36 protein-coding genes and 1 pseudogene (1 of these 37 only partly in view) are annotated in these 57,503 nt (G+C 70.2%); 14 read left to right on the plus strand and 23 right to left on the minus strand.

The features are described from left to right. Both ENSA7_RS16025 and ENSA7_RS16030 read left to right on the plus strand, forming a co-directional pair. On the plus strand, window positions 1–1,819 hold the 3' portion of the coding sequence (locus ENSA7_RS16025) for a squalene/oxidosqualene cyclase (RefSeq protein WP_106090163.1). 365 nt of this gene lie to the left of the window's left edge; only the last 1,819 of its 2,184 coding nucleotides appear in the window; the start codon falls outside the window, past its left edge; it ends in the stop codon at window positions 1,817–1,819. Window positions 1,820–2,061: 242 nt separating this feature from the next. Continuing rightward, window positions 2,062–2,400: a hypothetical protein gene (locus ENSA7_RS16030; RefSeq protein WP_106090164.1), complete on the plus strand. Its 339-nt coding sequence runs from the start codon at window positions 2,062–2,064 to the stop codon at window positions 2,398–2,400. 36 nt (window positions 2,401–2,436) lie between these two features. Here ENSA7_RS16030 and ENSA7_RS16035 read toward each other — a convergent pair whose 3' ends face one another. The 4 genes from ENSA7_RS16035 to ENSA7_RS16050 form a co-directional block, all read right to left on the minus strand. After that, entirely contained in the window at window positions 2,437–3,555 is a 1,119-nt protein-coding gene (locus tag ENSA7_RS16035) for a hypothetical protein (protein WP_244923817.1), read from the minus strand. Between the two features lie 64 nt (window positions 3,556–3,619). Further along, window positions 3,620–4,780, minus strand: coding sequence for an AI-2E family transporter (locus ENSA7_RS16040; RefSeq protein WP_106090165.1), 1,161 nt, complete (start codon window positions 4,778–4,780; stop codon window positions 3,620–3,622). Window positions 4,781–4,832: 52 nt separating this feature from the next. Continuing rightward, window positions 4,833–8,072, minus strand: a complete 3,240-nt coding sequence (locus ENSA7_RS16045) for a DUF2135 domain-containing protein (RefSeq protein ID WP_106090166.1) — start codon at window positions 8,070–8,072, stop codon at window positions 4,833–4,835. A gap of 480 nt (window positions 8,073–8,552) precedes the next feature. Then, entirely contained in the window at window positions 8,553–10,562 is a 2,010-nt protein-coding gene (locus ENSA7_RS16050; RefSeq protein WP_106090167.1) for a PAS domain S-box protein, read from the minus strand. 123 nt (window positions 10,563–10,685) lie between these two features. Between ENSA7_RS16050 and ENSA7_RS16055 the strand changes: the two genes are divergently transcribed. The 5 genes from ENSA7_RS16055 (at window position 10,686) to ENSA7_RS16075 (ending at window position 18,892) form a co-directional block, all read left to right on the plus strand. Continuing rightward, on the plus strand, window positions 10,686–13,046 hold the full coding sequence (locus ENSA7_RS16055; protein ID WP_146157748.1) for an FdhF/YdeP family oxidoreductase: 2,361 nt from the start codon (window positions 10,686–10,688) through the stop codon (window positions 13,044–13,046). 215 nt (window positions 13,047–13,261) lie between these two features. Next, complete coding sequence (locus ENSA7_RS16060) at window positions 13,262–13,795, plus strand: hypothetical protein (RefSeq protein WP_244923818.1); 534 nt, start codon at window positions 13,262–13,264, stop codon at window positions 13,793–13,795. Window positions 13,796–13,805: 10 nt separating this feature from the next. Continuing rightward, window positions 13,806–16,832: a serine/threonine-protein kinase gene (locus ENSA7_RS16065; protein WP_146157749.1), complete on the plus strand. Its 3,027-nt coding sequence runs from the start codon at window positions 13,806–13,808 to the stop codon at window positions 16,830–16,832. Window positions 16,833–16,875: 43 nt separating this feature from the next. After that, window positions 16,876–17,898 (plus strand): ADYC domain-containing protein, encoded by a 1,023-nt coding sequence (locus ENSA7_RS16070; RefSeq protein WP_244923819.1) that lies wholly within the window; start codon window positions 16,876–16,878, stop codon window positions 17,896–17,898. A 61-nt stretch (window positions 17,899–17,959) separates the two neighbouring features. Further along, window positions 17,960–18,892 carry a hypothetical protein gene (locus ENSA7_RS16075; RefSeq protein ID WP_146157750.1) on the plus strand — a complete coding sequence of 311 codons (933 nt, stop codon included), beginning with the start codon at window positions 17,960–17,962 and terminating at the stop codon, window positions 18,890–18,892. Between the two features lie 21 nt (window positions 18,893–18,913). Here ENSA7_RS16075 and ENSA7_RS16080 read toward each other — a convergent pair whose 3' ends face one another. Genes ENSA7_RS16080 through ENSA7_RS16090 form a run of 3 tightly spaced genes read right to left on the minus strand, consistent with a single transcriptional unit; the run spans window position 18,914 to window position 22,773 of the window. Continuing rightward, window positions 18,914–20,575 (minus strand): sensor histidine kinase, encoded by a 1,662-nt coding sequence (locus ENSA7_RS16080; RefSeq protein WP_106090172.1) that lies wholly within the window; start codon window positions 20,573–20,575, stop codon window positions 18,914–18,916. Between the two features lie 6 nt (window positions 20,576–20,581). Further along, window positions 20,582–21,229 (minus strand): hypothetical protein, encoded by a 648-nt coding sequence (locus ENSA7_RS16085; RefSeq protein WP_106090173.1) that lies wholly within the window; start codon window positions 21,227–21,229, stop codon window positions 20,582–20,584. After that, window positions 21,226–22,773 (minus strand): BamA/TamA family outer membrane protein, encoded by a 1,548-nt coding sequence (locus tag ENSA7_RS16090; protein WP_181233786.1) that lies wholly within the window; start codon window positions 22,771–22,773, stop codon window positions 21,226–21,228. The genes ENSA7_RS16085 and ENSA7_RS16090 overlap by 4 nt, the downstream gene beginning before the upstream one ends. A gap of 364 nt (window positions 22,774–23,137) precedes the next feature. On the opposite strand from ENSA7_RS16090, the gene ENSA7_RS43710 reads away from it, so the two are divergent. Beyond that, entirely contained in the window at window positions 23,138–23,527 is a 390-nt protein-coding gene (locus tag ENSA7_RS43710) for a response regulator (RefSeq protein ID WP_181233787.1), read from the plus strand. On the opposite strand, the gene ENSA7_RS16100 is transcribed toward ENSA7_RS43710, so the two are convergent. Further along, the gene (locus ENSA7_RS16100; RefSeq protein WP_106090176.1) at window positions 23,520–24,296 is read right to left on the minus strand and encodes a sugar phosphate nucleotidyltransferase; all 777 of its coding nucleotides are present in this window, start codon (window positions 24,294–24,296) and stop codon (window positions 23,520–23,522) included. The genes ENSA7_RS43710 and ENSA7_RS16100 overlap by 8 nt on opposite strands. Before the next feature lie 66 nt (window positions 24,297–24,362). Here ENSA7_RS16100 and ENSA7_RS16105 point away from each other — a divergent pair, with 66 nt between their 5' ends. Next, the gene (locus ENSA7_RS16105) at window positions 24,363–24,833 is read left to right on the plus strand and encodes an Mpo1-like protein (protein ID WP_106090177.1); all 471 of its coding nucleotides are present in this window, start codon (window positions 24,363–24,365) and stop codon (window positions 24,831–24,833) included. Window positions 24,834–24,936: 103 nt separating this feature from the next. Here ENSA7_RS16105 and ENSA7_RS16110 read toward each other — a convergent pair whose 3' ends face one another. The 3 genes from ENSA7_RS16110 to mobA form a co-directional block, all read right to left on the minus strand. Further along, window positions 24,937–26,118: a cytochrome-c peroxidase gene (locus ENSA7_RS16110; protein ID WP_244923820.1), complete on the minus strand. Its 1,182-nt coding sequence runs from the start codon at window positions 26,116–26,118 to the stop codon at window positions 24,937–24,939. Window positions 26,119–26,430: 312 nt separating this feature from the next. Continuing rightward, entirely contained in the window at window positions 26,431–28,083 is a 1,653-nt protein-coding gene (locus ENSA7_RS16115) for an IgGFc-binding protein (RefSeq protein WP_146157751.1), read from the minus strand. 62 nt (window positions 28,084–28,145) lie between these two features. Continuing rightward, window positions 28,146–28,766: a molybdenum cofactor guanylyltransferase gene (gene mobA / locus ENSA7_RS16120; RefSeq protein ID WP_106090180.1), complete on the minus strand. Its 621-nt coding sequence runs from the start codon at window positions 28,764–28,766 to the stop codon at window positions 28,146–28,148. Window positions 28,767–28,837: 71 nt separating this feature from the next. Between mobA and ENSA7_RS16125 the strand changes: the two genes are divergently transcribed. Together ENSA7_RS16125 and ENSA7_RS16130 are read left to right on the plus strand one after the other, a co-directional pair. Beyond that, a complete protein-coding gene (locus ENSA7_RS16125; RefSeq protein WP_146157752.1) occupies window positions 28,838–29,203 on the plus strand; it encodes a DUF7009 family protein in 366 nt (121 codons plus the stop codon). Continuing rightward, window positions 29,178–30,110 carry a hypothetical protein gene (locus tag ENSA7_RS16130; protein ID WP_146157753.1) on the plus strand — a complete coding sequence of 311 codons (933 nt, stop codon included), beginning with the start codon at window positions 29,178–29,180 and terminating at the stop codon, window positions 30,108–30,110. Before ENSA7_RS16125 ends, ENSA7_RS16130 begins: the two co-directional genes overlap by 26 nt. 8 nt (window positions 30,111–30,118) lie before the next feature. Here ENSA7_RS16130 and ENSA7_RS16135 read toward each other — a convergent pair whose 3' ends face one another. From ENSA7_RS16135 to ENSA7_RS16145, 3 genes are all read right to left on the minus strand, one after another. Continuing rightward, complete coding sequence (locus tag ENSA7_RS16135; RefSeq protein ID WP_106090183.1) at window positions 30,119–38,536, minus strand: GH36-type glycosyl hydrolase domain-containing protein; 8,418 nt, start codon at window positions 38,534–38,536, stop codon at window positions 30,119–30,121. Further along, window positions 38,533–39,645, minus strand: a complete 1,113-nt coding sequence (locus tag ENSA7_RS16140) for a universal stress protein (RefSeq protein WP_106090184.1) — start codon at window positions 39,643–39,645, stop codon at window positions 38,533–38,535. Before ENSA7_RS16140 ends, ENSA7_RS16135 begins: the two co-directional genes overlap by 4 nt. A gap of 226 nt (window positions 39,646–39,871) precedes the next feature. After that, window positions 39,872–40,621: a hypothetical protein gene (locus ENSA7_RS16145; protein ID WP_106090185.1), complete on the minus strand. Its 750-nt coding sequence runs from the start codon at window positions 40,619–40,621 to the stop codon at window positions 39,872–39,874. Window positions 40,622–40,778: 157 nt separating this feature from the next. Here ENSA7_RS16145 and ENSA7_RS16150 point away from each other — a divergent pair, with 157 nt between their 5' ends. The 3 genes from ENSA7_RS16150 to ENSA7_RS16160 all read left to right on the plus strand — a co-directional run bounded on the left by ENSA7_RS16150 (window position 40,779) and on the right by ENSA7_RS16160 (window position 47,191). Then, complete coding sequence (locus ENSA7_RS16150; RefSeq protein ID WP_181233788.1) at window positions 40,779–43,958, plus strand: [protein-PII] uridylyltransferase family protein; 3,180 nt, start codon at window positions 40,779–40,781, stop codon at window positions 43,956–43,958. After that, entirely contained in the window at window positions 43,942–46,173 is a 2,232-nt protein-coding gene (locus ENSA7_RS16155; RefSeq protein ID WP_146157754.1) for a DUF4388 domain-containing protein, read from the plus strand. Before ENSA7_RS16150 ends, ENSA7_RS16155 begins: the two co-directional genes overlap by 17 nt. 223 nt (window positions 46,174–46,396) lie before the next feature. Further along, window positions 46,397–47,191 (plus strand): SDR family oxidoreductase, encoded by a 795-nt coding sequence (locus tag ENSA7_RS16160; protein WP_106090188.1) that lies wholly within the window; start codon window positions 46,397–46,399, stop codon window positions 47,189–47,191. 202 nt (window positions 47,192–47,393) lie between these two features. On the opposite strand, the gene ENSA7_RS16165 is transcribed toward ENSA7_RS16160, so the two are convergent. The 9 genes and pseudogenes from ENSA7_RS16165 to ENSA7_RS43720 form a co-directional block, all read right to left on the minus strand. After that, a complete protein-coding gene (locus ENSA7_RS16165) occupies window positions 47,394–48,176 on the minus strand; it encodes a response regulator transcription factor (RefSeq protein ID WP_106090189.1) in 783 nt (260 codons plus the stop codon). Window positions 48,177–48,444: 268 nt separating this feature from the next. Further along, entirely contained in the window at window positions 48,445–49,377 is a 933-nt protein-coding gene (locus ENSA7_RS16170) for a PfkB family carbohydrate kinase (RefSeq protein ID WP_106090190.1), read from the minus strand. A 50-nt stretch (window positions 49,378–49,427) separates the two neighbouring features. Next, window positions 49,428–50,366: an S-methyl-5'-thioadenosine phosphorylase gene (gene mtnP / locus ENSA7_RS16175; RefSeq protein WP_244923821.1), complete on the minus strand. Its 939-nt coding sequence runs from the start codon at window positions 50,364–50,366 to the stop codon at window positions 49,428–49,430. 127 nt (window positions 50,367–50,493) lie between these two features. Then, entirely contained in the window at window positions 50,494–51,378 is an 885-nt protein-coding gene (locus tag ENSA7_RS43715) for a hypothetical protein (RefSeq protein WP_181233789.1), read from the minus strand. Between the two features lie 408 nt (window positions 51,379–51,786). Then, window positions 51,787–53,199, minus strand: a complete 1,413-nt coding sequence (locus ENSA7_RS16185) for a Vgb family protein (RefSeq protein WP_181233790.1) — start codon at window positions 53,197–53,199, stop codon at window positions 51,787–51,789. Between the two features lie 54 nt (window positions 53,200–53,253). Continuing rightward, on the minus strand, window positions 53,254–54,897 hold the full coding sequence (locus ENSA7_RS16195; RefSeq protein ID WP_146157756.1) for a CAP domain-containing protein: 1,644 nt from the start codon (window positions 54,895–54,897) through the stop codon (window positions 53,254–53,256). A 98-nt stretch (window positions 54,898–54,995) separates the two neighbouring features. Continuing rightward, a complete protein-coding gene (locus ENSA7_RS16200) occupies window positions 54,996–56,267 on the minus strand; it encodes a carbohydrate-binding family 9-like protein (protein WP_106090194.1) in 1,272 nt (423 codons plus the stop codon). A gap of 9 nt (window positions 56,268–56,276) precedes the next feature. Further along, window positions 56,277–56,993 carry a hypothetical protein gene (locus ENSA7_RS16205; RefSeq protein WP_106090195.1) on the minus strand — a complete coding sequence of 239 codons (717 nt, stop codon included), beginning with the start codon at window positions 56,991–56,993 and terminating at the stop codon, window positions 56,277–56,279. Between the two features lie 4 nt (window positions 56,994–56,997). Beyond that, window positions 56,998–57,503 (minus strand): annotated as a pseudogene (locus tag ENSA7_RS43720) (hypothetical protein); the annotation flags it as partial.

A 57,503-nucleotide genomic window follows, 5' to 3' on the forward strand; every position in this document is an offset into this window, starting at 1 on the left:
CGATCACCACCCCGATCAACCCGAACACCCCGATCATGACGGCGCAGAGTCGGGCCTCGCGGGCGCCCACGACTCGTGGATGTTCCACACCGTGCTCGCCTACGTGGCGCTGCGCTTGCTCGGGGCCGCCAACGACGATCCGCTGGTGCTCGACGCCCGCGCGTGGATCCACGCCCACGGCGGACCCTACGGCACCCCGACGTGGGGCCGCGCGTGGCTGGCGTTGCTCGGTTTGTACCCGTGGTCCGAGCTGCAGCCGCTGCTGCCCGAGCTGTGGCTGCTGCCCGACGACTCGCCCATGCACCCGCGCCGGCTGTACTGCCACATGCGGCTGATCTATCTGGGCTTGTCGTATCTGTACGGCGCGCGCGCTCGTGCCGACGCGTCGCCGCTGATCGAGTCGATCCGCAGCGAGCTGTATCCCGAGGGGTTCGAGCTCTCGCGGTTTCGGGCGACCCGCGGCCAGATCGTCAGCACCGATCTCTACGAGCCGATCGGCCGCAGCCTCGAGTGGCTGTTCGCGGGCGCGCGCGCGCTGTCGCGGGCGATCCCAGCCGTGGTCCGGCGGCGGGCGCTGGCCCGGGCGTGGGCCCACATCGAGTTCGAATTCTCGAGCACCGACTGGGTCTGTCTCAGCCCCGTCAACGGCATGCTGTTCTGCCTGGCGATGTGGTCCCGCGATCGTCGTGACCCCCGCCTGGCCCAGGCCCTCGACGGCCTCGAGTACTGGATGTGGGAGGACGAGCACGAGGGCCTGCGCATCTGCGGGGCGCGCTCGGACATCTGGGACACCAGCTTCGCGCTGCAGGCCCTGTGCGAGGGCCCGCCGCTCGACGAGGCCGCGCGCGCCGTGAGCCGTGCGAGCGCCTGGCTGCCGCACGCGCAGCTGCGTGACGACATCCCCGGCGGCCGCGAGCACTACCGCGAGTCGGCCCGCGGCGGGTGGGGCTTCGCCAACGAGCACCACCCCTGGCCGGTCAGCGACTGCACCGCCGAGGCGCTCGAGGGTCTACTCCACGCCGAGCACCGCGGCTGGGATCACGCAGACGCGCGCCTCGACCTCGGTCGCAAGCTCGCCGCCGTGGCGTTCGTGTTGCGGCGCCAGAACGACGACGGCGGGTTCGGCTCGTACGAGCCACGCCGGGGCTCGATGGTGCTGGCCCGCTTCAACCCCGCCGAGATGTACGGCAACTGCATGCTCGAGTACTCGTACACCGAGTGCACGGCCAGCTGCGTGCGGGGGCTCGCCGTCGCCCGCGAGGCGCTCGGCGACGACATGCCCAGCGAGCTGCGAGCGCGGGTCCAGGCCGCCGTCGACGCTGGCGTGGGCTTCCTGCTCGGGGCCCAGCACAAAAATGGCGCGTGGCCGGGGTTTTGGGGCGTCAACTACACCTACGGGACCTTCTTCAGCGTCGCCGGGCTGCTCGCGGCCGGGCTCGACGGCGAGCACGTCGCGGTCCGTCGGGCGGTCCGCTACCTGATCGGTCAACAGCGGGCCGACGGCGGCTGGGGCGAGCGCTACGAGGGCGTGCTCGAGTCACGCGAGCGCCCGCTCGACGCCGACCAACCCAGCCGCGTCGTCCAGACCGCGTGGGCGGTGCTGACCCTGCAGCAGGCGGCCCCCGAGCGCGGGCGCGAGGCGATCGAGCGAGGCCTGCGGTTCTTGCTCGACCGCCAGCTGCCAGATGGCACGTGGCCGCACGATGCCTCGGTCGGCGTGTTCTTCAACACCGCCGTGCTCGACTACCGACTCTACAAGCTCGTGTTTCCGACATGGGCGATCGCGCGCCAGCTTGGCCGTGGCGCTGCGGGGGCCTAGTGCCCCAGTGCGCCGTCGAGCCCCGGGCGGTTGTTCCCACATGGGGAGCGACTTGGGTCGAGGTCGCTGTCCTTTCGATCAAGACATCGAGTTTTCCGACACTAGTGCACAAAAGGCACTCGTGGGCGATTGGCTCTGAGCGCGGCACGGAAGTTGCTGACCGCTGATTCATGATTGTTGGCAGCCAGGCGACTCCACTTCGAGCTCAGCCCGCCGAGCGTCCAGGACTCATCTGGGATCAGGTGGACGGGATCAACCTCGCCAAGCTCGCCAGCATGCCACCGCAGCGAGAGTGGCGAGAATTCCTCGACCACCTGCGACCGTCTGTCCGCCCGCTGGTCCTGTGGATCCGCGGGCGGATCTGGATTGGGTCTGCGGGCCGCACGGAGCTCGCCGCGGCGATCGGAACGAGCCGGGTCGCGCTGCTCGTCGGTGACGACATCGGCCGTGGGCTCGCCACCGCGCTTCGTTGGCTCGGCGCCGACGTCGACGCCTACACGATCTCGGATCTCGACCGGCTCGAGGCCAAGCTCGACCTCGACGCCGGTATGCTCGGCGGCATGCTGCAGCGGGTGTTCTGAGCGGGTCACACAGCTCACCCGGCGCGCTCGCCTCGGCTACTGCGGGATGCACTCGACCGGGCCAAACGGCGCGGCGAGGTTGTCACAGTTGGCCTGCAGCACGTTGGCCGCCTCGAGGTTGACCATGCCGGAGTCGAGGTCCACGGAGAACAGCGAGGTGTTCTGACCGCTGATCCCGCAGGCGTACAGCTTGTCGACGCCCGGGTGAAACTCGATCCCGACCGACGCGAAGTTCATGTTCATCTGGACCGAGCCGATGCTCGAGGCGTCGTCTCCGTCGAAGGTGTACAGGCGATCGTCGCTCGCGTTGATGCCGTACAGCACGTTGTCGATCGGATCGGACCAGGTCAGCCCCGTCGACCCCCAGTTGCCTGGCAGCGGGTTGAGCATCACCGAGACCGCCGTCATCGGATCGATGTCGATGATCACGTCCTGGTTGGACGAGGCCCCGAACATGTTCTGCAGCTCGTTCGACGTGATGCCGTTGACGCCGTCAAACCCGGTGTACTGCCCGATCTCCTCCGAGGTGCACTGGCACGGATCGATGCGCAGCAACGTGTCGCCGTTGCCCTGGACCCGAACCGACGCAAACAACACGTCGGTGTTGAAGGTCAGCGAGGTGAACACGGTGTCGGCCGGGATCGTGTCGGGCAACTCGATGTCTTCACAGATCACGTTGGTCTGACCGAGCATGCCGTCCTCGATGAGGATCTGGACCAGGACATCGGTGGTCGCGTCGGGCTCGTCGACGCTCAGCAGCCACGGCGCGTACATCATGTCGCCGTCGCCGTCGCCATCGCCGTCGCCGTCGCCGTCGCCGTCACCGTCCCCATCGCCGTCGCCGTCACCGTCCCCATCGCCGTCCCCATCGCCGTCGCCGTCGCCGTCGCCGTCGCCGTCGCCAGGATCGCCGTCGCCATCACCGGGATCGCCGTCGCCATCACCAGGATCGCCGTCGCCGTCGCCAGAGCCCATCGTGGTCGTCCCGGTCTCGTTGGTGTCGCCGTCACCGTCGCCATCGCCGGTCTCGCTGTCCGTCGCACCGACCTCGGTCCCACCGTCACCAGCGCTGTCACCACAACCCGAGATCCCGAGCGCAGCGAGACACGAACCGGCGAGCAACGAGGCAGCGGAGTAGAGCTTGATCGAGTTCACATCCGCAGTAGGCCAGTGACCCCGACCGATCGCAAGCGGCCACTTCCGGAGCCAATCCCAAAACTCAGTCCCCGGGGTCAACCAACGGATCGAGATCATCGGCGTCATCCGCCGCAACTGGAGGTTGGGCCACCACCGCCGATCGGATCCCAGGCGCGGGCTTTCCACCCTGGCCGTCGGGCTCGAGCCGATGCTCCATCTCCGCGCCCGAGCCGAGCAACACCGCGATCCACTTCAGATCGTCGCTGTTCTCCAGCAAGATCTTCACGACCATGGTCAGCGGGACCGACAGGAACATCCCGAGCGGCCCCCAGATCCAGCCCCAGAACACCAACGACAGGAACACGACCAGGCTCGACAACCCCAGCCGCTTGCCCATGACCTTGGGCTCGACCACGTTGCCCATGATCGTGTTGATCGCCAGGTACCCGATCAGCAGCACCGCCGATCGCTCCCAGCCGACGTTGACCACCCCCAGCAACACGGGCGGCAGCGCGGCGATGATCGACCCCAAGGTGGGGATGTAGTTGAGGAAGAACGCGATCACCCCCCACAGCACCGGGTAGTCGACGCCGACCGCCCAACACAGCAGCCCGGCCAACAAGCCAGTGACCACGCTGATCTTGGTCTTGATCGACAGGTACTCGTGGATATCGCGGATCACGCCGCCGAACCGCGCGAGGTCGGCGTCAGGGTCGCCCAGCGCGGCCTGCAGCTTGCGGGGTAGACCGGCGGCCTCGGCCAAGATGAAGGCGGTCGTCAGCAGCACGAACGCGGTGTCGGACAGCAGCGACCCGATGCTGGCGACCATCGCGGCGGCCCAGTCGGCGGCCTGGCTCGCGTCGATCTGCGCGAGCAAGGTGTCGGTCGAGACGTCGATCCCGTGACCGCTGAACCACGCGATCCAGCCCGCGGTCATCGACGAGAGCCGGGCCTCGTAGTCCGGGACGTTCTCCGAGAAGCTCGCGACCGAGTTGCCGATCAGGAACGAGATCCCAATGAAGCTGCCGATCACGCCGACAAACACGATCGTGACCGCGAGCCAGTCGGGGACCTTCTTGCTCTGCAGCCAGTTGACCGGCGGGATCGCCAGGACCGCGAGGAACGCCGAGAACAGGACCGGCACCAAGATCGGACCGGCCGCCCGCAACCCGGCGATCACGACGCAAATTGACGCGCCGGTGATCAGCACCCGCAGCCCGATCGCCCGCTTCTCGACGGCCATGTCGCAGATGGTACACGAGCCCCGGGCGTGCGCGACGCGTTTGCTGGAAAGTCTATCGACGTCGCAGCGGGCCGTCGAGATCGCCCAGGTCGACGAACGCCCGGTCCTTCATGACCACGAACGGTCGCTCGTCGAACATCAGCCGACCATGACCATCGTGCTCGACGATCTGCACCTTGCCCATTCCATACCCGTTGGGCCCCCGCGCGTAGTAGTGAACCTGCAGGTTGTAGGGGTAGCCGGTCGGCTCGCCGATCACGGTGAAGACCTCGGGCCCGTAGCCGTTGGTCACGTCGTAGTACAGGGCCCCGCCGCTCCGCAGGCCGCGGCTCTCGTAGTAGGCGTGGCTCCCGAACACGTCGCGGACGTGGAGGTCGACGTCGTTGGCCCCCGTCTCCCAGGTCAGCACGAAGCGCAGCGACGCGGTCCGCTCGAGCTCGGCCCCGAGCTGCGCGAGGCGGTCGAGGATCTCGGCCTCGCGCGCCGGCTCGGCGGCGATCCAGGCCGCAGCGATCAGCCCGAGGTCCTCGCGCAGGACCTTCTCGACGCCGACGAACGCGCCCGAGAACGCCGCGCTCCAGTCCCGGCGCAGGCCCGCGTCGAGCACGTCGAAGGCCCGCTCTTCGCGACCGGCGCGCAGCAGCGCGAAAGCCAGCAACCTGTGGCTCGATGGATGATCGGGTCGCTGCTGCCTGGCGCGCCGGTAGCTGTCGACCGCGAGCCGCGAGCCGACGCTGCCGAGCCCCTCGAGCCGCGAGCCCGCGAACCGGCGCATGTCGGCGCGATCCGGATACATGTCGATGATCGACCCGTAGGCCCGGGCGGCGGCCTCGAGCTCGGCGTTGGCCTCGAGCGCCTCGCCGAGCGCGACCACGGCCAGGACCTCGGTCGGCTCGGCCTCGCGCCAGCGCCACGCGACCTGCTTGGCCTCGGCCACGTCCCCCCAATTGAGCAGGTTCATGATCGTCAGCAGGTTGCCCTGGTAGGCGTCCTGCGGGACCCGGATCGGCGGCAGCGAGCGCGCGCGGGTCCGGCGGCGTCCCTCGAGCGGCTTGGCCAGGCGCATGCGCGCGAGCTCGGCGGCTGGCGAGTCGGGCGGCGGCTCGAGCTCGGGCAACAGCGGCGGGAGCGGAGCCTCGACCAGCGCACCAGCGGCCATCACGGCGTCGGCGTCGGCGGAGCTCAGCCCGCTCGGCCCGTTCTGCACGTCGTCCTGGGCCAGCAGCAGCAGCTGATCGACGCCAAGGGTCTCGCTCGGGAACTCGGGCAAGCGCGTGCGCGCGAGCGGGACGTCGTCCTCGGCGAGCGCGTTGGGAAGCCCGCGGGATCGGGCTTGCACGCCCTCGGGCCCGGCAAACAGCAGATCGGGCAGGCTCGCCGGATCGATGCCGGCCCGCTCATAGTCGTCGCGGTCGGCCAGCATCGACAGGCGCGTGTAGTCACCGAGCACCCGGTTGAGCTTGGCGCTCTGGACGATCCGCCGCCACAGCTGCTTGCGGGCGACCAGCGGCTGGCCCTCGGCCTTGTCCTCGAGCGTGGACACCAAGAACTCGACGCGAGCTTGCTCGAGCGCGCGCCCCACCAGCGGCTCTTCGACCTCGACCAGCGGCACCACCCAGGTCTGCTTGCCGTGGCTCTCGACGGTGACCCGCAGCCCCGCCTCGACGGTCTCGACGTCCGCGAACACCAGCACCTCGTCGTCGGACTGCACGCCATGAACGACCTCCGGGTAGTACCAGCGCGCGCCCGGGACCGAGATCTTGACGTCGTCGTGCACGGTCCGCAGGAGGCGACGGACGATCTGGCGCGGGCTGTCGGACGCGTCGAGCACCAACCCGGAGGCCGGCAGCTGGCGGACCAAGGTGCGCAGGGTCCAGGCGTCGCGGCGGCCGTGATCCGCGATCACGTCGACGCGCCCGATGTCGGCGTCGGCGAGGTCGGCGACGGTCTCGAGCAGCTGACTGCGCTCCGACACGCCGGCCGTGGCCATGCCGTCGCTGATCAACAACACCCGCTTGCTGCCGTTGTCCCAGCCGTCGGGGGTCTCGTCGGGTGCTTCAATGAAAGTCTCGGGGCCGAGCACGCTGCCCGGCGGCCGGGTCCCCCGCCCTCCCGTCAGCTTGCTGACGTGGCGCAGCACGCTGACGAGGTTCGAGGCCCCGAGCGCGTTGCGAGCCTGCAGGTGGTCGAACGCGCCGCGGTCGATGTCGCCGAGCGGCCCCTCGTAGATGGTCTCGAAGCCCTGATCGAAGGCGATCAGCCGGAGCGGCAGCTGGTTGCCCGTCCACGGCTGCAGGGCCTCGACGAGCTCGGCGAGCCGCTCGACCTGCTGCCGATAGCCGACCGCCCGCGAGGCGCTGGTGTCGAACAGGATCGTCAGCTCCTCGATCGGCGCGGCGTGATCGTGGGTCAGCGGGTTGATGCGGACCGCGACCTTGCGGCCGCTGCGGACCCCGGTTCGGCGCAGCCCCGAGGTCGGGACCACGAAGTCTTCCGTCGCCGTCCAGTCGAACCGACGCAGCTCCAGCACGCGCCGGCCCTGATCGTCCATGCCCAGCTGCTCGGGCAGGCGGTTGCCCGCCCAGACCTCGAGCAGCGGATCCGGCTGGCTGTGCACGACCACGCGGGCGCTGAAGCGAGGGATGTCGTGGAGCCCGGCGAGCCGAACCCGGTAGGCCATGTCGACGTGGTCGAAGGTCTGCGTGTACGACAAGATCAGCCGCTGGACCGAGCGGCCTGGAATGTCGGGGAGCGTGACCTCGAAGTGCTGGTCGCCGTCGGGGTTGGGATCGATCGCTAGTTTTGCCGGCTCATGCAGCGACGTTCGCAGCGCCCCCGGCTTGCGCTCGACGACCTCGGCCTCGCGCCATGACCCTTCGATGAGCGCCGCGAAGCGGGTCACGCGGGCCTTGGCCGGGAGCCGCAGCGACAAGGTCGCGTCGAGCGGCCGCGGCTCGGGGTTCTCGAATTCGAGATGGAGCTCGGTGAACGCCAGCGGATCTTCGACCGTGCCGCGGACCTCGAGCGAGACCAGCGGCATATCGGTGCCGTCGCGGCTGAGCATGCGAATGGGCCGATTGTCTGGCCGACGCACCTCGGGCAGCTGCAGCCCGCTGCTGAGGCCAACGGAGGGATCCGCGACCGGAGGCGTGTCGCAGGTCGCGGCCGGCAACACCAACAGCAAGATCAGCAGGCCCAGCCACGCCAATGGCCCGCGCCGGGGCTGGGCCTCCGGATCGACGGTGGTGAGACTCGCGCGCTCACGCCCTTGCATGAGGATCCAACCAGCCACCCCGCGGGCAGCTTCTCACCTTCAAGTCTCGCAAGGCAACCTGGGTGTTATAGCTCGGGCCAGGGCTGTGGCCCGCTTGCGGGCACCTGGGCCGAGCTGAAGCCCGGACGTATGTACGCAGAGACCCACGTGTGTCGACCGTGAACTGGATCTGTGTCCCGCTCGGGGCGAGCTCGACCAGGAGCCAAGCCCAACGCCAAACGCCCTGATCAGATTCGATGCTACCGTGAGTTCGCTGCAAACAGTGAAACCGGTCCACGAATGGCGCCCGCAAGCGGGTCAGAAGCCTGACCCGAGCTGAAAACTGCCCGCTGCAAACAGCGAACCGGTCTACGAATGGCGCCCGCAAGCGGGTCAGAAGCCTGACCCGAGCTGAAAACTGCCCGCTGCAAACAGCGAACCGGTCTACGAATGGCGCCCGCAAGCGGGTCAGAAGCCTGACCCGAGCTGATAGCAGCCTGACCCGAGCTGACAACAGCCTCAAGCTAGGGGCATGCTTGGTAGGAGGCGCGCGAGCACGCGATCGAGCACGGCGAGATCGATCGGCTTGCTCAAGATCAGGGCGGTCAGCTCCACGAGCCCTGGCTCGGCGTCCGCGACCAGGCCGGTCATCAGGACGCGCGGGAGCTTGGGCCAACGCTTGGCGCACTCGCGCACCAGGCCGGCCCCGTCGAGCACGGGCATGGCCAGATCGGTGAGCAACAGGTCGACGTCGGGCCGCTCGTCGAGGCGGACCAGCGCGTCTTTGCCGTGCTCGGCCATCACGACCTCGTGGCCGAGCTGCTCGAGCATCTGCCCCAGCGAGCGGCGCACGACCGGATCGTCGTCGACCAACAAGATGACGGAGGGCCGCGCGCCCCCCATGGTGCCGGTCTCGGCCTCGCTCACGTGCTCGCCGAGCGGCAGCCAGACCGTGAACGTGCTGCCCTGGCCGGGCTCGCTGATCACCGTGATCTCGCCGTGGTGGCGGCCGACGATGCCGTGGCTGACCGACAGGCCCAGGCCGAGGCCCTGGCGGCCCTTGGTCGAGAAGAAGGGATCGAACAGCCGCCGCTGACTACCGGCGTCGATCCCGACCCCGGTGTCCCCGACCTCGACCCACACGCGATCACCGTCGAGCCCGGTCGAGACCGTCAGCTTGCCGCCCCCAGGCATCGCGTCGAGGCCATTGAGGATCAGGTTGACGATGACCTCGCACAGCTCGGCGCCGTTGCCGATGATCGGCAGGCGGACCTCGGACGGAGTCCAGTGGAGATCCCACAGGTCGTTGCCGCCGGGCGGGTGCCAGCGCGGCCGAGTCAGCGCGACCGCGTTGGCGACCACGTCGGCGAGATCGGCGGACTCGAGGGCGTCGGGATCGCGGGTGCGCGCGAAGCTCTGAATTCGGCGGATCGTGACCGCCGCCCCGCGGGAGACCCGCTCGATGACCAGCAGATCCTCGCGGGCCCACTGCGGGAGATCGTCGCTGCGGGCCAGGACCTGGGTGTGGGCGAGGATCGAGGTCAGCGCGTTGTTGAAGTTGTGCGCGACCCCGGCCGCGAGCTCGCCGAGCGCCCGCAGCCGCTCGGCGACCCGCTCGCGCTGCTCGACGGTCCGCAGCGCCTCGGATGCGCGCTTTTTCTCGGTGTAGTCGTGGATGCTGACGACGAGGTGGGCGCCGCGGTCCCCGTCGGCCGCGGGCAGCGGCGAGAACCCGAGGTCGACCCACCGCAGCTCGCCGCCCGCGGCGTGCAGCGACCACTTGATGATCGACGAGGTGCCGTCGCGCTTGGCGAGCGCGGTGGCCAGCCGCTCGAGCCGCTCGGTCCGGGCGCCGGGATCGTCGGTCGCGGGGTTGAGCAGGTCCACGAGCTTGCGGCCGCGCAGCTGCTCACGGGCTTGGCCGAACAGCTCGGCCGCGCAGCGGTTGACGCTGCGGACCTCACCCGTGTCGCAGTCGGCGATCAGCATGCCGTCGCTGCCGAGCTCGAACACGGCCCGGTAGCGGGCCTCGGTCGACATCAGCGCCGCTTCACGATCGATCTGCTCGCGCACGTCGCGAACGACGGCGATCACGACGTCTTGGCCAAAGAAGCGCCCCTTGGTCAGGGTGACTTCCTTGGGAAATTCGGAGCCGTCCTTGTGGCGACTCCACCACGAGAACACCTGTGGCTCGCCCTCGAGGGCGGCGCGCACCGCCACCAGGGTCGAGTCGATGTCGACCCGTCCCGGTGCGCCGAGCAGCGCGGGGCTGCCACCGATCAGCTCTTCGCGGGTGTAGCCGTGCATCTCGACGGCGGCGCGGTTGACCTCGAGGAACCGACCGTCCCGATCCTGCACGTAGATCGGCTCCGACAGGGCGTCGAACAATCCTCGCCAGGTCTCGAAGGCGAGCTTCGGATCCCTGGTCTCGAAGCCGAGCTTCGGATCCCAGTTCGGATCCCAGTTCGGATCCCAGTTCGGATCATGGCTCAACCCGTCGAGCTCGGGCTCGGGTGAGTCCGCGGACATGTGCACACCATAACGCAAGACCGCACCGGGCCGTGAGATATCGCGGGTGGGCAGCGCGGCGAACCCCGACCGCCGGGAGTGGCTGGGTTGATCGGCCGATCTCCGCGGGGCACCATCCGCTCGATGACGGACACGCCCGAGGCGCCCACCGACCTCGGCGACGCCGCGCCCCCACCCACCCCTGGACCCGGGCAGCTGCACACCCGCGCGCCCGCGAGTCCGCTGACGCCGCTGGTGACCGCGCCGATGACCGTCGATCCCGCGCCGCAGACCAGCGGCGGGCTGCCTGGGGTCGCCGTCGCGCTCAACGATACGCTGCGCAAAGCGGGGGTGCGCCAGGGGCTTCGCCTGCTCCGGCGCGCCAACCAAGATCCCGGGTTCGCGTGTCCCGGGTGCGCGTGGCCCGATGCCGCCCCGTCGAGCAGCCCCCCCCGGTTCGCCGTGTGCGAGAGCGGGACCCGGGCGATCGTCGACGCGCTCGGGCAGCGGCGCGCGGGGCCCCAGCTGTTTGCCACCTACACGATCCCCGAGCTGGCCCGGCGCAGCGATCACTGGCTCAACGCGCAAGGTCGGCTGACCCACCCCATGGTCCGCCGGGCCGAGTCCAACAGCTACGAGCCGATCGCCTGGTCCGAGGCCATCGCGCTGATCGCCGAGCAGCTGCGCGACCTGCCCGATCCCAATCGCGCTGCGTTCTACAGCTCGGCGCGGGTCAGCAACGAGGCCGCGTTCTGCTGGCAGCTGCTCGCGCGCGAGCTGGGCACCAACAACCTCGCGAGCAGCTCGCAGCTGTGCCACGAGGCCAGTCGGGTCGCGCTGACGAACACGCTGGGGAGCTGGCGCGGCGCCGTGGACCTCGACGACTTCGCGGCCGCCGACGCGATCTTCGTGATCGGGCAAAACCCGGCGAGCAACCACCCGCGCATGCTCGAGGCCCTGCGCGCGGCCAAGCACCGGGGCGCCAAGATCGTCTCGATCAACCCGCTGCGCGAGGTCGGGCTGGTGCGCTCTCGCGATCCCCGACGGCCGCGCGACTGGCTGGGAGCCGGGATCGAGATCGCTGATCTGCTGGTGTCGGTCCAAGTCGGGGGCGATCTGGCCCTGATTGAGGGGCTGACCAAGGCCGTGATCGAGGCCGACGCCGTCGATCGAGCCTTCGTCGACGCCCACACCGAGGGCTACGAGGCGCTCGCGTCGGGGATCGCCGCGCGGGAGTGGGATGACATCGTCGCGCGCAGCGGGGTCGAGCGCGCGCAGATCCAGGCCGCCGCGGACATCTACATCCGCGCTGACAACACGATCGCGTGCTGGGGCGTGGGCCTGACCCAGCACCGCGGCGGGGTCGATGCGATCGAGCAGCTCCTGAGCTTGCTGTTGCTGCGCGGCAACGTGGGCAAGCGTGGCGCCGGGCCGCTCGCGGTGCTCGGACACAGCAACACCGCGGGCTGCTGGACCATGGGCGTCACGCCGCGACCAGCCGACGCGCTGCTCGCTGGGCTCGAGCGAGCGACCGGCGTGACCATGCCCCGCGCACCTGGCCTGAGTGTGAGCGACGCGGTCGCGGGCATGCAGCGCGGCGAGATCGACGTGCTGCTCGGCCTCGGCGGCAACCTGCTCTCGGCCGGGCCCGACACCGAGGCGCTCGCGGCCGGAATCTGCCGGGCCCGGTTGACCGTCCAGATTAGCACCAAGCTCAATCGCTCCCACCTGATCACCGGTGAGACCGCGCTGATCTTGCCGTGCCTCGCCCGGACCGAGGCGGGCCCGGGCGCACCGCAGTGGTCGAGCTTCGAAGACGCGACCGGAGGCGTGCGGGCCTCGCTAGGCCGCGAGCGACCCGTCGCGGCCGGGCTGGTGTCGGAGGTCGAGATCCTCGCGCAGATCGGGGCGGCCCTGAGCCCAGACTCGCCCGTGCAGTGGGCCACGCTCGCCCGCGATCACGGCCGGATCCGCGAGCTGATCGCCGCCGCGCTCCCGGACTGTGAGGCGTTCGCCACCGAGCTGGCCCCTGGTCGGCCGCTGAGGTTGGTGAGGCCGGCCCACGATCGGCGCTTCGCCACCGCCACCGCCAGCGGCAAGGCCAAGCTCACGATCGCCAGCTCGGCTGGCCCCACCCCCACCCTGCCCGAGAACGCGCTGCTGCTGACGACCGTCCGCAGTCACGATCAGCACAACACCACGGTCTACTGGCTCGGCGATCGCGAGCGGGGGATCCATGGCTATCGCCGCCTGGTGCTGATGAACCTCGCCGACATGCGACGGCTGGAGATCGAGCCGTATGAGCAAGTCGAGCTGATCAGCCACTTCGAGGGGGTCGAGCGCCGCGCGCCCAAGTGGGTCGCCGTGCCTCACCACGTGCGGGAGGGCTGCGTGGCCGCGTACTTTCCCGAAGCCAACGTGCTCGTCCCGGGCGCGGCGATCGATCCACGCTCGGGGACGCCCAGCTTCAAGTCGGTGGTCGTGACGATTGCGAAACACACCTGATCGAGGCCCGCGCTGGCACGACAATGGCTCCATGTCGCGCCGCGCTGCCCCCGCACAACTCGTAGTGTGTGGGACCGGCCTCGCCGTCGCGCCCCGTCTCGCTGCCCGTACACATAGGCCCCGCAACCGGCTTGGGAGCCTGGCCCTGCAAATTTTGAAGTGGTTGTCCGAACCACCCCCGTGACGGGCATTAACCTGTGTCGGTCCCTCGACCGATGACCCTGCCGCCCGACAGCCCCGCATGTGCATCCGTCATCGAGACCGCGATCCGCGAGCTGCGCGACCCCGATTGGTCGCGCCTGCGCCAGGTCGCGCGGATCTTGGCCTGGAAGGTGCCGTCGATCGAAGCGGAGGCGCTGCTGTTCGACGCGCTCGAGCGGACCCTCGATGGGCGCCGTCGCTGGAAGCCTGCCGCCGTCGACTTCGTGGGTCATCTGGTCGGGATCATGCGCAGCGTCTCGACCCACGAGGCCGCCCGACGGGGGCTCGACACGGTCGCGCTGACGTCGAGCATGGACCTGATCGGCGCCGGCAACCCGGAGGACGCGCTGTCGGCCGAGCAACAAATTCATCGACTCCGGGCCTACTTTGGCGAGCGCGAGGACGAGCAAGCGCTGCGGGTCCTCGACGCCATGGAGCTCGGGTGCGACGGACCGGCGATCCGGGCCCAGCTCGACCTCGCGCAGACCCAGCTCGAGACGATCGTCCGACGCATCCGTCGAGCCGCGCATCGGGTGCTCCCACGCTGAGCCTGGGAGCGTGCGGGTGAGCAGCCGCGAGTCTCCGCAGCGCGGACCCAGCCAGTTCGTCGACGCCCTCGCGTCGGCCGTGCTGCGGGCCGACGATCACGAGATCGTGGCGCAGGCCGCCGAGGCTGGCGAAGACGCCTCCAGCGCCGCCGCTGCGCTGCGTGAGGGCTTCCTCGCCCGGGTCGCGATCGCGCGGGCACGCGAGCTCCAGATTGAGGGCCCCACGACCCGCACGCACGGTGCCGCGCGTGGGCTCGACAGCGTCGATACGTCCGAGACAGGCAGTGATCTGGCCGCGAGCGAGACGGAGGACAGCCCGCTGACGATCGGTCGGTACCCGATCCTCCGACGCCTGGGCGCGGGCGGGATGGGGGTGGTCTACGCCGCGTACGACGAGGTCCTCGATCGCCGCCTGGCGGTCAAGGTCCTGCACGACCACGAGTGGGACCACGACGGCCGGCACCGCGAGCGGCTCTTGCGTGAGGCGCAGGCGATGGCCAAGGTCGCGCACCCCAACGTCGTCACCGTGCACGAGGTCGGTGCGGCCGGCGACAGGCTGTTCATCGCCATGGAGTTTGTCTCGGGTCCGACGCTCAAGGAGTGGGCCTCGGCGCAGCGACGCGGCTGGCGAGAGCTGGTCCCCGTGTTTTGCCAGGTCGCCGATGGGCTCGCCGCGCTGCACGAGGCAGGGCTGGTGCATCGCGACGTCAAGCCCGCCAACGTGATCATCGGCGACGACGGACGCGTACGCATCCTCGACCTCGGCCTCGTGGGCGCGGAGCAGCTCGATCTCGGCACCACCAGCGAGTCCAAGCACGGCGCCCGCGATCGGTCCAGCACCGGCGACAGTCACGGGTCGAGTCCGAGCGGAGGCGGGCACTCGTCGTCGCTCGACCGGATCGCGGGTCCGCTGACCAAGACCGGCGAGCGGGTCGGGACGCCGGCCTACATGTCGCGCGAGCAGTTCTTGGGCCTCGAGCTGACCCCGGCGTCGGACATCTTCTCGCTGTGCGTCGCGCTGTACGAGGCGCTCCATCACGTCCATCCATTTCGGGCCAAGTCCAGGGCCTTCCAGGAGCTGCAGGCCAACGTCGTCAACGGGCGGATCGCCCCGCCAGCGAGCACCAGCTCGGTGCCAGCGTGGCTCCACGCCCTCGTCGTCAGCGGGCTGGCGCCCGACCCAAAAGATCGACCCGCGTCGATGCGGGCGCTCAGCGTCGCGCTCGCCAAGGATCCAAGCCGCGTCCGTCGGCGTTGGATCGGGACCCTGGCGATCGCCGGGCTCGCGGCGCTCGGCGGCGTGCTCGTGGCGCGCGGGCAAGCTCCCCCGCCGCTGCCGACCTGCGACGGCGCGGAGCGGAGCCTCGCGGCGGTCTGGGGACCCGAGCGCGCCGAGCGGATCCACGCGGCCATGCGCGCCACCGATCGACCCTACGCGGCCGCGCTCGGCGTGCGGATCACCGAGACCGTCAACGACTACGCCCACGCGTGGTCGAGCGCGCACCGTCGCGTCTGCCACGAGCACCGCCGCGGCGACCACTCCGACGCGCTGCTCGACGCGCGGATGGCCTGCCTCGACCGTGGGCGCCTGGCCCTGGCCGAGACCGTTCAGATCCTGTCCACGGCCGACAGCAACATCGTCGACCACGCCGGGCAGATGGTCGCCAAGCTCCCGCGGCTCGACGCCTGCGATGATCTCGCCGCGATGGCCGCGCGCGATCGACCCCCCACGGATCCCAGCGTCGCGGTCGTCGTCCTGCACCTCGAGTCCAACCTGGTCCGCGCCGAGACCCTCGCCCACGCCGGACGGATCGCCGAGGCGACCGAGCTCGCCCGATCCGTCGCCGACGAGGCGCTGACGCTCGAGCTCCCGGCGTCCCAGGCCAAGGCGCTGCTCACCGAGGCGCGAGCGTCGATGGTCCTGGAGCTCGACCGCGGGTCGAGCGGGGCCCTGCTCGACCGCGCGCTGGCGATCTCGATCGCCGAGGACCTCGACCCGCTCGCGGCCGAAGCGATGATCCGCCGGGTCTACGTGCGGGGCCTGGCCGGTGGCGGGAGCGAGGCCGCGATCGCCGATCTGGCGATCGCCGAAGCGATGTTGGTTCGAGCTGGCGACGATCCCGAGCTGCGCGCGCTGCTGCTCAACAACGCGGGGGCGGTCCGGCTCGCCGCGGGTGATCGGGTGGGCGCCCGCGCCGACTTCGAGCAGGCGCTGGTCCTCAAGGAGCGGCTGTTTGGCGACGCGCACCTCGAGGTCGCGCTGGGCCTCGCCAACCTCGGGATGCTGACGGTCGATGCAGAGCTGCAGTCGGGCATCCAGGCCCGGATGATCGACATCTATGAGCGGCGCCTGGGACCCGAGCACCCGTGGACCCTCGACGGTCGGCTGCTCGCGGCCTTCCACACGGCCGACCCCGAGCAGGCGGGCGCCAGCCTGCGCGAGCTGTGTCCGCGCTTCGTGGAGGTCGGCGAGGCGCGGCTCGCTGGCGAGTGCGAATTTGGCCGCGCTCGCCTCGAGCTCGCGCGCGCGCGCCCCGAGCTGGCTCGGTCTGCGTTCCTCGCCGCCCGCGAGCAGCTCGACCAAGACGACGACCGCCGGCTGCTGATCGATGCGTTCTTGCATGACGATCACGGCGCGTCTGCGATCACGGCGCTGGAGGTGCTCATCGCCAGGGTCGACGAGCAGACCCACGCTGAGCCCTCGGGCGCCGAGTGGTGGCTCCGCGTCGAGCAGGCCGAGCGCCGCCTGGTGCTCGCCGAGCTGCTCACCGACGACCCCGCCCGCGCGGCCCGCTTGCTCGAGCGATCGCTCGCCGAGCTCGAGGCGATCGCCGACGAGGCCCCACCGATCGAGCGCGAGCGGCTGCTCGCCAGCACCCAGACCGCCCTCGCCCAGGTGCTTGGCGTGCACGCCACCCGCCCACACGCGCGGGTCACCGAGCTCGCGACCGCCGCCCGGACCTACTACCAGCACTGGCCGAGCGCCTACGCTCGCCGCCTCGACATGCTCGACATGCTCGAGGCGCGCGCCCAGTGAGACCCCAACTTCTGCACCAGACCTCCACGGAGACGACAACCCCATGACGACCCACTCGGTACCCTCCTCACCCACGTCCACCGTCCTCTCGCGCGTCGTCATGGCCTGCGCCCTGGCTGTCGGTCTGGCGCCGCTCGCAGGCTGTGACGAGGCGGCGCCCGACGATGACGCCGACCTGCGCGGACTCAGCTTCGACTGCCCCCGTTGGCGCTGCGGCTACAACACCTCGGAGGTCAACGGCAAGTCGCTGCAGGAGCTGCACCTTGGCGGGACCGCCAACGCCGACGGGGTCAGGCTCGTCGGCTTCCTCCCCCCGCAGGGGTTGTTGCTCAACTGGACGCTCGGGACCGAGGGTGACGCCCTGGTTGCCCGCGGCGGACTGTTCGGCAAGAGCCGGCTGCGGGGCGCAGCGCTGGTCGGCTCGATCCTGCTGCTGCGGGTCGACCATCTGACCGTCCCGGTGATCATCGCCGGCTACGAAGAGGTCGACTCGTGGGCGACCGGAGGCGACCCGCATCCAGCCTACTCGCTGATCTATCCCGACCTCGCGCAGCCGCTGCTGGCCCAGAGCGTCTGCAAGGGCACGCTCCTCGATCCGCTCCTGGCCTCGGTCGTAGTCCTGGCGGGCGAGCGCTACGACCTCGACGCCAAGACCGTGATCCCCAACCAGACCGACTGGATCACGCTGGCCTGCGCGGGCTCGGCCGCGGCCAAGATGGCGCTGATGGGCTACGGCCCCCACGCCGACGTCGACGGCGAGGGGACGGCGGCCAGCCCGGATCAGCGGCAGGCCACCTTGAAGATGCTCACCGCCGACTACTGCGGCGACGGCCACGCCTACACGGTCGATGGCACCCCGCTCATCTGGGAGAACCAGCATGGCACCGTCGTGCCCAGCTCCGGCGCCGACCTGAGCGCCCCCGAGGCGATCTGGACCGCCGCAGGCGCGCTGTGCCTCGACACCCCGCGGATCCCCGATCTCGAGGTCACCTGCACGCTGCCGAGCTGCGCGACCTTGAGCCTCGACGACGGCGAGTGGGCGACCTACGCGGTCAACACCGACTGAGCGCGAGCCGAACTGAGCGCGGCGAGCCGGACCAACCGCAAACCGTGTAGCCTGCGTGCACGTGCGACCTCCTGCGTTGATCCTCGCCAGCACGCTCACGCTCGCGCTCGCGTGCCAGAGCCCGCCCTCCAAGTCACAGCCGACCGCGACCACCTCCGAGCCGGGCGCGGCCGCAGCGAGCTCGGGCGGCCCAGCCGCGGAGCCGGTGTGTGCCGCGGCGCCGCTGCACACCGAGCTGCTGTCGTTGTGTAGCTTCGACCTGGGCGTGCCCGCGATCGCGCTGCCGAAGGTCACGTGGACAGCGGACAGCTACCACCCTCTGGCGACCCGGGTGATCACCCTGGACCAGGCCGGGCTCACCGATCCCGAGGGCGATCAGGGCACCGTCTCGATCCAAGCCTGGCTGGCCGACCCACCCCGGCGGATCCCCGAGCCCGGCGAGATGACGCTCGCGATCGCAGGTGACGTCCCGGCCTCGACCGTCGCCGAGCTGTGGCGTGGGCTCTCGGCCGCCGGCCGCACCGAGGTCCGCGTGCTCGTCCACGTCACCGATGACCGCCCGATCCCGCAGCCCCGCGACCCGGCCATGCTCGCGGGCATGCTCGCCGAGCTGCCGCCCGACCCCAACGAGCGGGTCATGTTCGTCGCCAAGGGCGTGCGCGGCTACGCCAACACCTGCCCCCCGCTCGCCAGCGTGTTCGGCGAGCTCGCCAACGTCTCACCAGGCGAACGATGCGCCAAGCTAGCCGAGCTCGCGTCCGCGGCCGTCGTCGAGTGCGGATGCCGAGAGCTGCCGGACATCATGACCCTGCTCTACGCCCTGACGATCGGCTTCACGCCCCCGACCGGCCGCGCAGCCGCGGTCCCGATCCGCCTCGATCCCGGCCGCAAGATCGCCCCACCGCCGGCCACCACCTGGTCCGAGGTCGTCGCCGCGAACCTCCGCAACGACGGCCTCCACCAGCTGTGGATCGACTCCGTGGCGCCGAGCTAGCCCCGAATCGAGCTCGGTAGCTCACGCAGCGCCGCCGCTGAGCCGCAGTCGGACCTCGAACCGAGCTCCCCCGAGCGCCTCGCTGTGCCCGACCGAGATCTCGCCGCCGTGGTCCAGCACGATCTTCTTCACGATCGCCAACCCCAGCCCCGTCCCGTGCACCCGGGTGGTCTCATACGGCTCGAACACCAGCTCCCGCCGCTCGTTGGCGATGCCCGGGCCGTTGTCCTCGACCACCAGGCACGCCACCCCCCGATCGGCGACCGAGCGCGCAGACACCCGGATCCGCGGCTGCTCGACCCCGGCCTCGCGGGCCGACAGCGCCGCGTTCTCGGCCAGGTTGACCAGCACTTGCTTGAGCAGCTGACGATCGCCGAGCACCTCGAGCCCCTCGGTCCCCACGTCGATCTCGAGCGCCGCGTCGACGTGCACGTAGGCCCGCTCGAACTCGACGAGGATCCGCGCGAGCGCGACCGCCTCGAGCTCGACCTCGGGCAGCTTGGCGAATTGCGAGAAGCTGGTGACCATGCGCCGCAGCGACTCGACCTCGTCCTCGACGATCTCGACCGAGTCGCGCAGCAGCGCGGAGAACCGCGCGTCGTTGCCGGGATCCTTCTCGCGCAGCTGCTGGACCGCGAGCTGGATCGGCGTCAGCGGGTTCTTGATCTCGTGGGCGATCCGGCGGGCCATCTCTTGCCACGCCCCGACCCGCTGCAGGTACGCGATCCGGCGCCGCGTGTGCTCGAGCTCGTCGAGCATCGTGTTGAACGCGCTCGCCAGCTGCCCGAGCTCGTCGGCCCCGAGCCGCGGGGCCCGGACCGAGAGGTCGCCCGAGGCGACGCGACGCATGACCTCCGACAGATCCGAGACCTTGCGGGTGGTCCGGCGGGCGATCAGGATCCCGGCGAGGATCGCCACGAACAGCACCAGCGAGCTGGCCACGGTCAGCGCCGTGATCACGGCCCGCCGGACCTCGTCGCGCTCGGCCATCCGGACCTCGCCGCCAGCGCCCTTGACCTCGATCGCGCCGAGATCCCGGGCGAGCTCGCCGAGCTGCTGGTGGCGGGTGCGGATGCTGGGGTCGACCGCCCAGGTGACGCGCACCAGCCCGCCCGTCTCGCTCAGCGGCCACTCGAGGGGCACGTGAATCCACTCGTCCACGGCCACGGAAGCGCCGGGGTCCCCGGTCGCGCTCGCCAAGTCACGCGCAGCATCGGCGCCGCGGCCCACGATCACCGCCTCGACACCCGGTCGCTCGATCACGACCTCGATCACGTCCGCGCGCGCGCGGATCCAGTCGTCCAAGAACGCCTCGAGCGGGGCGCCGTCGAGCCCGCGCAGCTCGTGGGGCAGCAGCTGCGTGCGAGCGCGGAACGCCTCGCGCTGGGCCGCGGCGAGCTCCTCGTAGTAGGGCTCGGCCAGGCGCAGGGCCTGATCTTGCAGCTCGACCTGCTGCTCGCTGACCTGGTCGTAGTACTGGACCGTCAGCGCCACGAGGTAGCTCGTCGCGCCCACGCACAGGATCCCGATCGCAACCAGTGAGATCGTGATTCGAGCCTCGAGACGCCCCCACCAAGGCGGCCGCGCCTGCAGCTCGCGGTGCTGCTCGACGGCCCGAAACCCCTGGGTGCCTCGGCGTCCAGCTCGAGAGCCGGCCTTGCGCGCTCGCTCGCTCGCAGCCATCGCCGCTCAGTCCTGTTCCCGCGGCACGTAAAAGGGGTGGGTCCGAAACTCGACGAGCTTCTCCGCCTTGGGTCGCGAGCGCACGAACATCCCGACCCAGCGCGAGAACACCTCGAGATCGCGATCTTGGCCCCGCGCCACGCCCCCGCTGCCGCCGCTCTTGCTCTGGATCGGGTTGCGCTGGGCGACGACCTGCACGAAGTGGATCTGGTCCTCTCCGCGCGGGATGTCGGGGGTCTTGGCGATCACGACCGACAGCGTGGTCGCGGCCTTGATCGCGTCGTCGCGCAGGGCGTAGCGACGCACCGTCGGCTGGGCGCCGCCGCCGAGCGTGGTCTGGACGATGTAGTCTTGATTCCAGGGATCCCACTGCACGCTGATCTCCACGTGGGCCAGCGAGCTGGGGGTCCGCGAGCCCTTCGCGTACACGCCCAGGTCGTAGACCAGGCGGGTCGGGTACCCGCCGTCGAGCATCTTCATGGCTTGCTTGTCCGTGGTCCGCAGCAAGTCGGGGATCGCCACGCGCATCTTGAGCTCGCGGCTGGTGAACGAGAAGTCGGCCTTGCGTCGCGGCAGGGTCTCCGGCGCGGCCCCGAGCAGCACGGTCAGCGCGGGGCTCGCGACAAGCAGCGCGACGAAGCGGCGGCGCCTCACAGCGGCACCCGCCGCAGCACGTTGCCGACCGACAGGTCGATGGTCCCAATGCTGGTGTCCAGCTTGAGCCCAAAGTTGGCGTTGAAGCCGACCGGCGCAGCGAGCTCGCCGAGCGCCCGCCGCTCGCTTCGCTGCGCGCGGGTGCCCGTCAGCGTGAACACGCCAGCCGAGAAGAACAGATAGCCGCCGTACACGAACGAGGTCTGCGGCCGGCGAAACAGCGGGATCCCGTACTCGAGATCCACGCGCCCGCCCAGGCTCGCCAGCGCGTACGCGTTGACGCCGGTCTTGAACGTGTCGACGGGCCAGCGGGTCGAGTACTGCAGACCCATGGTCCGCCCCGGGGTCCAGTCCGCGAGGTCACCGGGCAAGATCATCTCGAAGCGCGGGGCGTCGCCCGCGATCTGCCCGCCCCACAGGCTCGGCGTCAGCCAGTGGCCCCACGGCAGCCGAAACGAGTAGCCGCCACCGACCAGCACCCTCAGGTACTCATAGCTGGACCCGATCGCGGGCGAGGACAGCTGCACGTCGACGCGGACGTGCCCGCCCTTGCCGATGATCGCCGCCCGGTTGCGCTGGTCCCAGATCAGCGAGAACTCGGCCGAGCTCAAGAAGTGCATGCCGTGCTCGAGCTGCAGATCGAGCTCGCGCAGATCGCCGTTCGGGAGGGTCTGAACTGGGATCTCGGCGGGATCGGCCCCACCCTGTGACCGCGCATCGATCGCCTCGAACCGAAAATCGATGCCCAGGCGCAGATCAGCCCGGACCGGGATCGTGACCCCGACGACGCTGCCGTAGCGAGAGTAACGGAGCGTGTCGAAGTTGCTCGGGTTCGGATCGTAGTCCTCCCCGGCCACGCGGTACGGTTCATTGGCCAGGATCGCGTAGGCGCTGCCGGCCACGCCGATCGGCGAGCCGGCGATCACGGGCAGCTCCGTGTACAGCTCGTAGGCCTGCTGACGCTGGTCGTCGGCCACGCCCCGGGCCTTGGTCCCGACCACGAACGCGGCGCCAAGGTGCACGCGGCTGCCCGCGAGGTTGCGCTCCATCAGATCGAAGCCGCCCGCGAACGGGGTCAGCAGCGAGCTCGCGGCGCTGACCTGGCGGATCACCAGCGAGCCACGCTCGTGCAGATCCACGACCAGCGACGCGCTGTCGGAGTTGCGCGAGACCGGGACCAGGCGGATCGCAACTTGGTCGAAGTAGCCGGTCGCGGCGAGCCGCTGGACCGCGCGATCGATCCGGGGATCTTCCGGCCAGAACACCTGCTGACCCTCGACGAGCCCCTCGGCCTCGAGCGCCTCGGTGATCTGCTTGGCCGTGACCTGCTTGCGCCCGCGGATCTGGAGCGCGACGATGTGAACCGTGCGCTCGATCGGCCCTTCGACCAGCACGCCCGCGTCATCCATGCCCGCCGTCTCGTCGGCCCGGGCGGCCCGGGGCGAGCGGTCCACGGGAGCAGCCCGGGCGGGCTCGACCGGCGGCGCCGCGATGGCCACGCTCGGCGCGAGGGAGAGCGGCAGCAGCACCAGGGCGACCGCCAAGCCCAGCCCGACCCTGCGCGCCCCGGGTGGCCAGGATTTTACCCAGGAGCCCCGCGCGTGGCTGTCCTGGGGTGCGAGATGCCGGCGACGCGGGGTCAGCCACACGGCGCGAGTGTACTCGACTCGCCGCCGCGGTCGGCTGTGCGCATGGGCATGGGGCCCGACGTGGCCGGGCCGCGGTCAGAGATCTCGCCGCGCCAGTTCCGGTGAACGGCGTTTCATGCGACACCACAGACGATCGTCACCAGTTCAGATACGCGAGAAGCACGCACCCGCGCTCGCGGATCGACTGCGGAACCGCAAAGATCACGACTTCGCCATGCCCCCCGACCGCGACGAGACACGCGAACTCTACAATCGCAGCGTGGACGAGCCCCGCCCGGTCCTGTGCGTCGAGGACAACGACGCGAACTTCGCTCTGATCAAGCTCGTGCTCGAGAAGACCGGGCTGTGGCTCGTGACGCGCGCGAACGATGTCGTCCAAGCTCGCGCCGCGCTCGAGCAGCGACGACCCGCCGTCGTCCTGCTCGACCTCGATCTCCCGGGCGTCGGCGGGCTCGAGCTCGCCCGCGAACTCAAGGGCTCGCCGGCCTGGTCGACGCTCCCGATCGTCGTGGTCAGCGCGAGCGTGATGCGACAAGAGCACGTCAAGGCGCGCGAGGCTGGGTGCGAGTTCTTCCTCGAGAAGCCGTTCGACATCGCGGTCCTGCGCGCGACCGTGCTGCAGGCAGCTACCGCGAGCTCGGTCAGCTGATCCAGCCCCGCGCCCGCCCCCGGGCCTCGAGCTCGGTCAGCTGCTCGGGCGTGTTCACGCCCGCGACCTCGTCGGCCTCGACCTCGACGACGGCGACCTCGCCCGCGCGGGCCCGCAGCGCGACGAGATCGGTCAGGTAGATCTCACCCGCCGCGTTGTCGGCCCCGAGCAGCGGCAGCTCGCGGCGGAGGTGATCGGCGCGGACGCAGTAGACCCCCGCGTTGCACTCGTCGATCTCACGCTCGGCCTCGCTGGCGTCCTTGTGCTCGCGGATCGCCACGCAGCGGTGGGTGGACGGGTCGCGCACGATCCGTCCGTAGCCGGCTGGATCCGCGGCGCGAAAGCTGGCCAGGCTGAGCCCTGCGGAGCTGCGACCGCACGCCAGCGCGAGCGCCTGCAGGGTCTGGGCGCGCAGCAGCGGCACGTCACCGCTGAGGATCAGCACCGATCCGTCGACGTCGTCGCCGAGGATCGGGAGCGCGCACATGACCGCGTGTCCGGTCCCGCGCTGCTCGGCCTGGACGGCGAAGTCCACGGCCCAGCCCTCGCCCCGCCCCTCACTAGACAGCAGCCGCGCCCGCACGAGCGCCTCGACCTCCGGGCCCTGATGACCGACCACGACGATCGAGCGCGCGACGCCGAAGCGCCGGGCCGCCCGCAGCGGGTGCAGGACCAGCGGCTCGCCAGCGAAGGGGTGCAGGACTTTAGCCAGCTCCGAGCGCATCCGCGTGCCCTTGCCGGCGGCGAGCAATATGGCGACCGTGTTCACCCGAGCACGCTACGGGATCGGGCGCGCGCGACCAAGCTGCCCAAACCAGGGTACCCTGCCCGCGCGATGGCTGACGCGCGCTTCTCGAGCTTCTCCGAGTTCTTCCCCTACTACCTGGGCGAGCACCGCAACCCCACATGCCGGGCGCTGCACTTCGTCGGCACCGCCGGCTTCTTCGCGCTCGTCGGGTGGTCGCTGCTGTCGTCGCCTGCGCGGTTCGGCCCGGTGCTCGCGGCGATCCTCGCGCTCGGCGTGATCGGCAACCTGATCGAGCGCCATCGCAACGCCGCGCCCCTGATGCTCGGGATGATCGCGCTGGGCGTGTGGGCCCAGCCGTGGCTGCTCGCGGGCGTGGTCTGGGCCTACCTGTTCGCATGGATCGGCCACTTCAAGATCGAGCACAACCGCCCGGCAACGTTCACCTATCCGCTGTGGTCCCTGATGGGCGACTTCAAGATGTGGAGCATGATGGCGGTCGGCAAGCTGTGGTCGGGAGACCCGATCGAAGCGCTGGGCCTGCAGGTGCCGGACGCTTGAGCGGCCAAGCGTCCGGAAGTGTGTTCAGCTCGGGTCAGGCTTCTGACCCGCTTGCAGGCGCCGTTCGTGGCCTGATTCACCTTGGGCCGCGATCTGCCTTCGCTCAGGGCGCGAACGGGTCCGACCAACGCGGGTCGTCGGCGAGCGTGGGGTCGGTCAGCGTGCCCAGGAACGCCACCAGCGCCGCACGGTCGGCCGCGTTGAGGTTCAAGCGGATCGGCGCGCCGCCGTTTTGCGGGTCCCGCAGCCGCGGATCGAGGTTCGGGTGGGCCTCGATGCCGCTGTCGTAGTGCTCGACGACCTCGGCCAGGGTCTCGAACCGCCCGTCGTGCATGTACGGACCCGTGAGGGCCACGTTGCGCAGCGACGGGCTCTTGAACTTGCCGTCGTCCGCTGCGAGGCCGGTGGTCTCGCCCAGGCCACCGTCGCTGGCGTCGAGCAACCCGTTGTTGACCGGCTCGTCGACAAACCACAGCGCGAGGTTGGTGAGCGGCGGCGGCTGACCTCCTGGCAGCGGCGGCGTGAGCGAGTTCCCCGGCATGTGACAGGCGCCGCAGCGTCCCGGGCCGAAGAACAGATCCTTGCCGCGGTTTTGCTCGGGGGTGAAGTTGGGGAGGTCCTGGGCGATGTCGCCGTTCACGAGGGCCACGCCCTCGTCCCAGGCTGAGCTGTACGACGCGATCGAGCGCACGAACTGCGACAGCGCCTGTGAGATCCGCTCGGCGCTGACTTGCGCGTCGCCAAACGCGGCCTCGAACATCGGCGCGTAGTAGTCGGTCGTCGACACCCGCGCGACCAGCTCGTCGAGGGTCAGGCCCATCTCGGCGGCGTCCTGGATCGGCATCAGGACCTGGTCTTCGAGCGTGTCAGCCCGCTCGTCCCAGAACATCGCGCCGCGCTCGTACCAGCGCAGGTTGGCCAGCGGCATCGAGTTGCGCCGGGTCAGGTCACCCGCGAAGCCCTCGGACAGCACGGCCGTGTCCGAGAAGCCCGACGCGGGATCGTGGCAGCTTCCGCATGCGACCGTGCGGTTTTCGCTCAGCTGGCGATCCCAGAACAGCACGCGCCCCAGCGTCGCGCCAGCGTCGGTGATCGGGTTGTCGCCTGGCGTATTGTCGACCGCGTCGACGCGCGGCGTCTCGAAGTGCGCGGGGAGGTCGTGGCCATAGTCCAGCAGCTCCGCTGGCAGCACCGGCTCGTTCAGCGCTGGGTCATCCTCGGTCTGCGCGGTGTCGGTGTCGCTGCCAGCGTCGGTGGCTTCGGGATCACAAGCGATGAGCAGCAAGGGCGCGAGCAGGGCGAGGACGCTGGCGTGGCGAGTAGGGTTAGTCCGGTGCAAGGGGTATGGCGCGGTCGACATCGTCCCGGCTCATTGCAGATGTCATACCGTGCACATTGGTCCTCGAGCGCTGACGCCAGAGCTACACATGTGCCCGCGCACGGGCGGCTCTCCGAGCAATTGAGCGACAAGACGCGGAGCGACGGTGCTGCGGTGCCGGACCGTCGCGACCGTCCCCCGAGCTGTCGGACGGTCCGCCGACGGACGGCCGACCCGACCGGCTCAGCGTGCGAACAGCTCGGGACTCTCGAAGGAGCGTCAGCCCTGCGGCGCGGGGTTGATCTTCCCGGTGCTCGAGCCGCCCAGGTACGCGTAGCTGTCGGCCCCGTCGAAGCCGACCACGACGACCGAGAACGGCTCCGTGCCCTCGAGCTGGTGCACGCCATCGGGGACGGCGTAGCGCGCGGCTTCCCATGCACCGCCGAACTCGAGGTACTGATCAGGCGGGATCGGCACGCCGTCGACCGTGACCTCGGCGCCGATCGGCTGGGTCACGACGAGCACGTCGTTGATCCACTGATCCGGCACGAGCACGACATAGCGCGGCAGGAACTGCTCGAAGGGAGCGAGCTGGACCATCGCCGGATCGCCCAAGTTGCCCGACGGCAAGTTGCCGAACCCGGTCATGTAGTTGGCGACCGCGATCGGCTTGTCGGCCTCGATCAACAGATCGCCGGGGTGCTGCGGGGTGCCGCCCGCGAAGAACTCGAGCTTCTCGCCCTGGTCGAGCACGGCTGGCGTCATGGGCAGGCCCGTCACGTCTTGATGCGCCGTGATCGTGACGGTGGTGTCGTCTTCGCTGGCGACGATCTGCCACAGAGAGGTCTCGGGCGCCTGCGGCCAGCGCACGGGCACGCGCCCGGCCGCGAAGTTCTGGCCCCACAGGCGCACGCCCGAGAGCTGCTCTTCGATGTGATCGCAGGCGACCTCGCCAAACGGGATCCACGCGCACTCGTGCCCCGAGAACACCGCGATCGGGTGATCTTCGTCGGACACGACCTTGGTGCCCGTCAGCTGCGCGTGCTGCTGCACGACCATGACCTCGGCCATCTCGCCCTCGGCCAGCATGATCTCGAATGGCACGTTGGGGCTTCCGGCCGGCACACCGGGGCCCGCCTGGGTCGAGACCACCGGAGTGACCTCGACGACGGTGCCGTCCTCCGCAGCCACGATCGTGATGTAGCCGTTGCCGTAGCCTTCGCCCCAGTGCACGACATGGTTGATGTAGTCCCAGCTGGCGGCGGGGTACAGCATCGAGGCGTCGGAGCTGGCCGCGCCTTGGATCAGCGGGTTGAACTGATAGGCGATGATCGGCACGTCGGAGCTGACCCGATAGGTGCCGTCGGCCTTGATGCCGCTGCCCTGCTGGTTGTTGTTGGGCAGCGGGAACGCGTGCAGATCCAGCGGCGCGACCACGACTGGGCCGGCGACCACCTGCCACGCGTTGCCGACTCGCTTCTCGACCGTGACCGTCGCCGGGGTGTCGAGCTGAACGTTGGACACCGCGACGGCGTATTGGTCGTTCTCGAGTCCGCCGTTTTGATCGAGGTCGACCGCGTAGAACAGGCAGCCCACGGTGGTCTCACCCTTGGAGGCCTGGTCGCAGTTCTCGGGGATGATCGGCCCCTCCTCACCGGTGTCGCCGCCTCCGTCGGGGATCCCGGCCATGTCGAACTTGATGCCGCCGTCGTCGGGATCGCCGTCGCCGGGATCACCGTCGCCGTCGCCCGGGTCGCCGTCGCCGTCGCCAGAGTCACCGTCGCCGTCGCCTGGATCCCCGTCACCTGGGGCCTCGGCCGCGGTGGTGGCGTCAGCCGAGATACCGCTCGTTGGCGTCGTGTCGTCGGTCGAAGCAGGGCCGCCACAAGCAGCGAGCGTGAGGAGCAAACCAGTAAGTCCAGATCGGCGCATGTCCGCGAGTGTAACCGCGAGGACGGGGCCCGACGAGAGCCGCGTGGGTTGACGCGGGCAGCTCAGCGACTGGAGATCGTTCGGGCGAGCGCTCGCCACTGCGCGGGCGTGTTGCAAGGCAGCAGCGCGTCGGGATCAGGGAGCGCCGCGACCTCGATCACCTGCAGCTGCGCCGCCCCGAACACCCGCTGCAGCCGCAGCTGTCCGCGCGCCAGCTCGGTCTGGGCGTGGGCGTGCATCGCGTCGACGGCCACCGCCGCCGCCAGCGGGTGGACCCGCCCGTCGGGCTCTCGCGGCACCACAGCGCACACACCAGGATCCAGCTGTTGCGCGGCCCTCAGCTGGGCGAGCATGAATTCGACGTGGCGGGCGCTCACGGCCGCGGCGTCGCAGGAGCCGAGGTACGCGCGCGCGACTCCATGCGCGGCCAGGCGCTCGAGCCCCGCGACCACGCCGACCAACGGACCGCCGTCGGGCACCGGATCGTCGACGCGCTCGACCGGGTGGCCCGCGAGCGGCGGCAGCTGCTGGCCGGGCCGCGCCGCGATCACGATCACGCCGCAGCAACCCGCCAGGACCGAGACCACGTGCTCGAGCAGCGGGCGACCGTCGAGCTCCAGCCAGGCCTTGTCGGTGCCCATGCGGCTCGACGAGCCGCCCGCCAAGACTAGCGCGCCGTCCATGTCACCAGCTTGCCAGAGCCACCCCCAGGCGCAACGTGGACGGCCCCGCGACCACGGACTATCGTGACGGTGTGAAACTGCGCATTCGCGGTGATTCCCTCCGCCTACGCCTGACCCGCGGCGAGGTCCAGCAGCTGCGCACGACTGGCCGCGTCAGCGCCTCGACCCAGTTCGGCGCGCGCACGCTCGAGTATGTGCTGTGCAGCGCGGACGTCGACGCGGCCCAGGCCCGGTTCGAGGGCGACTGCATCGAGGTCACCCTGCCCCGCTCGCTCGCCAACACCTGGGCCGACACCGAGCAGGTGGGGATCGAGGCCGAGCAGGGCGTGCTGCGGCTGCTGATCGAGAAGGACTTCCAGTGCCTGGCCCCGCGCGCGGGCGAGGAAGACAGCGACACCTTCCCGCACCCCGATGCCGACTCCGGCGCCAGCTGCTGAGCGCCGGGCGCCCGCGCTCGCGCGGCTGTTCGCGATGGCGGTCACGCTCGGCCTGGGCTGCCGTGGACCCGAGCCTGCGACCGCCCCGCCTTCATCCGCACCGCTTTCACCCGCCCCGAGCCCCGAGCCGAACTCGCAGATGCCCTACACGGGGACCTGGATCGGACCGGCGCTGACGCTGAGCTTCGTCGGGCCGTGGGTGATCGTGCGGCCGACCCACGCCGAGCCCGGCCAGGCGCCGATCGAGCTGCGGGTTCGCGTGGAGCGGCGCGAGGGCGACGCGTTCGCGCTGCAGACCAGCGTCGCCGGGGTGCTGCCCGCGGACTTCCTGCGACCCGCGGACTGGACGATGTTGGTCGAGGATCAGCAGCTGGCGATCGCCATGGGTGACGAGCCGCTCACGGCCTACGTGCACGATCCTCGCGCCGTGGCGGCCATGACCGGGCCCACGATGCTCGACCAGATCACGCTGCCCGAGCAGGTCCCGATGGCCGACGCTGTCGCGTGTCTCGAGCAGGCGAGCTCGCGCTGCCGGGCGCTCGAAGCTGGCGGTCCGCTCGCGGGCGGCTGCCGCGAGCTCGCGTGGGCCACGTGTGTCGCCGCGCTCGGGCCCCTGACCCGCGCCGACTCGGGGGGAGACTCGGCCGATCCCACCGTCCGCGCCGCGTGGAGCCACGCCCGCATGATCGACGAGCTCGCGCTCACGCTGCGCTACGCCAAACAGCTCGAGCGAGCCGCAGACGTCAGCCAGCGAGATCATGCGCGCGCCGTGTATGTCCGGGCGCTCGAGCGCGCGGCGACACAGCTCGACGAGCTCACCGACGACGGCCCGCTCGCGGACCACCCGATGCTCGCGGAGCTGCTCGACGCGCTACAGACCGCCCGCGACGCTGGTCTGCTCGACTAGCTCCAACGCTAGTCCAGCGTGATCACCACAGCGTGCTCGCGCTGATCGGGGGCCGGCAGCACAGTCGGCACGGCCACGGCGACGCCGTCGACCGTGCACGCGATCACCTCGCGACCCAGGTCGCGCTTGGTGATCTGGACCCGGTAGACGGTCTGTCCGTCGCGCAGCACCAGCTCGGCGCTCGGCCACGCGCGCGGCAGCGTGGGCGCGAGGGTGATCCGCCCCTCGCTGCGCCGCACGCCCAGCAAGCGCTCGACCGAGAGCCGGTACAGCCACCCCGCGGCGCCCGTGTACCAGGTCCAGCCGCCGCGACCGACGTGGGGCGGCTCGGAGTAGATGTCGGCCGCGACCACGTAGGGCTCGACGCGATAGCGCTCGATCGCCTCGCTATCTGATCCATGCGCGAGCGGGCCGATCATGCTGGCGACCGCCCACGCCCGCTCGCTCTCGCCGAGCTCGGCCAGGGCCCACGCGACCCACACGGCGGCGTGGGTGTACTGGCCGCCGTTCTCGCGGATCCCGGGCGGATAGCCCTCGACGTAGCCGACCCGCGCGACGGCCGATCGAAACGGCGGGGTGAACAGCCGGACAATCCGCTGATCCTGCATCACCAGCCGCTGCCAGACGCTGTTCATCGCGACTCGGGCGCGCAGCTCGTTCGCGCCGCCCGAGAGCACCGACCACGACTGCGCGATCGAGTCGATCGCGCAGGCCTCGCTGCCGCTGGCGCCGAGCGGGGCGCCGTCGTCATGGATCGCGCGCACGTACCACGCGCCATCCCACGCGGACTCGAGCGGCTCACGCAGCGCCGCGACTCGACTCCGCAGCTCACGGGCGTCGCCGAGTTCGCCCAGTCGCTCGCACACGCCCGCGAACGCCAGCGCGGCCGCCCGCACAAACCACCCCAACCACACGCTCTCCCCGCGCCCGAGCACGCCGACGTTGGAGAAGCCGTCGTTCCAGTCGCCGCTGCCGATCAGCGGCAACCCGTGCGCCCCCACGTCGCTGGCGCGCGCGAACACCCGCATGCAGTGCTCGTAGAGCGTGGCGGATCCATCGACCTGCAGCTCACTCCCGAACCCGGGCCCGAGCCCCGCGTGGTAGCGCTCCTGCTCACGCGTGGCCAGCGGCGGCGCATCCAGGAACCGAACCTGCTCGGCGAGGACCGTGAGGTCCGCCGTCGCCTCGACGTAGTGCGCGGTCACCAGCGGCAGCCAGACCAGATCGTCAGAGCAGCGCGAGCGCAGCCCGGCGTTGTGCGGTGGATGCCACCAGTGCAGCACGTCGCCAGCCTCGAACTGCTGGCCGGCCGCCTCGAGCAGGAACGCGCGCTGCAGCTCCGGGGCCGCGTGAACCAGGGCCATCACGTCCTGCAGCTGATCGCGAAACCCAAACGCCCCGCTCGACTGATAAAAGCCCGTGCGCCCCCACAGTCGGGAGGAGACCGACTGGTACAGCAGCCAGCGGTTGACCATCAGGTCGAAGCCGGGATCGGGGCTGTGGACCTCGACCGCCGACAGCAGCCGATCCCAGTGGTGGTCGACCTGCTCACGCGCCTCGCGGACCAGCGCCGGGTCTCGGTAGCGCCTGGCCAGCCCGAGCGCGCTCGAGCGATCTTCAGCCTCGCCGAACACGAAGTGCAGCTGGGTATCGGCGCCCGGACCCAGCTCGACCTCGACCTGCAACACCGCGCAGGGATCGCTGCCCAGGAGCACCTCGCCCGACAGCCCGATCCGCCGCAGCGCGGCGGGCAGTCGCCGATCGCCGCTGCGCCCAAAGAACTCCTCGCGACTGGTCGTGACCGCGTGCAGGCGCTCGCTCGCGGCCGCAAACGCCCAGCGATCGGCGAAGCTGGGGTTCCAGGGATTGCGGGCCAACATCACCTCGAACTCCGGGACGAAGTCGCTGATCAGCGTGCGCGTGTCCGACTTGCGGCTCCCCAGCAGCCACTCGATGCACAGCGTCACCGTCAGCCGCCGCGGCCGGTCCCAGGTGTTGACGAGGCCCAGGCGGATCACGCCGACCGGATCGCGGGGGGTGACGAACACCTCGGTCTGCTGGCGCAGGCCGTGGCCATGGTGGGTGAACGAGGTGTAGCCGGCCCCGTGCCGGACCTGGTACGGCGCCGGATAGGGCGCAGGCGCGGGCATCGGTGACCAGACCTCGGCGTCGAGCTCGTCGCGCAGGTACAGCGAGATCGAGGGCGGATCGAGGACCGGGTCGTTGGACCAGGGCGTGAGCCGCCGGAGCCCGGCGTTGATCGACCAGGCATAGCCGGCGCCGCGCTCGGAGATGATGCAGCCGAACTCGGGGTTGGCGAGCACGTTGATCCACGGCGCGGGCGTGGACTGGCCAGGCTCGAGGTGCACGACGTACTCGCGGCCGTCAGGCGAGAACCCGCCGTAGCCGTTGTCGAACAAGAGGTCGCGGGGTCGCGCCAAGCTGGTGGTCGGCGGCCGCGGCTGGCCCTCGGGCTCGAACAGCGGCAGCTCGGGGACCCCGATCGGCGTGAGCGCGGCCTCGAGATCGAGATCGGCGTCGAGCACCAGGCTCGCGCTGCTGAGCAGGAGGTTGCGCTCAGCCGCGCTCGAGCTCGCGCCGTGGATCACGAACACGCCCCCGCCCTCCCGCGCGATCCGGGCCCCGAGGTGCTCGAGCAGCTGCGCGAGCCGCTGGCGCAGCGAGCCGTCGTAGCTGGGCGAGCGCTCCTCCAAGACCACGAGATCGGCCGCCAGGCCCCGCTCGTGCCAGTGCATGTGGGCTCGGGCGAGGCGCGTGATCACGCCAGTTCCAACCGTGCTCACCCGCGCGAGCACGATCGGCAGGTCGCCCGAGATCCCGTGGCGCCACAGCCCGACCTGACTGAGCCGATTGCGGGCCAGGGTCTCGCCCGTGACCCGCAGCTCGGCCCGCGGGAACAACATGGCCGACAACAAGCGCTGGTGCAGGCGCAGCTCGTCGGTGTCATGGCCACGCCGCTGGGCCCGCTCGATCGCGGTCCGCTCGGCGTCGAAGGCATGCCGCCGCACGGCCGCCATCGTCGAGATCCGACTCGCGCGCGCGAGCACCTCGGCCCGCGAGCGACCAAACACGCTGATGAAGGCGCACTCGCAGCTGCCTCGCGCTGCCAGCTCGACCTCGCCGGTCATCGCCACGCAGGTGTCGAGGGTCGCCTGCATCGGGGTCTCGACGCTGGGCAGCGCGCGGGTCAGCCCGACCGGATCCGTCAGCGATCGACCACGGCCGACAAAGCGGGCGCGATCGGTCTCGTAGCCCGACCACGCCACGGCGTCCGAGATCAGCGCGCAGGCCAGCCACAGCTGCTCGCCACCGGGCGCGCGCGGTCGTCGGCGGCACAGGATCATCGGGTACGGCGTCACGATCAGCTGGGTGTCGACAAACAGCTTGGCGAACGCCGGGTGCCGCTCGTACTCGACGGCGTCGCCCAACAAGATCTCCGCGTAGTGGCTGACCGTCAGCCGTCGCGTCCGACCGCGACGATCGCTGACCCGCAGGATCCGCAGCTCGACGTCCTCGACAGGCGCCACCGTGATCGTCAGCTCGGCGACCAGGCCGTGGTGATGCGTGACGATCGACGCGCCGTGCGGGGTGAACACGACCTCGCGGTTGGGATCGTCCGCGCCGCCCAGCGAGCACCACACCTCGCCGGTGTCGTGCTCGCGCAGGTACGTGACCGCGCCCAGATCTTCGAGCGTGGCGTCCCGGCAGGGCCGAGTGATGGCGCGATCCTTCCACCAGCTGTGTCCCGCCCCAGCCCGCGTGATCAGCAGGCCGTAGCGACCATTCGAGACCACGTGGGCGCTCGCGCCATCGACCGGATCGGCCGCCCAGCCGCGCACGCTGTCGAGCCGGGGCCGGACCGGCGGGCCTTCCTCGGCCGGCTGGGGACGCTCGATCGGCACGCGACCGGGCGAGCGCTCGTGCAACAACAGCTCGATCGTCCGCACGGCCGGGTTGCGATGCATGCGGCGGACCATGGCGCGATCGCACAGGTAGCCGTGCAGCGCGAGCATGATCATGCCCTGATGATGGGACATGTACGCGTACACGACCGCGCGATCGCTGCCGAGCCCGATCCGCTCGCGCGTGAAGTCGATCGCTTCGTAGACGCCGAGCGGCCCAAACCCACCGACGGCCGCGAGCGCGCCGAGGTTGTCGACGACCGCAGCCGGCTCGTGGTGAAGGGCGAGCAAGCTGGCGTAGGGGGCGACGACGAGGTCGCGATCGAGGCCGCGGCGAAACCCCGTCGCGGGCACGCCGAACGCTCGATACTGGTACCTGAACCCGGCGTCGAGCCGCGCGTAGGCTGACTCGGACATGCCCCACGGGAGCCGGTGGCGGTCCGCGTGCTCGATCTGAGCACGGATCGCCGCTCTGGCGCTGGCGTCGAGCAGCGTGCCCCTGCCCTCGTCCAGCAACAAGGGCGGCATCAGGTACTCGAACATCGTGCCGCTCCACGACAACAGCCCGCGCCCGGCTCCGAAGTTGCCGATCGGCCGGCCGAGCTTGGCCCAGTGCTGGATCGGTATGTCGCCCTTGGCGATGCCCACGAAGCTGGCCAAGCGGGCCTCGGACGCGAGCAGATCGTAGTGGTGATCGTCGTAGCGCTGGCTGCTGAGGTCGTAGCCGATGTAGGTCAGCTCGCGCTCGCGGTCGTACAGAAACTCGAAGTCCATCGCCGCGACCAGCTCGCGCGCGAGCTCGGCGACCTCGGCGAGTCGGGCCCGGGCCAGCTGGGCGTGATCGAGGCTGGCGCGCAGGGCCTGCTCGAGCTGGTCCAACCACTGCGTGTACTCGTGCGTGTACTCGCCGTGCTCGTGCCCATCGCGCGAGCGCTGCAGCGCCTCGACCCGGGCGAGCGCGCGACCGAGCACCGCGTGGGTCCGCCCGAGCGTCGGAACCCGACCCAGCGCGTCGCACAGCGCGTCGACCAGTCGCCGCGCGCCGACGGGCACCAGATCCGGCCGCTCCGACACGAACTCGAACCACGGCAGCTGGCCCGCCATCTCCGCGCGAACGTCCTCGACCTCCGTGCGGATCCGCGTGGCCCAGGTCTGCAGCTCCTCGAAGCGCGCGGGCTCGAACGCGGCCTCGCTGCGGCGCGCGTCAAACAGCTCGAGCAGGCGCACGTCGAGCTGCACGAACGCGCCGTCATCGAGGGCGTCGAGGCTCATTGACCAGGACCGGGGATCGTCAGTCACGGCGTCCACGTGGCCGCGCATGAGCTGGACCTGCCGCGCCGCCCGATCGGCCTCGGGCCCCCAGTGGGTCAGCGCGTCGCCGAGCACATCGAGCGAGTCGGCGAGGCCAGCAAACCGCCCGCGAACTGGCCGGGCTTCCTGCGCGAGCTCGAGACAGGTCTGCTCGAGCACGATCAGCGCGGCCGCGAGGTTACCGCTGTCGACGGTCGAGATGTAGCGCGGCTCGAGCGGCTCGAGCGTGGTCGTGTCGATCCAGTTGATCACGTGACCGCGATGCTGCGGCAGCTGACCGAGGGTCTCGATCGTGCTCCGCAGCCGGACCACCAGCTCCAGCAGATCGATGTAGCCAAGATCGCGGGCTGCCAGGGTCGCGAGCAGCGCCATGCCGATGTTGGTCGGCGAGGTCCGGTGCGCGACCTCGTGGATCGGCTGCTCTTGCAGGTTGTCGGGCGGCAGCCAGTGATCCTCTGGGCCCACGATCGCCTCGAAGTACGCCCACGTACGCCGCGCGAGTCGACGCAGCAGCGCACGATCGACCGACACGGGCGCGTGGACGCGACGTCGACCCGCGCGCCCCGTCCAGATCGCCAGCGGCGGCGCGACGAACCACGCCAGCAAGATCGGCAGCGCGCCCGCGAACGCCTCGGGCCGGACAACCACCAACAGCGCAGCGAGCACGGGCGGCACCACCAGCGACGGCGCCATCTCGCGGATCACCGTCACGGGATCATCACTGCCGCGTCCGGCCTGCGCCGCGGGTGTCCACTCGAGCTGGTTGCGCCGCGTGATCGCGGTTCGGACGATCGCGCGACCCGCCGCGTCCAGACAGATCTGGGCCTCGTCCAGCAGCGTCGTGGTCCGCAACAACCACCGCCCGATCGCCGCTGGCGCGGACACCACCGTGCCCCACAGCGCCGCGCGAACGCGACCCGGTCGGGCCGAGCTGAGCACGCCCCCGGCCAGGTCGGTCAGCGCGGGGGTCGCGAGCAGCAGCGACACGAGCCCCGTCCACATCCACGCCGATCCCGGGAGCGCAAACCAGGCTGTCACGGCCAGGCCGATCAGCGTCGGCGCCACCAGGCTGCGCCGCAGGTTGTCGACGATCTTGTAGCGCGCGATCCCGTCAAACCGGCTGCGTGTGCGCTGACCTCCCGTGACCGGGACGCGCCGACCCAACCACGCCAGCAGCTGCCAGTCACCGCGGACCCACCGATGCAGGCGCCGCGCGAAGCCCAGCCAGTTCTGCGGGTAGTCCTCGTAGACCACGACATCGGTGACCAGCCCCGCGCGCCCGTGCAGGCCCTCGAGCAGGTCGTGGCTCAAGATCCGATCCTCGGGGATCCGCGCGGCCAAGCTGCGCTGAAAGTCGTCGATCGCGTAGATGCCCTTGCCGACGAAGATCCCCTCGCCAAACAGATCTTGGTACACGTCCGAGACCGCGCGAGTGTAGATGTCGAACGCCCCGTCGCCAGCGAAGGCCCGCGCGAACCGAGTCGACGCGTCGTCCGGGGCCACGTCGGCGCGCGGCTGCAGGACCGTATAGCCGGCGCGGACCCGCAGATCCGCGTCGAAGCACGCGCGGTTGAGCGGGTGCGCGAGCGTCTCGATCAGGCGGCGCCCGGCCCCGAGCGGGAGCACGGTGTCGGCGTCGAGGGTCAGCACATAGCGAAACTCCGCGAAGTGCCCCTCGCGTCCTTCGTGAACCACGTAGGTGGTGTCGAGATCGCCACGCAGCAGCCGGTTGAGCTCATCGAGCTTGCCGCGCTTGCGCTCCCACCCCATCCAGCAGCCCTGGTTCGGACACCAGACCCGCCTGCGGTGAAACAGATGAAACGGCCCCTCGTCCGCCCGTCCGGCTGGCAGCCCGTGACGACGATTCAGCGCGACGATCTGCCCGCGCGCGCGCTCGATCAGATCATCGTCGGACGGCAGCGTCTCGGTCGCGGCGTCGCCGTAATCGGTGAGCATCGCAACCTCGACCATCGGGTCGCGGGTCGCGAGGTAGTGAGACTCGAGTCTGTGCGCGAGCGCGTCGGCGTCGCCCGGTCGATTCAACAGGCCCGGGACGACGATCAGCGTGCGATGCTGGCGTGGAACGCCGTCGATGAAGTCCAGCTTGGGCAGCGGGATCGGCTCGACCGCGAGGGTCACCAGCCAGTTGACGAGGCTGACGCCGATCGTCCAGCCGGGGATCAGCACCAGCGCGCACGCGAGCAGCACCAGGCCGAGGCTGGTCCCGGCCGCGCGCAGCCCCACGCCCAGGGCCGCGACATGGAGCGCCGCGACCAGACCGATGCTGCCGATGTAGAGCGACGCCGCGTGCCGCCGCAGCGGCACCAACACACGATCACCGAGGCTCGGCCGGTATCCGATCGCCCGCTCGAGCTCCGACCGCGCCTCGCGGTTGGGGCTGGCCAGCAACACATGACCCACGTGCCCGTCCTCGCCGACCAACTCGATCGCCCGGGTCGCGACGCCGGTCTCGGACAGCTCGCTGCGGTGGGCCAGGGCCTCGATGATCTGGCGGTAGCGATCGCGGGTCGCAAAGTCCATGGTCGGATACACGCCGCTCGGATCTCGGCTCAGGATCCGGTGGACCTCGCTCACGGCCTCGAAGAACCGGGCCCAGTCGGTCTTCTCGACCAGCAACAGGCTGCGCACACAGTTCGCCACGCGATGGTCGATCGCGGTGTCGATCATCGGATGCAGCAGCCGCGGGACGTCGCGCGCGAGCTGCTCGAGCAGGCCCAGCCGCAGCAGCATCGGCAGCGCCCACAGCTCGGCCATCGACGCGTCGTGCTGCTGGCCAAACTCTCGCGCCCGCCGAATCATCAGCTCGCGATCGATCAGGCCCTCGCCCTCGCGCAGGAGCGAGAACGCCTCGACCTCGATCCGGCGCAGGCCCCTGTCGGCGCCCGTTCCCAGCTCCGCGCGCGCGAGCTGGCGCTCGAACTCGCGGGTGAAGCCGCGACGGACCTGCCGGGTCGCGCGGCGCAGCACGAAGTGGTTGTCGAGCACCCACTCGATCCCGGCCGGCAGCGAGCGATCCTTGCGGTCTGCGAGCGCGCGGACCAGCCCATTGAGGTGCCGGGCGACCGCGTACGCGCGCGCGCGCGTCGAGTGGCGTCGGGGCGCAAACGCAGACCTACGCCGCTCGGCGGCCACGCGCTCGGTGACCACCTGATCGTGGTTTCCGCCCCTCACTCCACACTCTGTGCGGCCGTGAAGCGTGGAGGGGCCTCAGCTGCCAGATCCTGGGCGATCCACACTGGCTTGACCAGCGAGTCGAGCAGCCGACGCGCGACCGATCCGTAGCGCTCCCCGTGGGCGCAACCGCCACCGTGGGCACACAGCAACACGAGATCGGTGTTGGAGCTGCTCGCGAGCCGCTCGATCGCGCGGGCCGGGTTGGTGTCCGACAGCAGCTTGATCTGAACCCGCAGACCCCGACCCGCCAGGCGCTCACTGACGGCCTCGAGGTAGGTCTTGGCCCGCTGGCGGTTGTGCTGGGTCAGCTCTTCGATCAGCCCGCGCTCGCGCGTGCCCGACGGCAGGTGGTGCGAGCTGTCGGGCCGCTGGACGACATGCGCGAGGGTGATCTGGGCGTCGTGCGCCTGCGCAACGCGGGCGACCAGGGGCAGCACATGCTCGGCCCGCGCGGAGCAGTCGAGCGGCACGAGGATGTGCTCGAACGCGGTCGACGGCGGCTCGGCCGGTACCACCAGCAGCGAGACCGGCCCGCTGGAGATGACCTTGCGGGTGGTGCTGCCCATCCGCCAGCTCCGCGAGCCGTCGCTGCCGTGGCTGGCGATCACGATCAGATCGACCTCTTCAGTGTCGATGAAGTGCAGGATCTGCTCGGCGGCGCGTCCCTCCGCGACGACCGAGGTCGCCTTCTCTTCCAGGGGCAGCTGCGCGGCGAGGCGCTCGAGATCCATCTCGGCGTGAGCCCGCGCCATCGCCCACTCGAGCGCGTGCACCGGGCCCGCGTGCTTGGGTGTCAGGACCCGCAACAGCGTCACCCGCGAGCTCCCACACGCACGGATCGCGGCCAGGGCGGCCGGGATCGCTCGATGCGCCGAGTCCGAACCATCGGTGGTCACCAGCACGTGCTCCGGGATCACCGCCGCCACCCGTCGACGGGGGTGGTTGCGGGCCACGTGAGCGACGGGCTCGGTCGCCGGGCCCCGCACGATCGGCGGCACCAGCGACCGGCCGAGACAAGCGCGACCGATCGACACCCGCGCGTGGAGAGACATGCTGCAGTCGCGGGTCGGCGCGGGCGCCCGTAGGTTGGTTTTCTCTGGCGTCATGAGGTTCCTCGCCCGCTGCTGATATTCGTATTCTGAATACGAGCGGTGGACACTCACGATTGATCATGGGTCAATCGGTGCAAAGCGAATAGTTGGAGCCAGAACAACGGTTTGGCCGCAAGAATTTCTCGTTGCCGTTGACGACACAATGATCATTTCGTCGTGGCCCGCGTCACCGTGTATGGACACACCATACAATCGGCGCCCGCCACGAGGCACGCCCCGCTCACTGCGGCGCGAAGCTGCCGACGCTGCGATCCCACACGTAGCGCGTGAGCGCGTCGCCGTGCCGCAGCTCGACCGCCGAGACCTGGCCGCTCGCCGCTCGCACGAACTCGACGCTGGCTTCAGCCGCAGCGCAGTCGTAGGGCTCGACGCGGATCGAGCCGACGTGCTCGAGCATGGCGCCGGTCGGACGCAGGAACGAAAACCCGGGCCCGCGCTCGCAGCCGCCGATCCGCGCGGCCACGGCGATCAAGGTCGGCCCGTCGACGAGCGTGACGATCGTGATCGCGAAGGGGGGGACATCGACGAGCTCGGCCACGTCGTGCACGCGGATCGCCCCGCTGTCGCTGAGCAAGATCAGGTGGTCGTAGGCTCCGGCGACCGCGATCGCCGGCAACAGCAGCGCCGCGTCGAGCTCCCCGTCGCCGTTGAGATCGGCGATCACGTGATCTTGGACCTGATCGCCGCGCCGACCATGATCCCGCAGCGCACGATCCAGCGTCAGCGGCAACGACGGGTCCTCGGCGACGGTGGTCCCGTCGATCGACCACCGCGCAGGCTCCCCGAGCTCACTCGGATCGGGCTGTGCGCTGCCGGTCGGTGTGGCCGGGGAGCTGGCGGCGGGCGGCCGCGCGCTCGCGTCGTTCGACTGCGCGCGGCGACACCCCAGCGGCCCGAGCAGTCCGACGGACAGTGTCAACAGCATCAGCCCGCTGCCCAAGGTGAACCGGTCGACGAATGGCGCCTGCAAGCGGGTCAGAAGCCTGACCCGAGCTGATGACCCCGCCTCGACGCGTCGCATGCTGCAGGTCAGCGCGAGCGCGCGTCCGTGTCAACCCGCGTCCGCGCTGATCTCGGGTTCGACCGGGGGAGCGGCGCGCCCGGTCGCCGGGGTTATCCTGTCCGAGGTGTCGACCCCGCTCGACGATCTCAGCGCGATCCTCGAGCACGTTCTCGCGCTGGAGGATCGCGAGCGTGGCGTCTACGTCACCACGCTCGCGCCTCGCTGGCGCGCGCCGCTCGAGGAGCTGCTCGCCGGTCCCGAGCCCGACGCCGCGCTGCAGCGGGCCCTGTCGCTGCCGGCGACCCACCTGCGCGAGCCACCGAGCTCGACTGGCGTCGCGCTGCTGCATCAGGGCAGCTACCCGACTCGGCTGATGCGCCTGCTCGACGCAGCGCAGGTCCAAGCCCTGCTCGGCGACGCCCCCACGCGGCCCCCACCCGTGGCGGATCAGATCGACGCCGCGCTCGCCAGCTACCCGCTCGCCGAGGCGATCGCCCGGGTCCGCACGCACAACTACTTGTGGCTGGCCCGCCGCGAGCTCGAGCACGCCCCGCTCGAGGAGGTCGGCGGCGCGCTCTCGGATGTCGCTGGAGGGTGCATCGACGCGGCCCTGCGCGGCGTCGATCCGCAGCTGCTCGAGCAAGTCTGCGTGTTTGGCATGGGCAAGCTCGGCGGCCGCGAGCTCAATTTTCTCAGCGACATCGACTTGGTGTTCGTCCACACCGACGAGGCCGTGGCGGCGGCGGACGAGGCTCGGGTGCACCGGCTGCGGACCGTCCTGCACGATCGCCTGCGCAAGGCCCTGCGCCTGATCGAAGGCAGCGGCGTCTGGCGGCCGCTGTTTCATGTCGATCTGCGGCTGCGCCCGTTCGGCTCCCGCGGTCCGCTGTCGCTCTCGGTGTCCGCGCTCGAGCGCTACTACGAGCGTCACGGTCGCGGCTGGGAGCGCCAGGCGTGGCTGCGCGCGCGCCCGGTCGCCGGCAACCTCGAGCTCGGCGCGACCGTGCTCGAGCGGCTCACACCGTTCGTCTGGCGGCGCAGCCTGGGCCCCGAGATCTTCGATGAGATCGCGGCCATGATGAAGCGCTCCCGCGCGCAGGCCCACGACAGCATCGGCAGCGCCAACGTCGATCTCAAGCACGACGCTGGCGGGATCCGAGAGATCGAGTTCTTCGTGCAGAGCCTGCAGCTGCTCAACGGCGGCCGCAACAAGAGCCTCCGCGCGCGCTCGACCCTCGACGCCTGCGATCGCCTGGCCGCGGCCGGGCTGCTCAGTGATCGGGAGCACGAGATCCTCGCCCGCGCCTACCGAGTGCTGCGCCGGATCGAGCATCGCGTGCAGCTGAGCGAGGGACAGCAGACCCACCGCGTGCCCCAGGCCGAGCCGGCCCGCGAGCTGCTGGCCCGTCGGCTCGCGGTCGGGGCTCCACCGACGTGGTTGATCGGCGCGGTGCGAAACCTCGCCGGGGCCCGCGAGCCCGCGCCACCGCGGACCCTCGCTCGGTTCGACGCCGCCCTGACCGAGCTGCGCGGCCAGGTCCAGGCGATCACCGGGACGCTCACCGGGGAGTCCGAGCTCGCCGGCCATGCCCCGGCCGAGCGCGAGGTCGCGCAGGCGGTGCTGCTCGATCCCGGCTCGTCGCCGCGCTCCCGGCTCGACGCGCTCGCGAGCTTTGGGCTGTGGCCGGAGGCGGCCGAAGAGGTCGCCGCGATGCTCGACCACCTGCTGTCGCGTCCCCACGGCGCGCTGGCCAGCTCCGGCGCCGCGCTGATCGGTGGTCAGCGCTTGTTGCTGGCCTGCCTCGACAGCGCAAACCCCGTCGAGGCGGTGCGTCGGCTCGTCGAGTTCTCGGCCACGCGGCCCGCTCACCTGGGCGTGTGGCGGGTGATGGGGGCGCCCGAGCAAGAGCAGCTCGTTCGCCAGGTCGCCGATCTGTTCGGCGCCAGCGAGCCGCTCAGCCGCGGCCTGATCGGGTTTGGTGGCACCTCGGGTCCAGCCCGCGATGGCGGGCTCTCGCTGCTGCTCGAGGCCGCCGCCAGCGAGCTGCCCACGGCCGACGAGCTGCGCGAGCACTACGCCAACTTCTCGAGCGAGGGCGATGACGGCAGCCTCGATCACCGCCTGATGTTGTTCAAGCACCGTGAGCTGGTCCGGATCGGCATCTACGATCTCGCGCGTCGCCCCGATCCCCTGGCAGTCGGGCGCAGCCTGTCGGACCTGGCCGATCTGGTCGTCCGCGAGCTGCTCGCGGATCTGGCCACCGAGCTGCGCGATGGCCCGGCGTTCACGCTCGCGGTCCTGACGCTCGGCAAGTTCGGCATGCAGGCGATGGACTATGGCTCGGACCTCGATCTGATGTTCGTGTTCGAGCCCGCGCACAACGTCTCGCCCACGGTCGCCCGCGAGTCCGCCCAGCGAGTCAGTCGCCGGCTGATCGCCCGGCTCGAGGATCGCAGCCGGGGACTGCGGCTCTACGAGGTCGACATGCGCATGCGCCCGTCGGGCCGCCAGGGCCTGCTCGTCTCGTCGCTGGCTGGATTTCAAAGCTACCACAGCCGCCCGCTCGAGGTCTGGGAGCGGCTCGCGCTGGTGCGCCTGCGAGCCGTGGCCGAGCAGCCGTTTCACATGGGCGCTGCCGCCCACGTGCAGGCTCCGTCGCTCGGTCTCGCCACCAAGATCATCGACGAGGTCGTCCCCACCTCGGTCTGGGCCCGCGACGATGATCCAGACCACGTGGCCAGCGAGACGCGCCGGCTCAAGCAACGGATCGAGCTCGAACTCGCGCGTGAGACACGCGAGCAGTGGAACATCAAGACAGGGGTTGGCGGGGTGCTCGAGGCCGAACTGTTGGTGTCTGCCCTGCAGTTGCGGCACGATGGTCGCCGCGTGGTCACGCCCCCGTCCGCAGCGGCTACCGCAAGCGACCCTGAGACCGGGCCCGCGCCCATGAGCATACGGGCCCGCGACATCCCCACGGCGCTGCAGCAGCTCGCGTCGGTCGGTGCCCTCGATCACGCTGAGGCGGCGGCGCTCGATCGCGCGTACCGGTTCGAGCGACGCCTGCTCAATCGACTCCGCATGTCGCGGGGTAGCGACTGGGGCGAGACCGACCGCCTGACTCTGAATTCTCCCCGCCTGACCGCCCTTGCACGTAGGATGGGCCTCGCAGACCGCGACACGCTGGTCTCGACCCTCGAGCGTGAACGGTCGCTCATCCGAGCCGCGTTTGATCGCCACCTGCCCCGGCTGGACCACCCCGACCCAACCCGCCCCCCCGACGACACCCATGCCGGAGACCACTGAAACCACGCTCGGCTTCCCGCTCAAGGGTACGCTCCGCCGCAGCCCGTTCCCCAAGCTCGTCCGCCAGCTCGCGCGGACCAAGAGCACTGGCAGCCTCTACTTGCTCAACGGCAAGACCAAGAAGGTCGTGTTCTTCAGCCACGGTGAGCCGATCTCCGTGCGCTCGAACGTCACCGCCGAGTGCCTCGGTCAGATCCTCGCGCGCGAGGGCCTGATCACCCAGGCGCAGTGCGATCAGACCCTCGAGTCGATCCGGCGGACGGGCAAGAAGCAGGGCGAGCTGCTGGTCGAGATGGGGATCCTGAGCGAGGGCAACCTGCGCTACGGGCTCGAGGCCCAGCTGCGTCACAAGCTCTACGACATCTTCAGCTGGGACGACGGCCGCTATCAGTACAAGCCCGACGTCGAGGGTGACGACTACGGCCTGCGCTTCTCCAACCACGTCCAGGGCATGATCATCAACGCCCTGCTCGAGACCACCGACGAGGCCCACGCGACCCGCTCGCTCGAGGGCTTCAGCGAGCGGTTCCCGATCATCGACCCCGAGCAAGAGGTCAAGCTCGAGGTCGCCCCCGAGGAGGACTACTTCCTCAGCTGTCTCGACGGCAGCAGGAGCATCGGCGAGCTGCTGGCCACGCCCAGCGATCCGGTCGTGCCCTCGACCGCGCTGCTGCTCTACGCCTCGATCCAAGCTGGCGTCGCGCGGCTGGCCAAGACCCGCCGCGAGCCGCGTGCGAGCCTGGCCAAGCCCGACGACGGCCGGGTGCTGCCAGATCGTCAGCTCGCGCCCGACTACAAGCCCGCGCTCTCGATCACCACCTACGAGGACACGCCGCTGCCGGGCCAGCTGCCCAAGCCCGACGACGAGCACTTCGACGCGGGTGACGACTTCGGCGTCGACGAGCCCGACGCCATCCAGACCGCGCCGCGCGAGATCTCGTCGGCCCTGATCGCCGCCGAGCGCGACACCCCCGACGAGACCTTCGACGACGACATGGATCTCGCGGGCGGCGAGGAAGCGGACGACGCCGAGGACAGCGACGCCGCGATCGGGCAAGGCCAACCGCTGGCCGCCGACCCGGCCGAGACCGGCGTGTTCGAGATGGTGTTGCTCGACGACGACGACGATAAGCCGTTCGAGCAAGATCCTGACGACGGGCCGTCAAAGCTCGACGCGCCTGCTCGGTTGGCGCAAGCCCCAGCGCCGGAGCCGGAGCCAGTACCGGAGCCCGAGCCTCCCGCGTTCGAGGTCACCAACGCCGAGGACGCCGACGCGTTCGACGACGACGACGAGATTGAGGAGCTCGAGGACCTCGAAGAGCTGGTGGAGCTCGAGGAGGTCGACGAGCTCGACCACAGCGAAGGTGCCGATGAGTTCGACCAGAGCTCGGATCCGTCCGAACCCTCGAGTCTGGATCTCGGCGCGGCCGATCAGCCCGAGCTCCTCGAGCCCCCGCTCGACGCGGCCGAGCCCCCCCCGCTCGCGGACGACGAGGACGACCTCGCGGCGCTCGCCGCCGATCTCGAGGCCGACGACGACCTCGCGCTCGATCGCAGCCTCAGCAACCTCTCGATCGAGGCGGTCGCCAACGCCCTCGATGACGATCTAGACGAGCCCGACGAGCCCGACGAGCCCGAGCCGGTCGCCGGGCTCGCCAGCGACCTCGACGCAGACCCAGATCTCGAGGCCACCATGGCCGTCCGCGACGAGCTCATGGACCTCGACGAGCTCGACGACATCGATCTCGGCGGCAACCTCTCGCTCGACGGCGCCGACCTCGGTGAAGACGCCGCCACGCTCGGCGCCGGCCTCGACTACGACCCCGAAGCGACCGCCACCGCCGACGCCGAGACGCTGGGCGCCATGCAGTTCTCCGACGGTGAGTTTGCGATCGCCGAGTCACGCTGGGCCCAGGCGATCGTGCACCTCGAGACCGCGTACGAGCACGGCGTCGACGTTGCCGAGCTCCACACCTACCTCGCGTGGGCCCGGTTCCAGGCCAGCGGCCAGAGCCCCGAAATGGCCGACCACGCGCTGGAGCTGCTCGCCTACGCCGAGGACATGAACCCCAACATCGCCGTGGTGTTCTCGTACCGCAGCGCCGTGCTGCTGAGCCTGGCCGACAACGCCGGGGCCCAGGACGCGGCCCAGCAGGCGCTCGACCTGGATCCCTACGACGAGCTCGCGATCGACGTCATGGACAGGCTCGTTTAAAACCCCCACATACACCTTCGCACTTCGCCGACTGCAGCCGCTGGCGCGTCTGGTCGCTTCGCTCCTCGGGGCCGGCTGTTTGCGGGCGCATGTGTGGCCCCCTTGAAGGGGGCTCGATCTCGTTGAGAGAGCTGCGAGTGGGTCGCTTCGCTCCCTTTGGCGCTGGTGAGGGGGCTCGCGTGCTATTGCGCGAGCGGGGCTGACACGCCACCATCCGCGGCGCATGGGGCATTTTAGCGGCAAGGTCGTGTGGATCACTGGGGCGTCGGCGGGGATTGGGGAGGCGCTGGCGTATGAGCTCGCGCGGCGTGGGGCGAGCTTGGTGCTGTCTGCTCGTCGAGAACCACTGCTAGAGCGGGTGCGTGAACGATCTGATCGGGCTGGGGATCACATGGTCGTGCCGCTCGACCTCAGCGAGGAGCAGACCATCGCGCAGGCGCATGCCCGCGTGCTCGAGCGGTTCGGCCACGTCGACATCCTGATCAACAACAGCGGCATCAGCCAGCGCGGGACGGTGGTCGAGACCCAGATCGAGGTCGACCGCCGGATCATGGAGGTCAACTACATCGGCACGGTGGCGCTGACCAAGGCCGTGCTCCCTTCAATGCTCGCGCGTGGCCAGGGTCAGATCGTCGTGATCAGCTCGTTGATGGGCAAGATCGGCACGCCCCTGCGCTCGGCCTACGCCGCCTCCAAGCACGCGCTGCAGGGCTTCTTCGACTGCCTGCGCGCCGAGGTCCACGATCAGGGCGTGCACGTCAGCGTGATCAGCCCTGGCTACGTCCACACCGAGATCACCAAGAACGCGCTCACGGCCGACGGCTCTGCCTACGATCGAGTGGGCGACGCCCAGAGCAAGGCCATGAGCCCCGAGCAATTCGCCACGCGCTGCGCCGACGCGATCGCTCGCCGCGTGAACGACAAGATGATCGGCGGCCCCGAGGTCTGGGCCGCCCGGCTCGCGCCGTTCTTCCCCCGCGTCTACGACTTCCTGGTCCGACGCGTGAAGAGCACGTAATCATTACCCCCCACAGCCGCCTTCGCACTTCACGGTCACTCGCTTCGCTCGCTCCAAGAATGGAGCGCCGGCCGGTGGCTGTAGGTGCCCAGACGAGAGCCCCCTCCTAGGGGGCCACACATGCGCCTGCGAACAGCTAGCCCGTTGGGAGCGAGCGCAGCGAGTGACCTGCGAAGTGCGAAGGCGGTTGTGGGGGTAATGACTAGCTCTTGGCCCAGGGGTCTTCGACGCCAGCGTCCTCGAGCAGCACGCGCAGCAGGTCCGAGCGCGACCGGGCGCCGGTCCGCGCGAGCACCTGCGACACGTGATACTTGACCGTCCGCTTGGTGCAGCCGAGCAGCTCGGCGATCCGCTGGTCGGGATCGCCCCACAGCAGTCGCCACGCGGTGATCGTCTGCACGGGGCTGAGGCCGGCGATGAACTGCAGACGCGCGAGCCCATGACGGATGTCGAAATTAATCGACTGCGTCTGGAACATCAGCATCTCTTCGTCTTCGGACGTCGGCAGATCGTCGCCGCCCTTTTGCCCGAGCGCGACCCGCCACGCTTGCGTCGCCCGCACCGTGGCGCCGATGCCCGCGAGCAGCGACGCGTCCTCGACCGGCTTTTGGATGTAGCCGTGGGCGCCGGCGCTCATCAGCTGCGCGGGCACCTCTTCGTCATCTTGCCCGGTGACGACGAGCGCCTTGGTCAGCGGCCGGTTGTCGAGCAACACCGGGATGATGTCGAGCGCGGTGCCGTCGGGCAGCGAGAAGTCGAGCAGCGCGGCGTCGAAGTCTCGGTGCTGGGCGATCGCCTCGATGCCCTCCGCAGCGGTCGGGCAGCCGACGACGTCGTAACCGGCGCCCTTGAGCGTCCGCAGATACATCTCCAACACTACATCCATGTCCTCGACGACGAGGATCTTTGGCTTTGCACGCGCGACGCGTCCAAGGCTGGCGGGAATGTCGGGGACCCAACGAGAAGGTGACTCGGTGTCGCTCACGGGAACCTCTGTCGGTGGCTCGAGTTCGGCCACGACTGTCTACGTATCAAGCGACCCCCGATCGTGTCCACGCGAAGACTCGTTTCTGCTCGGTTTTCGTGGATCGAGCGCAGGCGGCCTCAGGGTGTGTACAAACGTCGCGCGAAATCGCCCCACGACCCCATCGCCGCGGCTGCGGCCGACGTGAGACCCAAATAAACGCCGCTCAGGACCCGCGTACGCGCCTAGCACGCGCGGGACTGGCGACAGCGTGTCGCCAGTCCGGCGATCAAAACCGGGTGAGATCCACGAAGCGCTGGAACCGAGCGTCGACCTGCTCGCGGCTGAGTTCACGCAGCCGATCATACGAGAAGCCCTGCACGCAGCAGCTCGCCATCGTCGAGCCCCAGATCACCGCGCGGCGAATGTTGTCGCTGCTGAGGTCACCCGTACTCGCGAGGTGGCCCATGAACCCGCCCGCGAAGCTGTCCCCCGCGCCGGTTGGATCGACGACGTCGTCGAGCGGCAGCGCGGGCGCACAGAACAGCGAGCCGTCGGGACCAAAACACAGCGCACCGTACTCGCCGCGCTTGATCACCAGCGTCTTGGGACCGAGCTCGCGGATCTTCGCGGCCGCCCGGACCAGGTTGCTCTCGGCCGTGAGCTGCAGCGCTTCTTCTTGGTTGATCGCCAGCACGTCGACCCGCGCGAGCACCTCGAGCAGCTTGTCGTGGGCGATGTCGATCCACAGGTTCATGGTGTCGAGGCCGACCAGGCGCGGGCGCCTGTCCATCTGCTCGAGCACCGCGAGCTGCAAGCTGGGCTGGATGTTGGCCAGGAACAAAAAGTCGCTCTCGCGATAGCGCTGCGGCAGCTTCGGCGCGAAGTCCTCGAACACGTTGAGGTGGGTCTCCAGCGTGTCGCGCTGGTTCATGTTCTCGTGGTAGCGACCCTTCCAGCGGAACGTCAGGCCGTCGCTGCGCTCGAGCCCCGCGAGGTCGACGCCCGCGCGCTCGAGATCGTTGATCGACGCCTGCGGGAAGTCGTGACCGATCACGCCGACGAGCTGAACCTTGGCCAGCGGCGCCGCGGCCATGGCGAAGAACACGGCGGCACCGCCAACGCTGTCCCTGCGCTCGGCGCTGGGGGTGATCACCCAGTCGACGGCGACGCTGCCGACGACCACGAGGTTGTGATTGGTCTGATCTGAGGTTGTTGGCATGTCTAGGCCATGGACAGCATGAACAGCTGGAGCAGCGAGAAACAGGAGGATCAGCGATCGCGCAGGTAGTGACCGGCGATCAGGTCGAGCCGCTCGCGGGTGACCGCGGGGATCTTGGCGGGATCGGTAATCAGCGCGCCAGCCAGCGACCGCGGCCACGGCAGCTGCGCGCAGCTGGTGGGCAGCAGGTTGACCAGCTCGAGCACGATCTGGCGCACCCGCGCGACGTTGGCCTGCATGATCGCCACGACCGCGTCGACGCTGACTTCTTCTTCGCTCTGGTGCCAGCAGTCGTAGTCGGTCGAGGTCGCGAGCACGGCGTAGGCGATCTCGGCCTCGCGGGCGAGCTTGGCCTCGGGCAGCGCGGTCATGCCGATGATGTCGCCGCCCCAGCGCCGATACAGCTCGGACTCGGCGCGGGTCGAGAACGCTGGACCCTCCATCACGACCATCGTGCCGCGGCGGTGCAGCTGTTGATCGCTGGCCGCGAGAATCGGCGCGGCGGCGTCGGTCACCAGCTGGCGAAAGCCCTGGTCGAAGGGATCGCCGAACTGGATGTGGGCGACGCAGCCGTTGCCAAAGAAGCTCGACGCCCGACCCTTGGTGCGATCGATCAGCTGATCCGGGATCACGATGTGACCCGGCGCGATGTCGGCCTGCAACGAGCCGACGGCCGAGGCGCTGAGCAGGTGCGTGACCCCCAGCTGCTTGAAGCCGTGGATGTTGGCCCGGTAGTCGATCTCCCCCGGCAACAAGATGTGGCCAGGTCCGTGCCGCGGCAGGAACACCGCGCGCAGCGGCGGGCCGTCACGGCGCGGCAGCTTGCCGACCACGAACGCCGCTGAAGGCTCGCCGAAGGGCGTCTCGAGCGAGACCCGCTCGACCTGCTCGAGCTCGTCCATGACATAGAGACCCGAGCCTCCGACGACGCCAAGGACCAGCTCGCTGCGAGCTTCGGGGGACGCGGGGTGCGGCTTGGAGGTGCTCACGCGGCGGCATCCTAACCAAGCAGGGCCGTCGTGCAAACTCGCGCGCGTGCCCGCGGCCCCGCGAGGCTCGTCACTGGCGTAATACCGCGTCTGCTGTCGAATTTGAGCAGCAGCGCGGTCGGCTCGGCTACTCGAAGCGGTGCCCGCAGCCAGCGGGCTCGACGGGGTCTTGCGACGAGCCCAGCCAGATGTCGTGGAGCACCAGCTGCTCGGCTTCGAAGCTGACGCTGCCCTCGCCCTCGATGTCGTCCGGCAGGTAGTTTCCGTCGGTGGGTGTCAGCGACAGCGCGTTGGTGTCGAGGTCGTGCGCATACGTGCCCCAGTAGTCGGTGTAGATCTCGAACGGAGTCCAGGTCACGACAAAGTCACCCGAGGCCGTGAACACCAGCTCGTTGATCGGATCGCTGGGCACGAACTCCGGGCCATCGTCGCAGGGGATCCGCGCGACCTCTCGCCAGTAGCCACGCAGCGGGTGCAGCTCGGGCAGGTAGGCGGTCACCGTGCCGCTGACGCTGGCGAGCCCGTCCTGGACGTCTGCGGTCACGGTGAAGGTCGCGCCATCAGCGACGTCGTCCGCGAGCGAGAACACGCCCGTCTCGGGGTCGATCGTCGCGCCTGCGTCGGCCGGATCGACCGAGTAGACCGAGCAGGTCTCGAGCGGCTCCCAGAACACGCAACAGCCCCAGTTGCCGACCTGGTACTCGTACGACTCCCCGGGGACCAGCTCGAGCTGCGACTGCACGAACCCGAGCTGCAGCTCGGGATCGTCGGGCAGCGGCGTCGCGCACTCGCCCTCCGTCTCCCCTTCGTCGCCATCGCCGTCGCCGCTGTCGGTGTCAGTGTCTGTGTCCGTGTCTGTGTCCGTGTCTGCCGAGGTGTCTGCGTCGGCCTCCGTGTCCGCATGGCCGGTCTCATCGTTGCCAAAATATCCGCCTTCTTCACTGGGGCGGCCGCACCCAATCAACGCGAGCGTGCAGGTCACGTAGGAAAGTCGAAGTAGGTGAGTTGTCATCGCGGGAGCATGTCACCACGGCGCGTCCAGACAACTGCACCCACGCTGAATTTTCCGATCCCCTCCCCCACCCAACAAACGCCTTAAGCCGGTGGCTACCGCGGGCTGTTTTCAGCTCGGGTCAGGCTTCTGACCCGCTTGCAGGCGCCATTCGTAGACCGGTTCACCGTGGGCAGCGGGCTGTTTTCAGCTCGGGTCAGGCTTCTGACCCGCTTGCAGGCGCCATTCGTAGACCGGTTCACCGTGGGCAGCGGGCTGTTTTCAGCTCGGGTCAGGCTTCTGACCCGCTTGCAGGCGCAATTCGTAGACCGGTTCACCGTGGGCAGCGGGCTGTTTTCAGCTCGGGTCAGGCTTCTGACCCGCTTGCAGGCGCCATTCGTGAACCGGTTCACCGTGGGTGGTGAACTCTCAACCTGGTGGATTCACTACCAGGTTGAGGCCGCTGCCGGTCATGTCGGAGTAGGTGTACGGACCTACGAGACCGCTGACCGTGATCTCGGTCTGGTAGGTCTCGGGGTTGACCTTGTAGGCCTTGCTCGAGCCCATGTCGACGACCCACACGAAGCCCTCGACGTCGACGCTCACGCCCCATGGGCTGCTGCAGTCGAACGGCAGCGGGATGTTGTTGTTCACGTACTGCTTGGTCTCGACGTCGACCTGCACGAGCCGACATGGGCTGCTGCCTGCGCCCCACACGTTGCCGTCGCGATCGGCCTGGACGCCGTTGACGCGGGTGCCACCGGGGTTTGGCAGGGTCGTCCACTGCTCGTCGGCGAACGAGTAGTGCGAGATCCCTTCGCCAAAACAGTGGCCCACCCAGATGTCGCCGTTTTGGTCGAGGCCCATTCCGTACTTGCAGTTGTTGGCCGGGTTGCCGAGGTCGGTGACGGTGAGATCGTCAGCGTCGATGTGCTTGACCGGATCGGTGTTGAGGCCGGTCACGATCAGATCGCCGTTGGCGTTGACCGCTCCGCCGTAGGGGCCGTAGCTGTTCCCCCAGTACCCGACATCGACCTCGTCGAGCAGGGCCCCGGTCGCGCCGTCGAGCCGCCAAAATACGCCGTTGCTGTTGTTGGCCTTGAACCCGACCCACAGGCGCGGGTTCTCGTCGACCCCACACTCGCCGCCCTCACCAAACTTGCCGCCCTCCCACGCGGTCGGTCGCGGGCCGTTGCCATAGCTGTTGGTCGGGGTCGTGACGTGCCACAGCACGCACTCGTCCTGGTCCCAGGGCAGCACGTCATTGGGGCCCGACGAGGTCTCGATCTGATTGTTGTTGTTCTTGTCGACGCAGTTGTCGAGGTGCGCCGCGATCTTGGTGACGCCGCCGGGGTGGCGGTTGGACACCGCGACATCACCCAGCAGGTTGACCGAGGTCCGCGACGGGTTGCCGTCCGCCTGCGGGCTCGCGTCGTAGCGGCCCTCTTCGATCCCGGTGGTGGTGTTGATCTTCGAGACCGTGCCCTGGCTGCTGTTGGCGATCCAGATGAACGACAGCACGTCATCGTTGCCGCCCCCGCCACCGCTGCCGCACTCGTCGGACCCGTCGGGGAGCGCCGAGAGGTCGAACTTGGTGCCGCCCGAGTCGGCGTCGCCATCACCGGGATCACCGTCGCCGTCTCCGGGGTCGCCGTCTCCGTCACCCGAGTCACCGTCGCCGTCGCCGCTGCCCGAGTCGCCGTCGCCGTCTCCGTCGCCCGATCCGGTCTCGTTGGTCGTGACGCCGGGTCCAGAGGCACCAGCGTCGGTGGCCGGGCTGGCCCCGCCGCATCCGGCAAGCGTGAACAAGACCCACAGCGGCGCGACTCGGTGAGACTGCATGCCCAACCATACCCCCGGCCCCCGGGCGCTGTGGCGCCCCGCGAGACAACAGCGTTACTTGCCCACGAGGAGCACCATCACGAGGCCCTTCCCCGCCCCGGGCTGGGCCACGCCCACGCCGACCTTGGCCGTGGCCGGCAGCTGCGTCCACAGCTCGAGCGAGAGCAGATCCGCGAAGCTGCCGGCCGTGACCTGGTGCTGCTCGAGCGACTGCAGCCCGACGCCGAACACCTGCGCCTGCAGCTCATCGTCGCTGATCCCCGGCCCGATCCCCGCGGCCCCGTCGGCGCGTCGCTGGGCGATCTTGTTGAGCGCGGCGACCCACGCCACGCCCGCCTGGCCCTCAGCCTTGCGCTGCTCGTCGACCCGATCGCGCAGGGCCGTGCCCGGCCGAGCGGGCGTGTCGGCCCCGAGCTTGGCGTAGAAATTTTGGGTCAAGAACACCGGCCGCGGCGCATCGGCGGCGGTCGACTCGGGCTCACCAAACACCACGCCAATCCCCACGTGGGTGACGTCATCGGCGAGCAAGTTGGCGCGGTGCCCCGGGCTGTTCATCAAGCTCTCGTGGATGCCCTTGGGCCCGTAGCCGCGGGCGACGTTCTCGCGCACGACCGCGCCGGAGATCCCCGCTCGCTTGAACCGGGTCGGCGCGTCGCCGGTGGTCGGCGAGGTGTGGCCGACGAACCCGTTGGCGGCCATGTCGTCGCTGTGGCCCTTGGCGACCGCGGCCGCCCGATCGTCCCACGCGAGCATCGACAGGCCCCGCGCCTCGCGCTCGGCGTTGAGCAGATCGAAGTTGCCGCGGACCACGTCGGCGTCGGTCACCTTGGCGCCGAGCCGCTCGTAGCCGTAGCGAATCTCGCTGGGCGGGTGCACGCCGCAGAACACCCGGAAGTTGGCGACGACCTCGGGCCCGAGCGCGCCGTCGGCCAGGACCTCGATCTGGTAGGCGCCGTCGCCCGCGTCGCACTGAACCACCGCGTCGATCGAGCCATCGGTGCCGACCACCGCGGCCAGCCGGGCCCAGTGTCCCTTGGGGTCGACCCGCTCGATCCGGGGCTTCACGCGCTTGCCCAGCAGCTTGCCGCGCAGCTCGATCCGCCCGCCCGCGGCGACCGTCACGGGGATCGGTCGCAGCTCGATCGCCCGCTCGACGATCGCCACCATCATCCGCGTCTTGGCCCCGCCGTCGACCGCCGAGACGCCCACGCCCACGCGCCAGCGCCCGGGCCCGAGGGTCTCGAGTACCTCGTCGACCAGCGCGTCGAGGGCCTCCTGGCAGTCCGGCTTGGCGGCGCGATCACAGCCGTGATCGCTGCCTTGCAGCTCGACGACGACCACCGCCGGCTCGGGATCGGGGACCCCATGCCACGCGAGCAGGGCGTCGAGCAGCGTCGGGGGCATGTCGAACCGGCTGGGGCTCGCGAGCGCGAGATCGTGGACCATCGCCGACAGCGCCGGATCATGGGTGAGATCCCCACCTCGCTGGCCGCGATGGCCCCGCTCGATCGCGGTGAGGATCGCCTGCTCGACCTCGCTCAGCGGGTGCGGACGATCGACCCCGTAGGTCGCCGCCGCGGTCCCGCTGGCGTGGGCGACGGCCTGGATCTCGTTGATGTGACGACCGCTGCCCTCGCTTGGGCGCGGCGGCGTGGGACCAGCATGCCCGCCCCCGTCACACCCCAACACACCGACCATCAGCCCCAAGCTCAAAAGCCCGACCCGAGCTGAAGACAGCGGCGCATGCAAGCGGGTCAAAAGCCTGACCCGAGCTGAAGACAATCGCGGTTCAAAGCTCATTCATGCTCTCCTGGCTCTGGCTCGTGATCCAGCAGCGTCAGCTCGGCGGCGTTGCGCCACGCGTGAAAGTCGGGCTCGAGGGTCGGGCTCAGCGCGAGGCCGACCTGCTGGTTGCGGTCGGGCTTGTCGAGCCGAAACACGTTGACGCGCAGCTGCTGGCCGGGCTTGGGCGGGCACCGGATCTTGGTGCGCTCGCACAGCTCGGACCACGCGAACGCGAGCTCGACGGTCCAGCCCCGATCCCCGCCGCGACGCTCGAGCTCACCGTCGAGCGAGACCGCGCTGCGCCAGCTGCCGTCCCAGCCCTCGTTGCCCTCGCGGTACTTGGGGAACCGGGCGTCGAACACGACGTTGCGGGCCGAGACCTGATGCTCGAGATAGCGCGCGCCCGAGCTGTCGCCGGCGATGAACACCTCAAAGGCCTCGTCGCGGTACAGCGGCTCGTCGCGCTCGCGATGCGGGGCGTAGAGATCGGGATCGGGCAGCGAGCCGGCCACGTACAGGTACTCGCGATCCCACGCGAACCACACCGATGTCGGGCCGCCCAGCTGCTCGTTGATCTCGGTGGCCGGCTCGCCGTCACGACTGGCCAGCAAGATCGCGGGCGCGGTCTGCCACGCGGGCTCGTCCAGCACACCGTCGAGGCTGATCGAGCCTGCCACCCGCACGGCCTGGACCCGCGCGGGCCGGGGCTCGACCGGGACGACCCCCAGGATCACGCGGGCACCCGGCGTGCGGGTCTGATCCGACAGCATCTCGCTGCGCGGGCCGACCAGCGCGGGCATCGGGGTTCGGCCGAGTCGCAGCTCGAGCGCGACCACGGCCCACTCGGCGTGCCACGTCGGCCCCGGCGCGGGCAGCTCGAACCGCTGGGCGCCGTCGGCTTCGATCGTGACATCGACCCACACGCTGCGCGGATCGTCGGGCTGGCCGGGCATGTCGTACGCGACCTCCTGCCGGGCGGCGCCGCGCGGCGGCAACAACCCGAGCTTGCCAGTCGCGCTGCGCAGGCCCGTGGTCTCGAACTCGACGATCACCGTCTGACCGTCCGCTCCCGGGCGCGCCGGGATCAGCGGGGTCGGGCCGATCTTGCGGGCGTCCATGCTCGACAGCGGCAGCTCGATCGTGCCCGAGAACCGCTCGAACGTGGGATCTTCGTCAGCAGCGAGCGGCGCGGCGACCTGCGCGATGCGGTCGGGCGGCGTCGCGTCGCGTCGCACACACGCGGGCAGCAACACGAGCGCGGCGACGATCAGGCAACGCGGCAAGCGGGCACCTCAGAACCGAAACATGACCCCGCCAGCGGGGATCGGCTGCCGGGCCGCGCCAGCGCTCGCGGTCCCGGCGGTGGTGCCGTCGCGGTCGTCGACGGCGGACGAGATCGCGATTCCGGCGATCGCCCCGGCCGAGGCCACGATCGCGCCAAGGGTGACCCAGAAGTACCACTTCTTGGTGATCGACACGGGCTCGGGCGCGTCGACGACCTGCGGTGGCGGTGGCGACTTCGGGGCCAGCGCGGCCAGCCGATCTGCCCGGGCCTGGTCGATGGCTTCGCGATGGCTGGACGCGGGCTCGTCGGCCTTGGTCCCGCGCGCCGCGACCTCGAGCTCGGCCAGCTGCGCCTCGATCCCCGCCCGCTCGCTGGCGTCCTCGGGCAGCAGCTCGAGCGCCGCGACCAGCGACAGCTCGGCCTGCTCGTAGTCGCCCCGCGCCAGGTGGACCTCGGCCTCGAGCTGGTGGTTGGCGACGCTGGGCTCCGCCTCGCTGCGAACCTGGGCGAGCTCGCGCGCGGAGGTCAGATCGCCGTCGTCCAGTGCCGCGCGGACCTGCGACGCCTCGGGGACCTCCTGCGCGTCAGCCGAGCCAGACGCGTCAGCTGAACCAGAAGCCGGCGCCGCCTGGACCGAGATCGGGAGCGTCGTCGCAAGCGTGCAGGCGAGCACGCCAGCACACAGCCGACCGCGCGGGGTGTGCGTGAGCGAGTGGGTGCGCACGGGCTCAGTCATACACGTCGTCCTTGATCGTGGGCAGGTCTGGATCAGGTTTTGCGTCGGATGGCTCGGGACTGGGGTTGGGCGGCTGAGGATCGGCTGGCACGGGGTCGGGCTCGACGGGATCGGGCTTCGGTTCGGGCTTGGGTTCGGGCTTCGACTCGGGCTTGGGTTCGGGCTTGGGCTCGGGCTTGGGCTTGGGTTGCTTGGGCGCAGGCTCCGGCTCGCTAGCGATCGCGGGGATCGCCGCAGGATCGGGCTGCGGCTGCGCAGGCTGACCCGGCTCGACCGTGGCGAGCTGACGGTTGTCCTTCGAGTCGACCGAGCCGGTCGACGCAGGCGCCGCGATCGCCGGCGGTGGCTCTCGCTCCGCTGCGGCGGCGGCTGACTTGGTCGCCGCTGGCTCGGGCTCGGTCCCGGCGCTGGAGATCGCCACCCCCGCGACGCCAGCACCAACGACGACCGCCAGCGCGGCGACGACTGCGAGCGCCGCACGTCGACGCGCTGGCGGTC

This window comes from Enhygromyxa salina (genome assembly GCF_002994635.1).
GTDB classification, from domain to species: domain Bacteria; phylum Myxococcota_A; class Polyangia; order Nannocystales; family Nannocystaceae; genus Plesiocystis; species Plesiocystis salina_B.

Coding starts and splice junctions, on each gene's coding strand:
- ENSA7_RS16105 (WP_106090177.1), top strand. CDS start 24,363: ATGGCTGACGCGCGCTTCTCGAGCTTCTCCGAGTTCTTCCCCTACTAC.
- ENSA7_RS16160 (WP_106090188.1), top strand. CDS start 46,397: ATGGGGCATTTTAGCGGCAAGGTCGTGTGGATCACTGGGGCGTCGGCG.
- ENSA7_RS16055 (WP_146157748.1), top strand. CDS start 10,686: ATGACGGACACGCCCGAGGCGCCCACCGACCTCGGCGACGCCGCGCCC.
- ENSA7_RS16170 (WP_106090190.1), bottom strand. CDS start 49,377: ATGCCAACAACCTCAGATCAGACCAATCACAACCTCGTGGTCGTCGGC.
- ENSA7_RS16070 (WP_244923819.1), top strand. CDS start 16,876: ATGACGACCCACTCGGTACCCTCCTCACCCACGTCCACCGTCCTCTCG.
- ENSA7_RS16130 (WP_146157753.1), top strand. CDS start 29,178: ATGCCGACTCCGGCGCCAGCTGCTGAGCGCCGGGCGCCCGCGCTCGCG.
- mobA (WP_106090180.1), bottom strand. CDS start 28,766: ATGGACGGCGCGCTAGTCTTGGCGGGCGGCTCGTCGAGCCGCATGGGC.
- ENSA7_RS16060 (WP_244923818.1), top strand. CDS start 13,262: ATGACCCTGCCGCCCGACAGCCCCGCATGTGCATCCGTCATCGAGACC.
- ENSA7_RS16040 (WP_106090165.1), bottom strand. CDS start 4,780: ATGGCCGTCGAGAAGCGGGCGATCGGGCTGCGGGTGCTGATCACCGGC.
- ENSA7_RS16115 (WP_146157751.1), bottom strand. CDS start 28,083: ATGCGCCGATCTGGACTTACTGGTTTGCTCCTCACGCTCGCTGCTTGT.
- ENSA7_RS43715 (WP_181233789.1), bottom strand. CDS start 51,378: ATGACAACTCACCTACTTCGACTTTCCTACGTGACCTGCACGCTCGCG.
- ENSA7_RS16050 (WP_106090167.1), bottom strand. CDS start 10,562: ATGTCCGCGGACTCACCCGAGCCCGAGCTCGACGGGTTGAGCCATGAT.
- ENSA7_RS16185 (WP_181233790.1), bottom strand. CDS start 53,199: ATGCAGTCTCACCGAGTCGCGCCGCTGTGGGTCTTGTTCACGCTTGCC.
- ENSA7_RS16080 (WP_106090172.1), bottom strand. CDS start 20,575: ATGGCTGCGAGCGAGCGAGCGCGCAAGGCCGGCTCTCGAGCTGGACGC.
- ENSA7_RS16155 (WP_146157754.1), top strand. CDS start 43,942: ATGCCGGAGACCACTGAAACCACGCTCGGCTTCCCGCTCAAGGGTACG.
- ENSA7_RS16195 (WP_146157756.1), bottom strand. CDS start 54,897: ATGGTCGGTGTGTTGGGGTGTGACGGGGGCGGGCATGCTGGTCCCACG.
- ENSA7_RS16140 (WP_106090184.1), bottom strand. CDS start 39,645: ATGACGCCAGAGAAAACCAACCTACGGGCGCCCGCGCCGACCCGCGAC.